Below are 56766 nucleotides of genomic sequence, written 5' to 3'. Positions count from 1 at the left end.
GCCACTGGCGATCGCGCGTTTGCCGATGAAACTCTTCATGCACTCCTCCCGAGTGAACCCCATGGGGGTCGTGATGTCCGGTTTCGTCTTCGTCTGCGCTGCCCGTGATACCCCTCCGGCAACAGGCACAGCTCGACGACCAGTCGCTAGAACTGAAATATTAGTGCATCTAAAATTTTTGTGAACCCCAAAAATGATCAGGGCTTGTCAACCGGCGGCTTGCGTGCCATGTCATGCCGCGGGTTCCGATAATGGCCGCGCCGATGATCACCGCCGCGCCGATCCACGTCTGTGCGGCCGGAACTTCCGAGAAAAATGAGAAGGCCATAAGGGCCACGACGGGCAGTCGGAGAAAGTCGAGCGGTGCCAGAACGCTTGCGGCCGCCATACCGAAGGCGCGCGTGATCAGTGTCATGTTGAGCGCGCCGAGTGCCCCTTGCAGGGCAAGCAGTCCGAGTTGGCTCCAGGTCGGCATTGACCAGACCGGCAGCATGATGATCAGGCCAAGCGGCACCGTCGCTATCAGATTCCATGCAACCAGCCGGTCGGCACTATCCCTCAACGCCATCCGCCGCAGCATCAATTGGCTGGCCGCCGTCAAGACCGCTCCTGCCAGCGCAAAAAGCAGCCATTGGTCGAAACCGGACGCTCCAGGGCGAATGATGATCATGACGCCGATAAAACCTGCGACAATGCCGGCCACGCTGGAGATGCCGACATGCTCCTTGAGCACCAGCCACGCGCCGAGAACGAGAAACATGGGCATGGTGAAATTGATCGCCGTGGCATCGGCGAGTGGCGCGTGCGCAAAGGCGACGAACAAAGCAACCAGTGAGGCAAGCTTCAGACCTGCACGCACGACATGCAGAACACGATAGGGAGAGGATTTCAGGTCGACGCGTGACACGATCCAGGGCGTGACGACAAGAAGCCCGAAAAACGACCGGAAAAAGCCGATCATCAAGGGATGCACGTCGCCGGCCAGCAAACGAACGATGACCGCGTCGAGACTATTTAAAAAAGCGGCAGCCACCATCAAGCAGACAGCAAGGCCTGTGCGACCGGGCTGCATTACGCTGCTCCTGACCGAACAAAGGTGAACCCTGCTATATCGGCCACTCGACACGGTAGCGCATTGAACCGGCAATCCATTGGAAATAAAGCCTTCCCTGGCGTGTCTGCAATTCTCCCGCTGCCGCGGTTTGCCGCAGCGCAGACTACTCGTTCTCGCCAGGGGCCGGCGGCATCCGCTATTCCCCGGTACGGATCAACGGCTTTATCTCAATCTTTCAGCCTCCGTCACACTGACAGAGCGCATTGCTGACGGGAGCGCCTAGCTCACTGTTAGTGGATCATTCCGTTCGTCTTCGCCCGGTTCGAGAACTGGTGGACGAGCATGATGCCCTGCTCAAGGAGCAACTCGGCCGCCTGCAGATCGCGGGGCGTCATGTCCCCGGATAGTCCGCGAATCGTATTGGCGACGCAGATGGAGTTGGCGACAAAGCGGGTGTCGCCCTCACCTTCCGCCTCCTCGGCCGTTGCTTCCAAGGCGTCGGCGACGGTGTCGAGCAGGCTCGAGCGTTCGACAAGCGTCATGTCGTTCAGGGTTTTGGAAATGCCGTTCATGATTGTCTCCTCGCGCGTGCTCAAGGCGGATCGCAGCTCGATTTCTCGATTTCAGTCATATGGCGGTGACTGTCAGATAGGATAGCTGTCTTCAGAAGCAACTCATGGCTGCCGCGCACCTCATGCATGGGTGCAGCGAAATGGCGCGGTTCAATCAATAAATTTCGAGCCTATCATTTCAGATGCGTCAGGAGGTCGGCAAGCATCGATCGCTGCCCTTTCAACAGCTTTATGGCTGCGTCGGGCGGGGAAAACCACCCCGCCCGATCGACTTCAGGAAAGCTCTTTACCTGGCCCGACCGTGGTGGCCATTCCATTTCGAATTGGCAACTTTGTATCGCATTCACGTCGAGTATCGGATCGGCTTCAATCGCCCACGCGACGACTATCTTTCCGCCGGGTTGTCGGTATTCGCCCAACGGTGTGAACCTGCCATCGACTGCGAAACCCAGCTCCTCGGTAGTCTCCCTAATGGCCGCCGCGAGCTCATCTTCTCCAGGCTCGATCAGCCCCTTCGGGATCGACCACGCAGCTTCGTCTTTCCCAGCCCAGAAAGGGCCGCCCGGATGGACGAGAAGCACTTCGATGTCGCTGGAAACACGCCGGTATAGCAGAAGTCCGGCGCTGCGGATTGCCATCGCCTTGTGCCCTTCTTGTGTCGATCACGAGGCCAGGCATTCCTCACAGATGCCGCAGCCGTCATCGTCCATCCACCGACGCCGGCGCTTACAGCAAAGGCAAGCACGACTATCGGGTTGTTCCTTCGTGTCTTCCGGTGGAATAATCTCGATCGTCGTGTCGATTAGAGTGTCGGCCACAAGCTCCGCCATCTCGTTGCTCCATCAGTCTATTCTAAATAAGATAGGAGCGGCGATCGATACCGGCAAGGCTCTCGACGCCGGTCGGAGGGCCAAATGGCATGCCGAACCACATTCGGCGATCTCAGCATCGAACGCTGGGCCTTCTTGCGACAAGTGATATAGTTAAATTTCGGTCGTCTACCTGGACGATACGACAAAGGAACTATTCCATGGAAGACCAGAAACGCCCGCTGCAACCAGGAGAAACCGCCCCCGCCTTCGCACTCGCCACGGCCAACTTCGACGGAACCGTCTCTTTCGCCGATTTGAGCGGTCGTCCGTTCGTGATCGGGTTCTTTCGCGGGCTGCACTGCCCGTTCTGCCGGCGCCAGGTCGAACAGCTTGCTGACATACAGCCCACCCTGCGCGCCGCCGGAGTGGAGACCGTGGCCGTTATCAACACACCGGTAGAACGCGCTCGCCTGTATTTCCGCCACCGTCCGACGCCAGTAACGCTGCTATGCGATCCCGACTGCCACACACATCGGGCCTATGGTGTGCCCCATGCTGAGTTCCCGCCCGATGGGAGCAGCAAGCAGCCCGAATGGCCTTATAGCGCGACGATGGCGCAGTTCCAGGCGGCGCGCATCAACCCCACGGGCGAGTTGCCGGAATTGCTACAGCCCATGGAAGCCAATACTATACTCAACGCCAAGGACCACTTCGAGCTTGATGAAGCCGATATGGCGATCTTGGCGAACCACGCTACCCAGCTCGTCGGGCACTTCCTGGTCAATGCGAACGGCACCATCGCCTGGTCGCAAATCGAGGCGCTGGACGGGCCGAACGGTCTTGGCATCTTCCCGACTGCGGCGGAGATAATCGCCGCCGCCGGCAGCCTTGAACGCTGACTTTCAACGAACCATTGGCCAGCGTTGGCGAACTCTCCGACCTGTCATCAGTTTGACCTCCGCGTTCCGCCAGCCCGAGAAAATAGTCACGTTAGACAGACTTTAACCGTTGTTCGGTTTTTGCGTCGAACAGATGCAGTTTGCTGAGGTCTGGGCTAATGACGATCTGGTCGCCGGCGCGGAGATCAAGGCGCTCTCTTACCGTCGCAACGAGATGATCCTCACCAAACTTCGTGGTGACCTGGATCTCAGCACCGGTGGGCTCGACGAGAACGACCTCAGCGGCAACGGGACCTTGTCCGATTGTGAGATGCTCAGGGCGAATGCCGTAGATAAGCTGTGCACCGCGTTCCAATGACGCTGCTTCGGGCAGTGGCAGCCTACCTCCGCCGTCCGCGATCAACTCTAGCGGCCCTGAAGTGCTGACCTGGCCTCGAATAAGGTTCATCGCCGGCGAACCGATGAAGCCCGCGACGAAGAGGTTTGCCGGCCGGTCGTAGAGATCGAGCGGCGAGCCTATCTGCTCGACGAAGCCGTCCCGCATCACAACAATCCGATCGGCCATCGTCATGGCCTCGATCTGATCGTGGGTGACGTAAATGGTCGTTGTCTTCAGTCGCTGGTGCAGTTGCTTGATTTCCGAACGCATCTGCACACGCAGCTTCGCGTCCAGGTTCGACAATGGTTCGTCAAACAGGAAGACCTGCGGATTTCTAACGATGGCACGGCCCATCGCCACACGTTGACGTTGGCCACCCGATAGGTTTTTCGGATATCTGTCGAGCAGGTGCCCGAGCCCCAGAATTTCAGCGGCCTCCCGAATACGTTGCCTGGTCTGTTCCTTTGGGGCTTTCGCCAGCTTCAGCGAAAAACCCATATTCGCCTCGACTGTCAGATGGGGGTAGAGCGCGTAGGATTGGAAAACCATCGCGATATCGCGTTCTTTTGGCGCGACATTGTTCACGACCTTGCTGCCGATCGATATCCGGCCAGCTGAAATCTCTTCGAGGCCGGCGATCATCCGCAACAATGTCGACTTCCCGCACCCGGACGGACCGACCAGGATTACGAATTCGCCGTCTTGGATATCAATATCCACCCCATGCAGAACTTCGAAGTGACCGTAGCTCTTGCGGGCATTCGCCACACTTACTGACGCCATAACTTTCTCCGGCTGAATGTTGGTATCTTCGGATGCAGCCGCTCGTTGGACACGGCTGTCGATTGCTCATTGGATTGCCGTGGCGGCTGAATAAGGTGCCAATACCGCGTCGACCGCAGCAAGGCAGAGTTCGCGGGCCTTCGGAGCGACCCGCTTTGACACCACGCCGGAATAGAGTCGGCCGAGATATTGGCTGATCAGAGTTTCGGGAATTTCATCGGGAAGCCGGCTGAACAATTCGCCGACCGCGGCGGATGCGCGAGGATCCGGCCAGTAATAGCGAATTCGATCGCTATAGCTGAAATGCCGTTGCAGTCGCTGCTCATCGGGACTGCCGCCATAGTGGCCCGTCCAGTTTGCCGGTTGCTCGACCATGATTTTTTCCATGGTCGTCACCAGTCCGGTTCGTGGCGTCCTCCCGGCAAGCACATCAGCGATCGCATCGAGACCGTACAGCGCTTCGCGCAGCGCGAAAGTCAGCCCTGGTCCGACCTTGAGGATTGCAAAGCCGCCGTCAACGAGAGCAGACAAGGCTTCGGCCGGTTGGTAGTCGGTGGAATGTGCCTCGAAAACCAAGCCGGGCATGTCGTCCAGCGAACGAATGAGGCTCGTGGCCCGTTCGGGGTTGTAGAGCGCCACGTCCGTGTTGCCAAATTCCACGCCCGGCTGAACCACGATCCCAATGACCCGCTCCATCGCCGGCGCCAAGCCGGCTTCGGCAAACGACGCCTGGTGAACCGCCAGGGTTTTCATCGCCGCATCGGCCCGCGTGATTTCAATATCTTCGAGTGCGTGCGTTGCACCACCTGGAGGCGGCACCTCGGTTCCGATGATATAGACCGGCGGATGGCGGCCTGAACGAAGAGCGGCCTCCTCAGCGGCTTTTGCCAATCGAGCGGCCCGCGCCGCAGTCAATTCGTCATCGAGCGCCGTTGGTTCACCGGCACAGCCCATCGACGTGTCCAGGTGAATTTTTTCGAACCCTGCCTCGACATAGGCCGTCACCATAGCCGCGGCGCGCAGCATTGCCTCCTCGGCCGCCAATTTTCTCCATGGGTTGGGACCGAGGTGATCGCCACCCAGGATGACGCGTTCGGCTGGAAAATCAGTCGCTGCGGCGATGTCCTCGATGAACCGGCGAAAGTCCACCGGCGTCATCGCGGTATAGCCGCCCTCCTGATTGACCTGATTGCAGGTGGCTTCGATGAGGACCGCCCGGTGCTCCATGCCGGCACGCCGAAGGGCTGCCTCGATGACCAGCGGATGCGCCGAGCAGACCGAAGTGACGCCATGGGGAAGAGGCAGGTTTCGGGCACCGAAAAGCTTTCGCAGCGCGGTCTGGCGGTTTTCTTCGATCGACGTCATGCGAGCGTTACAACCTTCGTCAGGTGACGAGGAGAGACCGTGTCGATTTGCCGGGCCTGCGCGGCGCGTTCGCCGAGGACCTGCAGCGCCGGAAGGACAACGAGGCCCGCAAGCGACAGATCGACATCGACGGCGAGTTCCAGATCGCCTGGACCACCCACACCGATAACGACCGCGCCTTTTTCTCTCAGTTCTCCCACCAGTTTCGTCTCCGCCTCCCTCTGGTCGGAGCTGTACAGCATGACCGCAACCGTCTTTGCGTCAACGAGGCTGATCGGCCCATGACGGTATTCCAGCGGGTGGAAGGCCTGGGTCATGATCTGGCTCATTTCCATGAGCTTGAGCGCTCCCTCCAGGGCGATGCCGAAGAGCGGCCCGCCACCGAGAAAGACGAAGTGCGACCGGTCGGCGATAATTCCAGGAAGCGCCGCATCGAGAGCGCTCGCCAGCTGGCGGGCGGAATTCACGGCGGAGGCAGGAACCTTCTGCCCGATCATCTGCAAACCGAGAAGGACCATGAGGCTAGCCGAGACCGTCATGACGATACCTTCGTCGGGATGAGTTTCGGCAGCGACCATCCGATCGCAATTTTTCGCGAGAGAGCTTTCCGGTTCGACGGTTATCGCCGTCACGAAGGCGCCGGCGGCGCGGCTTGCCTTTGCCGCGGCGACTGTTTCTGTCGTCTCGCCGCTTCGGGAAAGCGCAACGACGTGTGTGTTGCGCCACTCCGGCCAGAAGGTCGACGGCCGGTTTTGCCATTCGGCACCAGGAACCGCGATTGCCTTGCGTCCGGCCATATTGGCATAGGCTGCCAGCGAGAGCGCAAGATTGAAGGATGTGCCGCAGCCGACGAAGACGAGCAGCTCCGCGCGGTCGTCGGCAGAATTCAATTCAATGGCCTTCTCCCAATAGGGAAATTGCTCGAAAATAACCTTTTCGGTCGTGCTCATGAAGTCTCCGATTATTTGACAGAACCGGCCAACAGGCCGCTGACGAGGTAACGGTTGAGAAAAATGACGACGAGGGCGGGGATGACGATGGCGATCGAGCCACTCGCTGTGATGAGGCCGTAGTCGATGAAGTTCTTCGTTACGAATTCCGGAATCAGAACCGTTAGCGGCTTCGTTGCCTGCGGCGAAAAAATGAGCGGTACGAGATACTGCCCCCAGGCACCCAGAAACGTGAGGATTGCCGCTGCCGTCAGACCCGGTCCGGCCAGCGGCAGGACGATGTTGAAGAAGATGTAGAGCCGGCCCGCTCCGTCGAGTTGCGCCGCCTCTTCAAGTGCGATCGGAAGAGCTTCGAACACGCTCCGCAACAGCCAGAGCGACAGAGGCAGGAAGGCCGAGACATAGATCAGCGAGACGCCCACATAGGTATCGACGAGATGCAGCTTGATCATGATCTGATAGAGCGGGATCAAGACAGCGTAGGCGGGAATGGCTAGGGTCGCGACAACGGCGACAAAAAGCGCTTTCCGGCCGGGAAACTGAAGCCTGGTGAACGCGTAAGCCCCCAGAGAGGATATCGCGACGCAAAGCAGCGTGGCAGCGATTGAGGTCACCACGCTGTTGAGCAATGCGGCCCGGAACTGTTTGAACACCTCCACACCCCCGATCCGCGCAATATTGATGCCGAGCAGCCGGGAGTAGTGATCGAGCGTAAAGTGCTGCGGGAAGAAGTTGATCGGCCGGGTCGAAAAGTCTTCGCTTGATGTAACCGAACTCGCAATGGTCCAGTAGATCGGCCCAAGAGACCAGATCAACAGGACGACGACACCGGTCCAAATCATCATTCGATAGGCAATAGTGGATCTCATCAGTCGAACCGTGTGTTGCGATAGACACGAAGGACGTAGACGAGCGAAATCAGCAGAGACACGAGAGTGATCACGACCGATAGCGCCATGCCATACGAGAAGCGGAGATTCTGGAAGGTTTCGAGGTAGATCTGGACGAGCACCGGTCGGGTCTCAAGGCTGGCGCCCGCCAGGACCCAGGCCTCGTCGAAGAGATTGAAAGCGTTCACGGTTGCGTTCGTCATGGCGACAGCGATCGCACTGCGAACCAGCGGAAGGGTTACCCATCCGAACATCTGAACGCGCGTGGCCCCATCGATCCGCGCAGCCTCATAGAGATGAACAGGGATACTCTGCATCGCCGCAAGAACGATGACGATCGTCAAAGGCATCATGCGCCAGACATGGACGATCGTTACGGCGACGATGGCGCTTGTGCGATCGTTGAACCAGACGTGATTTTCGAAGGGGAGCCCGAGCGCTGAAAGAATGCCGTTCAACAGACCCGCGCCCGGTTGATAAATCCAAAGCCAAATGACCGAATTCACAACGCCGGGCAGCGCCCAGGGCAAGATCACCGCAGCGAGAACCCATTGCCGCCCGACCTTGATCTGATTGATGAGAGCGGCGGCAAGAACGCCGAACACGGTTTCGGCGGCGACAGCCAGAACAACATACATGAGCGTGTTGCTCCAGGTCGTCGCGAGCTGCCCATCCGACAGCATTCGGCTGTAGTTCTCCAGGCCGACGAATGGCGTGCCGGCTTGCATGGGGTTGACCCTGTGCAGGCTGTCCCAGACGGTTCTTCCCATCGGGTAGAAGACCAAAGCTGCCATCGTGATAACGATGGGCGACACCAACAGCAAGCCGAGTGTGGTGTCGGCGTTGAAGCCGACCCCACGTTTGCTCGTGGCCCCTTCGGACGCCAAAGCGGTCATTGCGCCATCGCCTGCTTGGCGGCGGAAGCGATAGCCTCCATCGCCTGGTCGACGCTCATCTGTCCCTTGGCAGCGCTATTGATCGCCGTGTTTACGCCGCTGGAAAATTGCGGGTACCAAGGCGGCGTGCCCTGCGGGAACAGCGGCTCAACCGTCTTCGACTGCGCCACGAGAGCGTCGCCGCTGTTCAGCTTTCCGGATTCGTTGAGTTCGGAAAGGGCGGAAGTGCGTGTCGGCAGGAAGCCGTTCACGGCATTCTTCTTCTGGAAGTCCTTGCTGGTAAACCATTTGACGAAGGCAATCGCCGCCTCCTTGTTGGGAGAGACGTTTGGAATAGCCAGCGCTTCCGGAAGGCCGAAGCTGCGCGTTTCACCGCTTGCCGTCGGCACGAGGATCGCCTCTACCTGGCCGGCGACTTTCGACTGCTTGGGGTCGTTCATCTGGCCAAGGCGACCAGGCTCACCGGAGATCATGATGCTGGTGATGCCCTGGGCGAACATGCTCTCGTTGATCTGGCTGTCCTTCAGGCCGGTAGAAGCCGGATCGACCAGCCCTTCCTTGAGAAGCATCAATTCGAAAGCAAGCGCCTTGTAACCAGCCGAATCCGGCGAGGTGAAAAGCGGATTGAAGTCCTTGTCGAAGAGTTCGCCACCGAAAGCCTTCGTCAGCAGGTACCAGCTCGTCGACGCGCCTTCGGTTGCCGAAACCGGCAGGCCGATCGGATATTCGACAATGCCTTTTTCCTTGATCTTCTTGGCTGCAGCGACCAGGGCGTCCAATGTTTTCGGTATCTCGGTGATGCCTGCATCCGTGAAATGCTTCTTGTTGACGAGCATCACCCGGAAGTCGTTGGTGTAGGGAATTCCCAATAATTTGCCGTCGACCGTGAAGATCTTGGCAACGCCGATATCTTTCACCGTATCGGCGTCGATCACGTCGTTGAGCGGCATATACCAACCGGCCGCGCTGAACTGACCGGTCCAGGACCAATCGAATTCGGTCACATCCGCTGGGGCTGTACCGGCAACCAAGGCTGTCACCAGCTTCGGGCGGATGTCGTCCCACGACAGGGTCTGCAGGTCGACGTGAATGCCGGTTTCGGCCTCGAAGTCAGCGGCGATGTTCGGTCCCTGCGGCGATGGCATGAGCACCGTGATCGACTGACCGGCAAGCGGCTTGGCGTCCTGGCCCAGAGCGGGTGCGGCGATTGCCAAGGCCGCCGATGCAAGTAGAGGCAAGATCAATTTATGCATGTTCCCATCCTTCATTATTCTTGAGCTCAATTACTGGGATGCGCAGTCACCGCCTTCGGCCGTGGCCACGATTTGCCCGAACCAGCCGTCGTCTAGTGGCCAGTCGAGAAGCTGGGCGGCAGCCAGGAGCGCGCCGCCAATGGGGGGAAGTTTCGGCAAAGCCGGAGGCCTGCCGATTCGCCGTTCAAGCGCCTCCAAAAGAAGCCGGCTCGAAAAAGTACCGCCGGCATAGGTCCAGTCGGCATCCGGATCACAATGGCCGGCAATTGCCGCATGATGCTTCGCCAGTTCATCGGCCGCCTGCTCGATCAACCCGATCGCCCCTCTATCGCTGCCAAGTGCGACCTGATCGACGAGGGTCGAAATTGCTGCAATGTCCGCCCGTGGGTTCGCCAGGGAGCTGGCCCAATCGCCGAGCCCATTCATTGGATTGCTCAAGTCGATGCGAAGATGGTCAAACAGGGCCTTTGCGAGAGCTGTTGCCGGAGCACGCCCGTCCAAGCTTTGGCTGACGAGATTGAGCGCCCTCTGCCCGATCCAATGACTGCTGCCCTCGTCACCGATGAGATCTCCCCAGCCGCCGGTGCGCGCCGACTGGCCTTTGGAGTTACGCGCCCATGCCATTGAACCTGTGCCGGAAAGAATGAGGATACCCGGCTCGCCCGCAAAAGCACCGAGGTGCGCCGCGTCCACATCGTTGAGGACGCGGCGGTGGACGTTTGGGAACAGGCGCTCGATCGCATCGCGCTGTAGAGCCGAGAGGCGCTCAACCTCGCCGTAGGCGGGCAGCGCTGCGGCGACGGCCGCCAGATTTCCTTCATCGCGAAAGGGAAGGAGATGCTGCTCCAGCTCGTGGAGCCAATTCGGATTGTCCATGGGATTGACGCCATGGCCGCGGGAACGCCGCAATATCCGGCCACGCTTGTCCGCGAGGGCAACCAGCACCTTGCTTCCGCCACCGTCGATGCCGAGGATCAGCGCGTCGCTCACTCTTTCGCCCTCAGATCCGCGATTGTTGCGTCGACGCCGAAGTTGACGAGCTCGTCACGCCAATGCCGCGAAAGCCCGGAATCGGTAATGACTTTCGCGGTGTCCAGCGGCGCGACCTTGTAGGTCGCGGTGGTTCCGAATTTCGAGGAATCGGCCAGGACGAAACGATTGGCCGACCGAGCCAGCATGCGCCGGTTGAGGCTCGCTTCCGCACTGTCCACGCTGTAGATCGAGCCGTCAGAGCTAATGGCGCTGGCGCCAAGAAAGAGCTGGTCGAACCATAATGTTTCCAGCATTGCCTCCGCCTGAGGTCCGACGAGCGACGCATTTTCGCTACGCAGCTGACCGCCGAGAAGCACCACCTCCAAATTCGGAATATTCAGGAATTCCTGCGCTACCGTCAGGCCGTTGGTGAATATCCTGAGCGGCATGGGGTTGATGCGAACGAGGCGCGCAAGCTGCAGGACGGTGGTTCCCGCGTCGAGAAAGATCGCCGTACGCGGATGAAGCAGGCCATAGGCCGCGGTGGCAATCGCCCGTTTGGCTGACAGGTGGCGCTTTTCGCGCTCCTGAAATGCAACCTCAACCGACGATCCTTCGGCAATGCGCGCTCCACCATGCACGCGATCAATGGCGCCTTCCTGCTCAAGGATCTGCAGGTCTCTACGAACCGTGGCAAGCGATGCTCCGATCGCATCGGCAAGCGCCTGAATGGTCGAAAACCCGTTCGCGTAGAGGTGGCTGCGAATGGCATCCAGTCGATCGACCTTCACTCCAACTGCCTGGCTCAACGACAACCTCCCTCACGGCCGATCCCAATTTCGATCATACTTTCACTTAAAATGATCAGAGTCAATCAGAATTCTGACGTTTGTTGATTTATCGGATGATGACTGGAATGAAAAAAGACGCGCCGTGAATTCACGGCGCGCCTAAAACGAATGAACTGCCATGCGCTTGTGGCTGGCTTACCCGCGGGATCTCACTGATACCTCGGCAGCAAATCCCCGTGCGCATCGATCAGGTCGTCGACAAGGTTCCAGATTTGGTCTGGAGACAATTCCGCAGACGTATGCGGATCAAGCAGAGCAGCTTGGTAGATGCGCTCGCGGTTTCTTGTAAGAGCCGCCTCGACCGTCAATTGCTGAACGGAAACGCTCAAGTTCATGACGGCGGAAAGCTGAGAGGGGATCCGACCAACCCGGACCGGCTGAATTCCGTTTCTGTCGACATGGCAAGGCACTTCCACGATGCATTCATCGGGCAGATTCTCGATCAGGCCGTTGTTTGGGACATTGCCGTATATCAACGCCGGATTACCAGTTACCGCGGCATGAATGATGCCGGCCGCATATTCATTGCTGCGGCACACCTCGATCGGCTTGTCGCCTTCCAGTTCCTTGCGCAGGTCATGCCACTCTTTGATCTGCACCTCGCAGCGCCGGATGTATTCGTCCAACGGAATATTGAGCTGATCGATCAGATCCCCTCGTCCCTCCTTGATGTACCAGGAGGTATACTCGGAGAAATGCTCGCTGGATTCGGTGACGAAGTGGCCGAGCCGTTTGAGAACATCGAACCGCACCCGATCGTCCGGCGGAACGCGGCCATCGGCGGCGAGAGCGTTCAGTCGCGGATAAAGGTCTTCCCGCCGTCCGTCGCTATGAGTTTTCTCATATTTCAGGAAGAAGGCGACGTGGTTGATCCCAGCCGAAACATAGTTCACGTCGGCAATGTCCTCGCCGAGGCATTGCGCGAGATGCCCGGCTGTGTGCTGCACACTGTGACACAAGCCGACGGTGCGGATTTCCGGGGCCAGATCCTTGATCGCCCAGCAGTTGATGGCCATCGGGTTGACGTACTGCATCAGAAGAGCCTGCGGGCAGACCTCCTGCATGTCTCGGCAGATCGCCTCAAGGACTGGTATCGTCCGCAAACCGCGGAAAATGCCGCCGATGCCAAGGGTGTCGGCGATCGTCTGACGCAGACCATATTTTTTTGGAATGTCGAAGTCCGTGACGGTCGCCGGTTTGTAGCCACCGACCTGCATCATGAGGATCACGAAATCGGAACCGCGCAGCGCTTCTCGCCGCTCGAGCGTGGCGTCGATCCTGACGTTTGAAAGCTTAAGTGACTCGCAGATCCGGCGAGCGACGATCTCTGAGGTCTTCAGTCGCTCGGGATCGATATCGAAGAGGCTGATGACGTAGTCGCCGCCTCTCTGCGAGGACAGGACGTCTCCCAGAATGTTCTGTGCAAAAACGGTGCTACCAGCGCCTACCAGGCAAATCTTCGGCATTGCAATCTCCGTATCGGTTGTGATTGCTTATTGCTCCTTCTAGATTGGAATTTCTTCCCGGCATTTGCCTATTAATTCCGGAATTCGAGTCTCAGACACATGAAACATACCCAAAGCCGCGGCGAACGGATTGGATCTCGAGGGGAGTTCCTGATCGAGCGTCACATCGCTGATGCGATGGCCGCACCGCATTGGCACGACCACGTTGAATTAAACCTGCTGATGGCAGGCCAGATGACCTATCTTTTTAATGGAAGGCGGGAACAGGTGGAGGCCGGCCGCCTGGTCTTATTCTGGGCCGCGATTCCCCATCAGACGATCGCTGTTGCCGAAAACGCGCCCCTGGTGTGCCTCTATCTTCCCCTTGTCGATTTTCTGGGTCTGCCGGTGGACAGAAAGGCAAGGCAGTCGATCATGCAGGGGAGATTTCTGGCGCAGGGAAATCAGGAAGCGATGGATGCTTTGATCCTTCCACGATGGGAAAAGGAATGGCAGTGCGGCGGTGCGGCAAGACGGAAACTGGTCGTGGAGGAAGCGCGACTGCGAATACGACGTCTGATCCTGGACAATGCTGAAAGCGACAATTCGCCAATCCATGTCTCTCCGACATCGTTGGCCGGCCAGGCGGTGCGCCACGTCGAGCTGCTGATCGACCTCATTAATTCCCGCTACGCAGATCCGGTAAGCGTAGCCGATCTCGCAAAACTCGCGGGAATGCATCCAAGCACCGCCAACAGCGCTTTCCGAAAGGTTTTGGGAATATCAGTCAACGAATACCTGACTCGACATCGGATTGCCCGGGCGATGCAGCTGCTGACGGACACGGACGATCCGGTCCTCCAGATCGGTTTTAACTGCGGGTTTGGTTCCAATAGTCGCTTCTACGAGATTTTCAAGGAGCGAACGGGGACGACCCCCCGTCATTTCCGGGAAGCGGTGAACTCCAAGAACACTCCAGCGCCGTGATGAGTTTCCAACCGACGAGGTCGTGATGGCTCTGTGCCTACTTATTTCGGCTCACTACCTGAGCAGATGCGTGCGGCTTGCGCTTCGACCTCACGCGGATCCAGCGTCGCCGTTTGGTCCCGGCGATAGATCTCGGCGGAAATCACCGCTAGGCATCGATCAAAATCGGAGGGACGGATGAGGATCGCGCCACCAACGATGATCGCGGAAAGCAAGATCGCCCCTGCCAGCAGAATATCACTTCTGACCATGTCTCCCCCGGTGCGACCGCCGTACGGCTTTAGTGGAGCGTGCCGCTGATCACCATTTTTGACACGAATGCGGAAAGAAGCTGGCTATCGAAATGGCCCGGCGAATTCATCATCATGTTGATCGCCTCTGCTTGCGAGAAGGCGCGCTTATACGGCCTGATTGTGGTCAGCGCTTCATAAACGTCACAAATCGCCGCAAGCCGGGCGACGTAAGGGATCTTCTTTCCGGCGAGCCGGCCAGGATAGCCCGAGCCATCGAATTTTTCGTGGTGGTAGCGACAAATGTCGAGCACCGGCTTCGGGACATGCGCGACATGGGAAACCAGCTCATATCCCCGCTGAGGATGCCCGCGGACAAGATCCATTTCCTCGGCCGTCAGCTTACCGGGTTTCGTCAAGATGTCGTCCGGGAGCGCCATTTTTCCAAGATCGTGAACCAGTCCACCCAGTCCCAATACCCGTACATCCTCTTCTCCATGACCGAGGCTGCGCCCTAGGGTGATCATCAACGCGCTTACCGCAAGCGAGTGGAGGAACGTCAGCTCATCCTTTTCCTTCAGCTTTGCGACTGCGATCAGCGCGCCGGCGTTGTCGAAGGCTGCCGACATGATCCGCTCCACAGCTGCGCTTGCCGCATCACTGGCGAAAGAAGCTTTGATCCTGGCGTGGGCAAGCATTTGACGGATCTGCGGCCTTGTATCCTCGACGCATTCCCTCGCCTGCTTGATATCCTTTGCCGAAAACACGGCACGAAGCTGGGCGTCAAACGCAGCCCGGTCGATGTCCTGTGCCCCGCCCGGGTCAACATCCGCGCCTTTTCCGACGTCGATAACAACAGTCATCAGGCGGTTTGCCATCAAACTCTCGACCTGACCGGCGGCCGAGATCAGGAACGGCTTGAACCGGCGTGTCCTGTCTTCTCCCTCAATTTCGACGTCCTCGACATACATTCCTACCCGCAGCTGGCTGACATGTATCCGTTTTCGCATCTCTGATCCGTTCAAAATGATCTTGGTACTCAAGCGTTGTCTCAGATATCCGGGGCTGGCCCGAGCGCGAAAACTCGCTCAAGCTATAGGGCTCCGGCCGCACGGGTCCTGTCTTGGTTGAGCCGTTGTCCATGCTGCTCTAAAATGGCCGCGGCGACCGTTCGATCGACGGCTTTCGAAAACAGATAGCCCTGTCCGAGCTTGCAGCCGAGCTGGCTCAATTGAACAGCTTGGGGTTCTGTTTCAATCCCTTCTGCGACGACCCGGATTCCCAGCTTGTGAGCTATTCCGATCAGGCCCTCGACGATGAAGGTCCCAGCGTCGCCCGGCACCATGCGGTCGATGAAGGATTTGTCGATCTTGATGATGTCGACCGGCACCGTCAGCAGATGGGTCAAAGACGCGTAGCCCGTGCCGAAGTCGTCGAGGGCAACCCGCAAGCCCTTGGACCGAAGAGCCTTTATCTCGTCCGCTACGACATAGTCCCGTTGTCCGAGATAAACCGATTCCGTCACTTCGAGGATGATGTGCTTGAGAGGAACCTCCGCTTCCCCGAAAATTCGGCACAACCTGTCTTGCAGATTACCGCCACGAAAATCTGCGGCGGACAGGTTGATGCCGACATGCTGGAGAGGAAGGCCCCGGGCGAGCCAGCTGCGGATGTCCCTTGCAACCCTGACCAACATGCGTTGAGTGAGCTCAGCAGCAATATGCGCGTCTTTTGTCGCCTCATGGAAATGCGCTGCGGCTATGATTTCGCCGGAAGGCGTGGTCATTCGACACAAGGCTTCGAAACCGACAATTTCCCGTGTATCGAGGCGCAAGATCGGTTGGTAATGCGCGTCGATCCTATCGTCTTCCAGGGCGACGCCCACGTCCCGAACCGCCCTGAAGCGTCTGGTCAGGGCGGTGCCCAGGCCGGGATAGTGTTGCACGTATCGACCGCGGTTGTGTTCTTTCGCATGATAGAGCGCCACATCGGCGTTCTGGCGGATCTGGTCAGGGTTTGTTTCGGTCTCTGCCAACGCGCCGCCAATCGTCGCGGCGGGAAAGACGACATGTCCGTCGCACGTTGAAGGAGAGGACAGTGCTTTGAAGATGTCGGTTGCCCTCGCATTCAAATCAAGGTCTTTGTCGTCCGACACAATGACAGCAAACTCATCTCCACCGAGCCTAAAGGTGTTTTTGGCGCCTGCTGTTGCGGCGATCCGGTCTGCAACCACTTGAATCAATGCGTCGCCGGCTGCGTGCCCGAACGTGTCGTTCACGAGTTTCAAGTTGTCGATGTCAACAAGCAGGATGCCCCAGGCGCGCCGGGATCGAGGCAGCTCTTCGGCGAGAAGCTGGTTGAAACGAGCGCGATTAGACAGTCCCGTCATGCCGTCGCTATATGTCAGCCGCTGACGTTCCATCACCCGTTCTTCGCGATCGATGGCGATTGTGCAGAGATGGACACAAGCCTCGACGAGGTCCCGTTCGACGGCCTTCGGACCGCGGTGGTCTCGATAGTAGAAGGCGAAGGTGCCGACTACCCGGTCGCCGCTTTTGATCGGGCTGGACCAGCAAGCCCGCAACCCCAGCGGAAGCACCAGGGACTTGAAATCCTGCCAACGCGGATCGGTCTCGATATCGGTGACAACGACCGCTTCTCCGAAATAGGCGGCAGCGCCACAGGAGCCCGCAAGAGGACCGGCTTCAAGACTGTCGACAGCCGCTGAATAGTCAGGCGGAAGGGAGGGGCCAGCAAGTGTGTGAAGACGGCTCCCATCAAACGTCAGCACCGAAGCGATGATTCCAGGAACGGCGGCCTCAACCCTGAGGCAAAGTTGCTCGATCGTTGCTGCCAGCGGTTCCCCTTTGGCAATCATTTCCAGAATGGCATTCTGCAACTGAAGGATCATGACGTTACTTCCCGGAAGGAGACCCTGCCTACCAAACCGACTTTCAAATCAGGTTACGCCGTTGATTAGATTTTGATCGAATAGACGCACTCGCGAGCCATCAACGGCCGAGCCCCGAAGCGGAGTTAGAAATTCCAGACGAGAGGCAGGGTCGATCTGCTCACGCGGGCCTTGAATAATCGATCGTGGGACTCATCTCCTTTTGCTCGTGGAGCAGACGTTCCGGGCTGAACGGGTGTGATGCCCGGATTGGCGCATGCCTGGCGCATAATCGCCTCTGATTGGCAGGGCTTGGTGCCCTGTTCCACGATGCCATGCCGTTTGAGGCAGACGTCCTCGACCGTCGGCTTGCTTCATTCAAATGTCACGGGGTGCAGAACATGACGAAAGTTCCAACTATCGCCCGTATCTGGCGCGGTCGCACGAAGCCGGAATTTGCTGATGAATACGAAGCTTACAATCGCGCTGAGGGAGTTCCGCCGCTACAAAAGACGGCACTCGGCGTCCAATTGCTGCGCGAAGATCGAAAGGATGAAACATGGTTCACGACGATCTCCTACTGGGCCGACATGGAATCGATGACGGCGTTTACGAAAGGTGATCCGGAGCAGGTTCATCATCTGGCGCGAGATGCAGAACTGCTGTGCGAACTTCCGGAGCGTATCCAGATACATAAGATAGTGGTCCCTCCAAATCTGCGTTGAGCCTTCTTAGCGTCTTTCTGCAGCTCCCGCGCTTTTTCCCGGCCAGAGATAATCGTTCCAAAACGTTTTGGCTTGACTCCCAAAACGTTTTGGAGAATCTTTTTCTCACTTCGGGAGGAAGGTCTTGGCCAATCTCAAACAGCTCGCAGAATCGTTGGGACTTTCGATCACCACGGTGTCGCGTGCTCTCGACGGTTATGCCGATGTATCGGCCGCCACGCGTGAGCGGGTTCGCGAGGCTGCCGACAAGGTCGGCTACCGGCCGAATGCTTCGGCTCGCCGCCTCCGCAAGCAGCGCGCCGAACTGGTTGCCGTCACGCTGCCGAGCGATCCCGGCCATATCGGCCCTCCGCATTTCCTCGATATGTTGTCCGGCTGCGCCGAACATCTTGCTGCTGCCGGCCTCAATCTGGTGATTGCACCGGTGCCGCGCGGCGAGAGCGAACTCGACATCTGCCGCCGCTTCGTCGATGGCCGCCGCGTCGATGCCATGCTTCTCGTTCGCACCAAGCGGAAGGACGAGCGCGTCGAATTCCTGCAGTCGCGCGGCATTCCCTTCGTCACCAACGGCCGCACCGAAAGCCTGACGCCCCATCCCTATATCGATGGCGACGGCTTTGCCGGCTTCCGGGCCGCGACCTTGCGCTTCCATGCTGCCGGCCACCGCCGCATCGGCCATATCGCCGGCCCGCAGGAATATTTCTTCGCTCATGACCGCTGCCGCGGCTGGCGGGCGGCGATGGAGGAATGCGGCCTGGCCACCAACCTCTGCGCCGAAGGCGCGCCGTTGGAACAGGGCGGTTATCTCGCAGCACTCGAACTTCTGCGCCAACCGTCGCGTCCGACCGCCCTCGTTTGCGCCACCGACGAAATGGCGATCGGGGCGCTTCGGGCGCTGCGCGAGGTCGATGGCGGCAACCACATCAGCATTGTCGGCCATGACGACCTGCCGATGGGCGCCTTCACCAGCCCGCCGCTCTCGACGATGCGCATGACCGGCGAACACCTCGGCGCAAGCTTCGCCTCGCTGCTGCTGCGCGCCATTGCCGGCGAAACCGCCGAAGAACTTCAGGAACTTCACGCGATCGAATTCATCGATCGCGACAGCCATCGCCGTCCGCTTAGAGCGGCATAGACAGCAGTGCATCTCAAACAAAGAACAATGAAGGAGGAGAAGATGAAACATATCATGTCATTTGGAGTTCTGGCTTCCACCGTGCTGGCCTTCGCCTCGCCGGTGCTGGCCCAGACGGTTTTCGTATCCACCCAGCTTCGTCCGATCGAGGAGGCGACCGTCGTTCGCGAGGAACTGTTGAAGGACGTCGGCTCGGTTGACTACGTGGTCGAGGAACCACCGCAGTTTGCCGTCCGCATGGAAGCCGAGCGCCAGGCCGGCAAGCACACCGTCAGCCTGGTCGGTGCGCTGCATGGAGAGCTTTCGCCGCTTGCCGACAAGGACACGCTCGAACCGCTCGACGATCTCGCCAAGAAGCTGGCAGCGAGCGGCATGCCGCAGTCGCTGCTCGACCTCGGCAAGCTCGGCAAGTCGACCCAGCAGTACATTCCCTGGATGCAGGCGACCTATGTGATGGCTGCCAAAAAGGAAGCCCTGCAATACCTCCCTGATGGCGCCGACGTGAACGCGCTGAACTACGATCAACTGATCGAGTGGGGCAGGAACATGCAGGAGGCGACCGGCCAGCCGCAGATCGGCTTTCCGGCCGGTCCGAAGGGGCTGATGGCGCGCTATTTCCAGGGCTATTTCTATCCGTCCTTCACCGGAGGCGTCGTGCGTACTTTCCAGAGTGCCGATGCGGCCGCCGGCTGGGAGAAACTGAAGGCGCTATGGGCTTATGTGACGCCGAACTCGACCAGCTACGACTTCATGCAGGAGCCGTTGGCTGCCGGCGAAGTCATGGTCGCCTGGGATCATATCGCCCGCCTGAAGAATGCCATTTCTGCCGCACCGGATGATTACGTCGTCTTCCCCGCTCCCGCCGGTCCCAAGGGTCGCGGCTACATGCCAGTCGTTGCCGGTCTCGCCATTCCGAAGGGTGCGCCTGACAAGGCCGGCGCAGAAAAGATCATCGAGCACCTCTCCATGCCGGAGACGCAGCTCTTGACCGCCTCAAAGGTCGGCTTCTTCCCGACGCTGAATATCAAGCTGCCGCCGGATCTCGATGCCGGCGTCGCCCTGCTCGCCGGTGCGGTCACCGCCACCCAGGCTTCCAAGGACGCGGTCATCTCGCTGCTCCCGGTCGGTCTCGCCGACAAGGGCGGCGAGTTCAATAAGGTCTACATGGATAGTTTCCAGCGCATCGTGCTGCAGAACGAGCCCGTCGCAGACGTGCTGAAGACCCAAGGCGCGACGATGGCCAAGCTGATGACCGACACGAAGGCTGCCTGCTGGGCGCCCGATGCCAAGAGCGATGGCCCCTGCCCGGTCGAATAAATCTGTCCATGAAGCGTCCGGGCGAAATGCCCGGACGCGCTTTCACCCCTCTGCTCGTCAAGGCCGGAGCCGATGACCAACAGCCGACCCTGGATCCCTTATCTGCTGATCCTGCCATCCGTCGCCTTCCTGGCGCTGTTGTTCGTCGTGCCTCTGGTACAGACTATCTGGCTGGCGGTTTCGGACAATGGCGCGCCATCGCTCGCCAATGCCGAGCGCATGGTCACCGACATCAATTTCACCCGCTCGGTGAAGAACACCTTCCTGCTGACGATCGCGGTCGTGCCGGTGCAGATCGCCATTGCGCTGGCCATGGGCACGATGGTCGCCAAGGTCGGCCGCGGGCGGGAGACGATCCTGTGGATCTGGACGATTCCGCTCGGCATTTCCGATCTCGCCGCCGGTCTCGTCTGGCTGTCGATCCTGCAGAACACCGGCTATCTGAATTCGCTGCTCTTCGGCCTCGGCATCATCGGCAGGCAGGCAAGCTGGCTCTCCTACCAGACGCCGGTCGCGCTCTTCCTCGCGATTGCGGTTGCCGAAATCTGGCGCGGCACGGCAATCGTCATGGTCATCATCGTCGCCGGTCTCAATCAGGTGCCGAAGGAGTTCAAAGAAGCCGCCGAAATCTTCGGGGCTGGCCCGTGGACGCGCTTCTGGCGCATCACCCTGCCGCTGATCCGCCCCGCCCTGCAATCGGCGTTGATCCTGCGCACCGTGCTCGCCTTCGAGGTCTTCGCGGTGGTCTATGCGCTCGGCGGACGCAACTTCCCGGTTCTCGTCGGCGAGGCCTATAACTGGCAGAACCAGAACCAGAATTACAGCGTCGCCGCCGCCTATGCGGTGCTGATCATGATCATCTCGCTTGCCGCCACGCTTATCTATCTGAAAGCCTTAAAGGTCGATCCGGAGCGCCTGCCATGACCACGGATACCGTCAACACGGCTGCGGACACCCGCAACGCCGCCGGCTTCGTCTCCTCGCGGCGCTGGCTGCTGTGGAGCGCCATCGCCGCACTCTGCGCCTGGGTGCTGGTGCCGATCTATCTGGTCGCGCTCGGCGCGCTTGGCGGCCGCCAGGGCGTCTATATCTGGCCGAAGACCGGCCTTCCCACGGGCATATCGCTCGAGCCCTTCATTCTCTTCCTGAAGACGGAAGGCGTCGTCCAGTCCTTCCTGAATTCGCTGGGGGCAGCCGGCATCACGGTGGGGCTTTCGATCCTACTCGGCGCACCGGCAGGTTATGCGCTCGCCCGCTATGATTTCCGCGGCAAGGACAGCTACCGCCTCCTGGTGTTGCTGACCCGCGCCTTCCCGCTGGCGATCCTGGCACTGCCGCTGACGGTCTCCTTCATCCGGCTCGGCCTCTACGATACGATCCTCGGCGTCGGCCTTATTCATACGGTCCTCGCCCTGCCTTTCGCCGCACTCGTTACGCAGGGCATTTTCCTCGGCGTGCCGAAGGAGTTGGAGGAAGCCGCCTGGGTGTTTGGCTGCACCCGCATCCAGGCCTTCTTCAAGGTGGTGGCGCCACTCGCTCTGCCCGGCATTGTCGCGACCGCGGTCTTTGCCTTCGTCATCTCCTGGAACGAGGTTTTTGCTGCCTCGGTGCTGACGGTGCGCAACCGCACACTGACGGCCTACCTGCTGACCGTGCTTTCGGAAAGCCCGATGCACTATCGCTTTGCCGGGGGGCTGATGCTCATCCTTCCCTCGGTCGTCTTCATCTTCGCGGTCAGACGCTACCTCTTCGCGATCTGGGGCATTTCCTCCAAATAACGGGACCAGAGACATGGCCAATATTGTCATCGACCGCATCCGCAAGAGTTTCGGAGCCTTCCAGGCGCTGAAAGAGGTCTCGCTGACGATCAACGACGGCGAATTCGTCTCGCTGCTCGGCCCGTCCGGCTGCGGCAAGACCACGCTGCTGCGCATCATCGCCGGCCTCGAGACGGCAACATCGGGAGATATCCGCATCGGCGACAAGTCGGTGATCGGCTTGCCTCCCAAGGATCGTGGCCTTGCGATGGTCTTCCAGAACTACGCCGTCTTTCCGCATATGACTGTTTACGAGAACGTCGCCTTCGGGCTGCGGATGCAGAAGGCCAACGACGCACGCGTGAAGGCGCAGGTCGAAAAGGCCGCCGGCCTGTTGCATATCGAACAATATCTCGACCGCTACCCGAACAAGCTTTCCGGCGGCCAGCGCCAGCGCGTCGCGGTCGCTCGCGCCCTTGCCGTCGAACCGAAGGTTCTGTTGATGGACGAGCCGCTTTCGAACCTCGACGCGCTGCTCCGTCTCGAAATGCGCACCGAACTCAAGACCGTGCTGCAATCGGCAGGCACCACGACGATCTATGTGACCCACGACCAGACGGAAGCGATGGGCCTTTCCGACCGCATCGCCGTCATGCATGGCGGCGTGGTCGAGCAGGTCGGCCATCCGGTCGAGATCTACAATCACCCGGCGACACGTTTCGTCGGCGGCTTCATCGGCAATCCGCCGATGAACTTCATCCAGGTGCCGGTTTCGAACGGCCAGGTGGCGGTAGGCGCCGAACGGCTCGTGGCGCCGCAGGAATCCGGCGATCAAATCGTCCTCGGCCTGCGCGGCGAGGCCGTCGAACTCGCGCCGCTGCCGCAGGGTCTCGAAATGCGGGTTCGCGTTGCCGAGCCGATGGGCTCGCATCTGCTGTTGACTGGGTCGATCCATGACCAGCCGGTCCGCGTCATCCTGCCGGCTTCGGAGACCGTGAAGAGCGGCGAGACGATCGGCCTAAAGCTCGACCAAAAGCGCATCACCTGGCTTTCGCCCGAAAGCGGCAAGTCCTTTCCGGCCGTTTTGGCCTAAGAATACCGGAGCATCCAGAATGAACACGCATATCGACCAGGCGAAGCGCATCCTCGCCGTGAACGATCGCGGCGGCTATACCGTGCCGACCGACCGGCTCTATCCCTTCCAGTGGAACTGGGATTCCGCCTTCGTCGCCATGGGCTTCGCGCTCTACGATACCAACCGCGCCTTTCGCGAGCTGGAGCGGCTGGTCGAGGGTCAGTGGGCGGACGGGATGATCCCCCATATCGTCTTCCACGCGCCAAGCGAAACCTATTTCCCGGGGCCGGATGTCTGGCGCACGCAGCACACGATCCCGACCTCCGGCATAACCCAGCCGCCGGTCTTCGCGATCGCACTGCGCAAGCTGCATGAGGTCGCCGGCAAGGAGGACGAGACGCGCACCCTGCCCCTTTACGAGGCGGCGCTGAAATGGCACCGCTGGTGGTATTCCGCCCGCGACCCTGAAGGGACGGGGCTTGTAGCACTCCTGCATCCCTGGGAAAGCGGCAGCGACAATTCTCCCGCCTGGGACATCGCGCTTGCCCGTGTGCCCACCACGACCGACACGCCTGTCGTGCGCAAGGACACCGGTCATGTGGATGCCGACATGCGCCCGCGCGACGAGGATTACCGCCGCTTCATTCATCTGGTCGATACCTATGCCGCCTGTGGCTGGGATCCGGCGAAACAATGGGAAAAGGCGTCCTTCAAGGTCGCCGAGATCCAGACGACCGCCATCCTTCTCAAGGCGGGCGAGGACCTTGAGCATCTTGCCCGCCTGTTCGGCCGGACCGAGGACGCGATCGAGATAGATGCCTTCAACGACCGCACCCGCAAGGCGATAATGGCCCAATGGCGGCCGGACCTCGCGCGCTTCGTCTCCCGAGACCTGATCTCCGGCAAAGATGTCGAAGCCGCGACGCAAGCCGGCTTCATCCCCCTCCTCTCGCTGGACCTCGACAAGCAGGTTGCGAACGCCCTGGTCTCGGAAATGAAGGCCTGGTCCAAGGGTCTAAAAGTTGCCTTCCCCACCACCAAACCCGGCATCGCCAGCTGGGAGCCGAAGCGCTACTGGCGCGGCCCCGCCTGGGCGATCATCAACTGGCTGCTGATCGACGGACTCAGGCGCAATGGGCATGCGGATGCGGCCGAGGAACTGCGGAAATCGACGATCGCAGCGATCGAAACGGAGGGTTTTGCCGAATATTTCGACCCTGTCACCGGAGAAGGCTGCGGCGGCCTCGGCTTCTCCTGGACGGCTGCCGCGTATCTGTGGCTTGAGGGAGGCACAGTCCGTGCTTGAGTGTAGAGCCGCGCCCAGCTGCTACTCTCCGCGATCAGCGCTCCAGGGGTGGCCTACATATAAAGCGTATGATTTAATCATACGGTGGGTTATAAGGAGATAACCGAGGACACATTATGCGTACAACCCAACCCCTTACCATCACCCTCCCGCTGGAAATGGCGCAGATGGTGAAGGCCAAAGTCAGCTCCGGCGAATATGCGACCGAGAGCGAAGTCATCCGCGACGGCCTGCGCACCTTGGCCGCCCGCGACGCCGCCGTTGAGAAATGGCTGCGCGACGAGGTCGTGCCTACTTATGACGAGATGAAAGCCCACCCCGAGCGCGCCCTCTCCGTCGAGGAAGTCCGCCGGCGGCTCGATGCCCGTATGGCCGCTCACGCCAAGAAATAGCGCAGGGCTTGAACTACAACGTCATTTTTGCGCCCAAGGCGAGCGACGACCTCGAAAACCTGCTGGTGTACCTGATAGACGAGGCCGGGCCGGAGACGGCTCGCAACTACGTCGGTAAGATTGTGGATTACTGCCTCAGCTTTGAGACGTTTCCCGAGCGAGGCGCCGTGCGTGACGACCTGCGGCCGGGACTGCGCGTCGTTGGGTATCGCGGCAAGGCAAGCATCGCGTCTGTGGTGGAAGAGAACATCGTATCTATCCTGCGTGTTTTCCATCGCGGCCAAGACGTCCGCTTCGACGATAATTAGCAAACGACTTAACCCAGACGACAGATCGACTGCTCGCCCTATTCCGGCTGCCATGGCTGCATGGTGAGCACATTGCCGCCCAGCTTGGCGAAGGCGCGCTGGCGGCAGGAGAAGACGAGGATCTGCTGGTCGCGCGATTGGCGGTGCAGCGCATCGAACATCCGTTCGATCCGATCGTCGTCGGAATAAACAAGCGCATCGTCGAGGATCACAGGCGCCGGCCGGCCGTCGCGGGCGAGAAGCCTTGCGAATGCAAGGCGGGTCAGCACCGAGAGCTGCTCCCGCATTCCGCCGCTCAGCCGGTCGACATCCTCGTCCAGGCCGTTGCGGCGCACGATCTGCGGCAGCAAGGTGTCGCCATCGAAGGTGATCGAGATGTCGTCGAACAGCAGGCCGAGCAGCGGGGCGAGTTCGTTCATGACAGGCTTGAGATAAAGGTCGCGCGCGGCTGCTCGCGTCGCCGTCAGCGCCTTGCGCAGGCGATCCAGAACGGCGACCTCCGTCTCGAAACGCTTTACCTGCTCCCGCGCCGCATCAAGCAAACCGCGAGTTTCCAGCCAGTTTTCTTCCACCGCGCTGTCTGAGCGGGTGCGGATCTGACCGCCGAGATCGGCAAGCTCCTCGCGAAGCTTGGCAATTTCGCGGCCTGCGGCGTCGGCGACCGAGCGCGCCCTGGCAAGGGCGGCCTCTGCGCCTGCGAGGTCCCGACCTGTCCTGCGCAAAGGCGCGGCCCGGAGTTCGACAGCATCGAACTGCTCTTTGGCGTTGGCAAGTTTTACAACAAGGTCCTGCTGCAATTCCGTTCTGCTGGCTTCGGGGCCGATAATCGCTTCGATCGCCTCGCGTTCCTGGCCAAGCCTGGCGTGCTCGGTCTGCGCGCGCAATATGGCCTCGCCTGCTTCCGTGCGCATCACTGACGCCTCCCGCGCCCGATTGCGCGCCAGTTCGATGCGTCGCGTCGCATCGGCGAGACGGGCGCGCACCTCCTCCGGGTTGGCGTCGAGTTCGACCGGACCCTGGCTGAGTTCAGCAAAGCGTGCGGCGTCGAGGTGAAGTTCGTCGATGCCATTCGGGGCGAGATCAGCGAGCCGCTGGCGTGCCCGCACCAGCTCCTCCTGCTTGTTCCGCGCGGCAATATCGCGCTGTCGTGCCGCCCGCAGACTGTCGACACCGAGCTTGGCAAGCAATGTTTGGCGCGTGGCTTCCGCACTCTCGAGCGCCCCGTCCGGCTCTGCCTGCCGGCTGGAATGGATGGTCAGCGTGCCGACGCCCGCTATGTCGAGCCTCGCCATCCCGGCAAAGCTCTTATCCTCGCCCCCATGCAAAGGCTGGCGGTCCATGCTCACCAATCCGGAGACGTCCTTCAGGTAATCGATCCTGAGTGAGGGAAGGCCGACTTCGGCGGCTGCGCGCAAGCCGACGATCTTGATGTCGAGTGCTTCAAGCCGTTCGATGGCGTCGGCTGGAATGACGAGCAATGCATGCGCCGCCTCCCCGTCCTCGATCTGCTGCCGCGCCGCTTCCGCCTGTTCGAGACGCAGACGGACCTCGGCCAGACGCTCGGCGGCGTGGCGTGAACGTAGCGCAGCCTCCAGCCGCGCCAGCAATTCGCGGTTTAACCGCTCCTCCTCTTCGGCCGCCTGCACCTCCGTCGTTGCAGCCTCGCTTTCGGCCAGCGATGCCGTGCGTCGCACGGCTGCATTTGAAAGCTCCTTTTCCGCCAAGGCGAAACGCCGCGCGAGTTCGCCACTGCGGTTCAATGCCGTGTGGAAGCGGTCGAATGCCTGCTGCGCCTCATCGCGGCGGCTGGCGGCCAAAGTAGCCTCGGCGTCGAGGGCCTTGAGCTCCCTGTCATGCAGTTTAGCGGCTTCGAGCACCGACTCGGCGTTGGCAATCGCCGTCTTCCGGCCGGCCTCTTCGTCCGAATTTTCCAGTTCGCTGAGTCTCGCCTGCACTGAGCGGCGGCGATCGAGTGCGCCGTGCAGCATCTCCACCTCCTTGGCCAGCCGCGCCTCCTCCGCCTGCAACCGGTCACGCTCCTCGAGCGCGGCGGCAAAGCGGCCTCCGGCCTTTGGCCGGAGCGTCGCGGTGACCAGGCGATTGAGTTCATCCTCGCAGGCTTCGAGCACTGCCGACATGCGCCGTCCGCCCGTCAGCGCCTCCACCTCGCCCTGCACCGAAGACAGCAGGCTTTCGCGCACCCGCTTGTCGTTTTCTTCCTCGCTCTTGCTGCGATTTTCGATGCCGGTGACGCCCTGGCGCACCCAGAGCAGGCCTGCCGGGCCGGCAGTTCCGCCGGAAATGAGATCGCCGATGAAAGCCTCGGCCTCGTCGGCCTGGGCGACGAGCCGGCCGCTGCCGAGATCGGTGACGCTGGCGCGCCGCCCGCCATAGAACTGCTTGGTCAGGCGGTAGCGGCCGGCTTCGATCGTGATATCGGCCTCGACGATCGGATTGCCGCCGCTATAGGGGCGCAGCATCTGCACGCTCTTTGGCGTGCCGCCGTGCGGCTGGAAGAACAGCGCATGCAGCGCCTCGAAACAGGTTGATTTGCCGTGTTCGTTGGCAGCGCTCAGCACGTTGACGCCGTCGGCGATTCCTTCGACAGATATGCCGCGGCCAGCGAAGCGTTTGACGTTGTGAAGGCGAAGAGCGTTGAGTTTCATCGATCGATCGCCTCGCAATAGGAAAACAGGCGGATCAACGCCTCACGCGCCACACCCCTGTCATCGCCCGATCGGGATTGGTCGAGGCTTTCGGCAAGCAGCAACTCCGCCGCATCGCGCAGCGCACCGGCTCGGTCGATGATCTCGAGATCATCGCTCTCGCAATCGGTCCCCAGCAGTTCCGTATCGATCTCCAGATGCGCAAATTCCGGCGCGACCTGTTGCAGCAGGCTGGTCATTGCTGTGCGCCCGTTCAATCGGGCACGGCCGGACAGCGCGACACGCAACAGGGTTTGTCGCCGCGCGAACGGTTCCGGCAGTGCCGCCTTCAGCGCTTCAACACCGTCTTCTGACGCCAGCAGCGGAAGCTGCAATGTCTGCCAGGAAAAGCTGGCGGTCGTCACCGCCGTCGTCGTCGGCATCGCCCCCTGCCCGGCAATGGAAACGACCATCGCCTGCCCCGGCCGGTCATGCTTGAAACGGTCCGGCTCGGGCGCGCCGCTGTAATATGTTCTGGCGTCGACCGCGACCGATCCGTGCCAATCGCCGAGCGCCATGTAATCGAGGCCGGCCAGCGCCGCGCGGTTCGGCGCAATCACGTTGGTGGCCGTGGCATCCTCCGAGAATTCCTGAATCGGGCCATGGGCGAGGCCGATGCGGATAGAGCCGTCCGGCGTGGCTGCACCCGTCATCCATTCGGTCAGGTCGCGGCCCGGCCGCCTGGTCGTGCAAGGCGCCGGCAGCAGGATGACATCAGGTCCAAGCGGAAGGGGCGCCGCTTCCGTCGCCAGGATGACATTGTCAGGCACCACGCCGCGCGCAGCACTCCAGAGTTGGTCCGCCAGCAGCGAATCGTGGTTGCCAGGAAGCAGGACCCAGCGCAGCGGCGTATTCCGGGCCATCTCGCCAAGCGCTTGGCGAAGCACGGCAGGTGTCGGCGTCTCGGTATCGAACGTGTCGCCTGCGAGCAGGATGACACCTGCCCCATGCTCACGTGCCGCACCGGCAAGCCTGGCGATCACGCCATGCCGCGCCTCGCGCAGGCGCCCTCTCAAATCCTCCGGAAGATTGCCAAATCGTTTGCCAATATGAAGGTCCGAACTGTGCAGGAAGGAAAACATCAACCAGCCATGTTTGCGATGCGCCGCGAGCTTCCGAGCATGGCCTACAGCGCCGCGCGTCTTTTCGGACACGCAAGGACACTGTAGCGCTTTGCAGTAGGCCTCGTCCGCGGTTCGCGATTCCGTTGTTCCGCGACAGACCATGCCTCCCGATATCAGGCGAGGCAAGCCTATCCTGGCTCAACAAGCTCTTATCCAACGCTTATCTAATTCTGCGGGATATTCGACACCGTAGCCATCCTGCTCACGGACGAGGACGGCTGCTAATGCCGCCGGTAACCTCCGGGCGGAGTGCCGCCTGATCCGTCGGCCATCTCTCAGATCTCCAATATATCAGGGAGCCGTTCACGAAGCTCCTTCACCAGCACGCGCTCATTTTCCGAATAGTCGACCGGAACGTTCACCAGATGGACGCCACCTCCGGAGAATGCCTCTTCGAGAACCTGTTTGAACTGGCCGATATCGTCGACCCTGGTTCCCCTGGCGCCGTAGGATTCGGCATATTTCACGAAGTCGGGATTGCCGAAGGTCATCCCGAAATCCGGGAATTCGTCTACGGCCTGCTTCCAGCGGATCATCCCATAAGCATTGTCCTCGATGACAAGAACGACGAGGTTGAGCTTCAGCCTGACGGCGGTCTCGAGTTCCTGGGAGTTCATCATGAAGCCGCCGTCACCACAGATCGCCATGACCCGCCGCTCGGGGTATAGCATCGAGGCAACCATCGCCGACGGCAGCCCGGCTCCCATCGTTGCAAGAGCATTGTCGAGCAGCAGCGTGTTCGCCATCCGCGTTCGGTAGTTGCGCGCGAACCAGATCTTGTACATGCCGTTGTCGAGCGCCAGGATGCCATCATGCGGCATCACCTCTCTTATATCGTAAACCAGTCGCTGCGGCGTGAAGCGATCCTCCGTCGCCCGCGCGGCAATGCGCTCGAGAATGCGCTCCCGCAGGTGAAGAAGCGCCTGCGCGTTTGGCAGCTTGCCCTCGAGGCGATCCGCCAGCGCCTTCAGCGAAGGGCCGATGTCGCCGATGACTTCGGATTGCGGGAAGTAGACCTGCTCGACGGTCGCCGGCTGATATCCGACATGGACGACCTTCGGGCCGCCCTTGCCCATGATGAAGGGTGGCTTCTCGATCGTGTCGTGCCCGATCGTGATGATAAGGTCTGCCTGTTCGATGGCCTCGTGGACATAATCCCGCTCCGACAGCGCGGCGGTGCCCATATAAAGTTCGGTTCCGCCGGGCACCGTTCCCTTCCCCATCTGAGTGGTAAAGAACGGAATGCGCGTACGGATCACAAACTGCGCAATATCCGATGTCGAGCGGGGACGCGAGGCGGCGGCCCCGAACATCAGAAGCGGACGTTTGGCTGCGGCGATGAGGGCGGCGGCGCGATCGAGGGCCGCATCGCTTGCCGTCGGCAGTTCGAGCTGATGCGGTGCAATCAGTGCCACTTCCTGACATTCTTCAGCCGCAATATCTTCCGGAAGCTCCAGATGTACCGGCCCCGGCCTTTCCTCCTGGGCGATGCGGAACGCCTCCCTGACCGTCGTCGGGATCATCTGCGGCGAGACGATCTGCCTTGCGAGCTTGGTCAGCGGCTTCATCGACGCGACGACATCGACCACCTGGAAACGCGCCTGGCGGGACGAGAGAATCCCCTTCTGACCGGTTATCATCACCATCGGCATCGCGCCGAGCAAGGCATAGGCGGCACCCGTCGAGAGGTTCAGAGCACCAGGCCCGAGCGTCGTCAGGCAGACGCCGGGCTTTCCAGTCAGGCGGCCATAGGTCGCGGCCATGAAAGCCGCCGCCTGTTCGTGTCGGGTGAGGACGAGCTCAATCGACGACTTTCGGATGGATTCGACGACGTCGAGATTCTCTTCGCCTGGGATGCCGAAAATGCGCTCGACACCTTCGTTCTCAAGCGCTGCCACTAGAAGATCGGAGCCTTTGGTCATTGGATGTTTGCCCGTGCTGTTTGGATCGAGGCTTCCAGAAAGGAAGGCCTCTTGAAGATATGTTCTTTTCCGGGCCTGTCCATGCGTTCGGCGGCATCGCCTCAATCTTAGTCGCCGAGGATTTCTGGATAGGACTTGCCGCGGGAATAAAAAAGCTCTCCGCGGTTCTGCTGGCAAACAGCTTTGACTGATGGTGTGAGATGTCGCGGTTCAAGCCGGCACCTCCCGCCCGCAGCGCGCAGAGCCCTGTTTTGCTGTATCGAGGATATCAATGGCTTGGCGGCTAACCGGCTACAAGAGCCCCTTGGCCTTGAAGTCGGCGGCGAAGGTGGCAAGCGGCATAACGAGGGTGAGTGGTTTCCCTTGCAGCGGTTCGGCGCCATAGCTGGCATACCAATGGGCGGCGCGTTCGCTCTTGGCATCGATGATGAGCAGGATCCCGCCGCCCTCGCTGGCGAGCCGCAGGCAACGGAGCGCTGCAGCAGCGATGAGCTGGCCGCCTAAACCCTTTCCCGCCACCTTTATGTCGGTTGCCAAGCGCGCAAGCTTGAAGCCTGCGACTTCATGGCGTGCGAGGCCTCTCGTCAGCTTTGGAGGCACGGCCTCATGTGTAACGGCCGAAGGCGCGACTGTGTAGAATCCGAGGATGCGATCAGGTTGGGCCTTGTCGATGGCGCAGAAGGTCTTCGCCGCATTCTGCTCATGGCTCTGCCGAGCGAAGCGCCGAATGAACTCGTTCATTGCCCCATCGCCGCAATCGAATGAGGCCCGATCGTGCGACTTAGCGATCGGCTCTTCATGCCAGACGGGGAGGGTCACAGGGCATCCGGTAGAGCAGAGATCGCAGCGCGTAGTTTCGCGTTCGGTTTTGGCGGGTGTTCAAGCAGGTCGAGGATGCGGATGAAATCGCGGCTCGACACGGTCTCAACTTCAGCAGCCTGGATGACGGCTTCGGCTTCAGGTACTATCTTATCGAGAATGAAATCTGCCATATCCTTGTTCGAGAGGGCAGCCGCGCGCGCGATAATTGCCTTCTGCTTTGGCGGGATACGGAGCTGGTAGCGTTCGGTTTTGTTGTCCGCGGTTCTCGGCATAATTATCTCCTTAATCGCAATGTAGCGTACACATAGTATGTGTACAAGAAGTTCCTGAGATGATCGCAGCATTCATGGAATGGTTCAGCGAACACTACTTCGAGGGCCTTCGGCGGGCTTGCGACCTCCTGACCCATTGCCCGTCCATTATCCTTCAAGCGTCCAGTTCGGCTGCTCGGCCTGACGCTTTCATCGCTCAATACGATGAAATCGTCGATGTTCAGCCACAGTTGCTTGATCTTGGATTGTGACGGGTGCTAGCGACGTCATTGAGCGCAGGTGGCTGATATGGACGTGCCCGAGCGCTCCCTGAGGATGAAGCTCGCTGGAACACGACGGGCATTCGGAGCCAGCGCTCGGTCGAAAAATACGCCTTAGTCCTCACCTGCGAATCTGAAGTCGCCTTAAGACCAAGAACAAAATTGAAGATATTTCCGCTGCCGGCTTCGCGCGTGAAGCTGAGATAGGAGCCGAATCGTTCGTATTCGACATCTTGAAGGTTTTGGATGGACGCAAGAGCATCCTCGAAATCACGCCAGCACGCCTGCTTCACGATGATCTCGAAAATCCGCAGGACGGCTGGGGCGAGACGCCCCTGAGCGTCGGTCGTCGGCCCAATGATCTTGGCGCGGAGCTCAAGAATATCGCCCAATTCATCTCCACGAACCTTAACGAAGGTCGAGCTGAGGGGACGCACCTCGTCCCGTTCGTAGATGCGCTGAAAATAACATTCATAGCTGCGATTGCGCATCGATGCGGCTTTCCATTCGCTCATCTCGATGCCGGCTTCTCGAAGAGAACCGCAAAAGTTCGACCCCGAGACGCGCCACATCCGCAGAAATTGACTTGCCAACTCCAACTTCGGGATCTCGATCAGCTGCAGCGATATCGGCGTCGGCGGGAGGGGAGAAGGAGCCGCCGGATCAGGGCGGGCGGCTATGCGAGGTGATCGGGCAGCTTTATTGAGAACTCGATTTTCGAAGGGGCCGACCGGATCTTCGAGGTGATGGATTTCACGGTAAAAAACGACGGTGCCTGCAAGAAGCAAAATTGATATCAAAAGCCCTGGCCAAAGCAGGGACCAGCGGTTCCTCGGCATTGGGAAATTCCCGTGCCAAGGCGGGCTGTCGCGAGGAGGATCGACTGCTGATGGCACTTTATCCACGGCGCGACCTCACAAGCAAATAGGAGCGGCTGCGAGTTCGAACTCAATCAATCTCGATCCTATTTGCCGATCAACCGGTGTCAGTCGGCGCATGGACCAATCAACCCTGCTGACGACTCCCCCTGAGATGAGCAACGGATGCGAAAAAACGGTTCCGTCTGTCCGACTCACCTTCGACACTGCAAGTGTGAAGTCGCGTGCGTGGAGCGTCAAGCAGCTACCCCAGTGGATAGCGCTCGTCCCCTAATATTCCCGTGGCGGCTTTGCAATGTCGGCAGCATCGGCGAGCGTTTCAAAGAACGAACGCAATCTGCGAGCAGACGGCAGCCTTAGACAATACTTTGAAGCAATGGTGTCATGCCGTCATATGACGCGCTTGACGCCAGGCCTCATAACGTTCGAGGGTCTCTCTGTTGGGCGGGTATACGCCCAAGGTCGATTTGCCTGACTCGATTTCCAGCTTGAGAAACTCTTCCTGCTCCTCCATCGCAACAGCTTCTTCGGCAATGTCATCGACATATTCCCGCGGAATAACGATCACCGCTTCGCTGTCGCCAAAGATGATGTCATCGGGATAAACGGCGACGCCGCCGCAGGCGATTGGCTGGTTCATATCTGACGCATGGTGGGCAACCAGGTTCGCCGGCGCTGCCGGTCCCATGCAGTAGGTCGGGAGCCCCAGCTGCGCGATATCGGCCGTATCGCGGACGCCGCCGTCGAGCACGAGGCCGGCGGCGCCACGATAGACGAGACGACGGGCAAGCATGGCGCCAATGCCGGCGACTTCCGCCAATGAACGGCAATCGAAGACGAGAACATGGCCGTCGGGGATCGTATCGATGGCCTTGCGCTGTTGATTGGATGGATCCGAACTGTAAGTCGAACCGTCGATATCCTCCCGTGCGGGAATGTAACGTACGGTGACGGCAGGGCCGATCATCGGCTTGCCGGCGCTGGCCAGCGGCCGCACGCCGCGAACCGCGGTGTTCTTCAGGCCACGCTTCAGCAACAGAGTGCTGAGACTTGCAGAATTCGTCCGCAAAAGCTTTGCGTAAACTGATGGGTCCAAAGCCGTCATGAGATCCTCCACTGTCCGGTGGAAGCTCTACCACAACAAGAAGATAGTTCAATAAAGAATTTTATGTTTCTTATTTGAACAATGGCTGCTTGCCGTTGATCGCCTTGGTCAAGATGGCGGCGCCCTCCACAACCTCGCGCTTGATTGCGCGCGCCCTGTCCGGCGTCGCTTCACCAATAAACGGGACGCTGATCGTCGCGACGAGTCGACCTTCGGAATCGAAGACGGGCGCGGCAAAGGCCCGGAGGCCGAGGTTGGATTCCTGATTGTCCTCGGCGCATCCATTGCGCCGAATTTCAACGAGTGCTTCCTTCAGCGCTTCCGGATCGGTAATCGTGTATGGCGTCTTCGACTCCAGTCCGCCGCTGCAATAGGCCTCGATGTCACCGTAGTCCGAATAGGCAAGGGCGAGCTTGCCGGCGGCGCCGACATGTTTACGCGAGCGGCTGCCGACCTTGATGAAAAGCGAATAATCGCCGGGACTGGAGGCTGCAAATATCGTCATCATCTCGTTGCCTTCGGGGGCGGCCAGCCTGAAGGACTCGAAAATGCGGTCAGCCGCAGCCGTCAGGATCGGCCTTGCCGCCTCGATCACCGTTGCCCTGTCGGCGCCGGGCGAGATGCGCCGCGCAAGCTCGACGAATTTTGGCCCCAACTCGTAGGACGCTCCACCATTCACCCGCGCCACAAGCCCATGCGCGGCCAATGAATTGAGGATCCGATAGACGGTCGAACGCGGAACTCCCAGCTGATCAACCAGCGCGGCCAAGGAAATTCCCGTCTTCGCATCGGCAACGGCCTCAAGCAGGTGGGCGGTCTTTTCGACGACGGGTGATCCATGCTTTGGTTCAATCATGAACTGTAAATTCCATATGAGAATTATAATATTGACTTCGCAGGACTGAGCGAGCATGCTCAGTCGTGCGAGTGTCACATTTGACACTACGCGCTTGGCGGAGGAAGTAAAGCCATTTGCATACCCGCTGAGGCGGTGCGCAACCGGATGGTTTTCACACAGACGGCAGCGCGGCGGACGGGATGCCGCTCGTTTGGATCTGGAGGAGGGATTTCATGAAGAAGATGAAGGGAATTGGCGCGCTGAGTATCGGACTGGCATTTCTGCTGGCTCCGGGCAGCGCAATTCGCGCCGACGCTGCCTCGGATAAGCTGACGGTGGTGGTGACCGACGAACCGAAGTCGCTCGATCCTTGTGACACCGACCTTTCGGGCAACTCTCGCATTCTGCACAACAACATCACGGAAGCGCTCGTCAATCTGAGCCCGGCCGACGGATCGGTCGTCCCGAGCCTTGCCGCGAGCTGGCGGCAAGTGGACGAGCTGACCTGGGAATTCAAGCTCCGCGGCGACGTCACCTTCCACGACGGCAAGGCGTTCGATGCCAATGCAGTCGTTGCCGCTCTCAAGCGGGCGCAGGATCCGGCACTGGCCTGCGAAGTCGGACTTGCGACGTTGAAGGGCGTCAAGTTCAATGCAGAAGCGGTGGACCCGACGACCCTCCTCATCAAAACTGATATCGTCGAGCCGATCCTGCCGAACAAGATGTCCGCCGTGGACATCGGTTCGCCGGCCACCCCGAACGACGGCAAGTCGCGTTCCCCGGCCGGGACCGGACCTTACAAGCTTGCAGCGTGGACGCCCGGGCAATCGGTCGACCTCGTGGCCTATGACGGCTATTGGGGCGACAAACCGGCGATCAAGAACGCAACCATCATCTGGCGCGCCGAATCCGCTGTTCGCGCGGCGATGGTCGCCACTGGGGAAGCGCAGATCGCATATGAAATAGCGCCCCAGGACGGCACCACGGAACAGGATCATGCCTTCCCGAACGCCGAAACCTCGCTGCTGAGGATCGACGCAGAAATTCCGCCGCTCAATGACAAACGCGTGCGTGAAGCCCTTAATCTTGCGATCGACCGGGACGGCCTTGTCGGCACCATCTTCCACCAGGATGCCCAAAAGGCGATGCAGGCGGTGCCGCCGTCCGTCTTCGGCTTCAATCCCGACATCCCCGTCTGGAAGTATGATCCGGAAAAAGCGAAATCCCTGCTCGCCGCGGCGAAAGCCGATGGCGTGCCGGTCGACAAGGAAATCGTCATCTACGGCCGCATCGGCATCTATCCCAATTCGTCGGAAAGCCTGGAAGCCATTCAGGCAATGCTCGCGGATGCCGGCTTCAATGCCCGGCTCGAAATGCTTGAAACGAGCCCGTGGCTGAAGAAGCTGCTGAAGCCTTGGGAGAAGGAACGTCAGCCGTCGATCCTGCAGACGCAGATCGACAACACCGAAGGCGACGCCGTATTCACGCTGCCGAACCGTTTTACCACCGACGGTAACCAGTCGACCATCGCCGATGCCAAGCTCGACACATTGATCGCCGACGCGTCGAAGGCAACCGGCGACGAACGCAAGAAACTGTTCGAGGAGGCATTCAGCTACATCGCCTTGGATGCGGTCAATATCGTGCCGCTGTTCCACATGGTCACGATCGCCCGCGTCGCCGAGAACGTCACCTACACGCCCGATGTGCAGGCCGGCAACGAGATCAAGCTTAAATCGATCAGCTACCGCTGACGGGCGCAGACTAGTTGCCGAACGTCCCTTGAGGAGAGCGGATGTCCTTCACCTACTTCCTGAAACGTGCGGCCTTTGCGGCACTCGCACTTGCCGCATTGATGACATCCGCCTTCTTCCTGGTGCGGTTGACGGGTGATCCCGTCAATCTCTACCTGCCCGTCGATGCCTCGGATGCGGCCCGCGAAGCCATGCGCGTCCGTCTCGGCCTCGATCGCTCCCTCCCGTGGCAATTCCTCGATTGGGCCGGGGACATGCTGAGCCTCGATTTCGGCACGTCGCTTTGGCACAACCGCCCGGCCATGGATGTTGTCCTGGAGGCGTTGCCGAATACGCTCGCGCTCGGTGCCATTGCCTTGACCCTGGCCTTCATCGCTGCCGTCATCATTGGATCGATTGCTGCTGTGAACGCCGGCGGCTGGATCGACCGGGCTATCAACGTGCTGTCGCAGGCAGCGGCCAGCGTGCCGGATTTCTGGCTCGGGCTGATGGGCGTCCTGCTGTTTGCCGTTACGTTGCGCATTCTGCCGACATCGGGTTTCGGCGGTCCGATCTATTGGATCCTGCCGGTTGCCTGTCTTTTTGCCAGGCCATTCGGGACGCTGGTGCAGATCGTCCGCGGCTCGATGATCGAAGCACTGAATGCGTCATTTGTCCGGACTGCGCGGGCCAAGGGCGCGCGCGGCGGCCGGGTTACCTTCGTGCATGCGCTGCGCAATGCCCTCCTGCCCGCGGTGACCGTGACCGGTGACCTCGCCGCCCAGTTCGCCGGCGGCGGTGGCGTCGTCGAGGTTGTTTTCGGGTTTCCCGGCATCGGCAAGCTGCTGATCGACGGCATCCTGAAGCGCGACTTCGCGATCGTCCAGGCATCGATCTTCGCAGTCGCTGTCGTCATTTTCTTCATCAATATCCTGGTCGACATGCTCTATGCGTCGATCGATCCGCGTGTGAGGGTCGAATGACCAGCACGTCCGCCGACTTTCTGCCGGCCCGCGAGCGCCGAAGCCGCCGCATCCTTTGGCTCATGCGCGCGCTCGCAGGCGACCCGATGGCGGTCGCCGCGACAATCTGGCTGCTGATCGTCGTCCTTGCCATTCTTGCAGATGCATCGTCGCTCCTGGGGGAGAACCGCATCTCGCTGAAGGCGCGCAACCTGCCGCCCTTCGACTTCGGCCAGTCCTGGACGCTGTGGCTGGGCGCCGACGCCCTCGGGCGCCCGCTCCTCGTTCGCCTCATTCAGGCGGCATCGACGACGATCGGCATAGCACTCGTGACCGTTCTGACGAGCCTGATCGGCGGAACGCTGCTCGGCGTGATCGCCGGCTACTTCGGTGGCATCATCGGCAACCTGGTCATGCGGATCTGCGACATCATCCTGGGTTTCCCGACGCTGCTGGTAGCGCTCTTCGGGCTCTACCTGTTTGGCCCGAGCGTCGGCAACCTCATCATCGTGCTCGCCGTTACCCGCATGCCTGCCTATATCCGCGTCGCAAGAGCCGAAACTCTGGAAGTCCGGGAGAGGCTTTTCGTTGATGCAGCGCGCGTCTTCGGCGGCGGGCCTGTCTGGATATTGCGCAATCACATTCTCCCGAGCGTCGCTCCCACGATGCTGACACTCGCCTCGGTCAATCTCGCCATGGTCATGCTGTTCGAATCCGGGCTGAGCTATCTCGGTCTCGGCATCCAGCCGCCTGCAGTGAGCTGGGGTCTGATGGTGGCGCAGGGCCAGGGATATCTCTCATCCGCCTGGTGGCTGGGCTTTTTCCCCGGCCTGGCTGTGATGCTCACAACCATGTCCTTCAATCTCCTCGCCAACTGGTTCCGGATCGTCAATGACCCGTCGCAGCACTGGCGTCTTGTCAGCCGGAGGCGCTGATGGCTCTTCTCGAAGTCGAGGACTTGCAGGTCAGTTTCGACACCGCAGCCGGCCGCATCCTCGCGCTCAACGGCGTTTCTTTCTCGCTCGAGCGTGGGGAGGTCCTGGCGCTTCTCGGCGAAAGCGGCTCCGGGAAGTCGGTGACCGCATCGGCCATCATGGATCTCGTTCCCAACCCGCCGGGCGAAATCAATAGAGGATCGATCCGTTTCGACGGTGTCGAGCTGTTGCAGCTCTCGCGGAACGAGCGGCGCGATCTTTGCGGCGATCGGATCGCCCTGATTTTTCAGGATGCGCTCGCAGCGCTCAACCCGGTCTATTCCGTGGGCTGGCAGATTGCCGAGATGTTCCGTATCCACGGCCGCACTCCGGAAGGTGGCGTCGAAAAGGCCGTGATCGACCTTCTGACGGCCATCGGCATTCCTGACCCTGAAAGCCGTGCCAGGCAATATCCTCATGAGTTTTCGGGCGGTATGCGCCAACGCATCATGATCGCCATGGCCGTGGCGTTGGAACCGGATGTCATCATTGCAGACGAGCCGACGACAGCGCTCGACGTCACGATCCAGGCGCAGGTGGTCGATCTTCTGGAGACGATCCGCAAACGCAGCGATGCCGGCATGATCTTCATCACCCATGATCTCGGCGTCGTCGCCGAACTCGCCGATCGGGTCGCCGTCATGTATGCCGGCCGCGTTGTCGAGACCGCAAGCGTCTTCGAACTGTTCGAAGATGCCCGCCATCCCTACAGCGTCGGATTGCTTGCCTCGCAGCCGCGCATGGACACAGATGAAGACGAATTGGTGCCGATCACCGGCTCAGCCCCCAATCCTGTCGCCCTGCCCTCCGGCTGCGCATTCAGAACCCGCTGTCCACGCGCCGAAGGGCTCTGTGCCGAGGTCGTCCCCCATCTCGAAATCGTAGGGCCGGGCCGCCAGGCCGCCTGCCACTTCCCGGTATCACCAGTATGATCGAACCTCTGCTCAAGGTCCAAAACCTTTCCCGACACTTCGGCAGCGCCTCGGCGCCGGTGCGTGCCGTCGACGATGTCAGCTTCGAGATTGCCAAGGGAGAGACGCTCGGCCTCGTCGGCGAAAGCGGTTGCGGCAAAACCTCGCTGGTTCGGACGCTCTTGAAGCTTGGGCCGGCGACAAGCGGCAGCGCTTTGCTTGACGGCGTGGACATTACGACAGCCGGCGGCCGGCGGCTGCATGAACTGCGCCGCAAGATGCAGGTCGTTTTCCAGGATCCTTACCAGTCGCTCAATCCCCGCATGCGGGTCGACCGGCTGATTTCCGAACCCTGGGCATTGCACCCGGGGGTCGTACCCAAGAGCAGCTGGCGTGAAGAGACGGTCAAGCTGCTCGAATCCGTCGGGCTGCGCGCCGAGCATGCGGACCGTTATCCCTCGGAATTTTCAGGCGGCCAGCGGCAGCGCCTTGGCATTGCCCGCGCTCTCGCGCTCAATCCGACACTTCTTGTCTGCGACGAGCCTGTCTCGGCCCTTGACGTCTCGGTCCAGGCGCAAGTGATCAACCTGCTCGCCGGACTGAGGCGCGAGCGCAATCTGGCGATGCTGTTCGTCGCGCATGATCTCGCCGTCGTGCGGCATGTCTCCGACCGTGTCATGGTCATGTATCTCGGCAAGATCATCGAAACGGGGCCGAAGCAATCGATCTTCAGCGCAGCGGCTCATCCCTACACGCAGGCCCTCATGTCGGCGGTCCCGACACCGGATCCGAGGCGTCGCGCGCAGCGCAAGCGCATCGTCCTGCAGGGAGATCTGCCGAGCCCCGCAAATCCGCCCAGCGGATGCCGTTTTCGAACGCGTTGCTGGAAAGCAACGTCGATCTGCGCAGAACAGGAGCCTGCCCTGACCGCGCGAACGGCGGCCTCTGGTCTTCTGACTGCCTGTCATCACGCCGATCCGGAAATCGCCGAGACGGCGCGTGAATCGGACGCCGCACGAGTTCCCTCGCTTTGATGGGACCTGAACCAACGGCGATTCATGAACTCAGGTCTTCAAATGCCAATCTACTCGAACGGGGCAACAGGCGCATTCCAGATCATTCGAGATCGCCCGGGCCAGACGACGTCAGAAATCCGGTTTTCGCGCGACTGTGCGCGATCGCTCGGGTTGAGTGGCATAGTCTCGCGGCTCGCGATCAGCTCAGCGGCATCGCAATTGGCCGCATCGGTGATCCCGTAGCGCCGCGCAACTTGATGCAGGCTCCGAAAAACGCGAACTCGTAGAGCTTTTCGGCGGCCAACTCTTCAAGATAGGCCATCTCAAGTATGGGCACGCCTGCTTCCGCCAGCAGATAGGTATGGACGGGGAAGAAGTTGAGCTCGTGCGCCGACGGTGTCTGCTCCAGCGTCAGGTTGTCGGAGCCGATCATGATCGCGCCGTGCTTGGCGATATATTCCGCGCCCTCGCGGTTGAGCCCGGGCGTATTCTTGGTGAAAGCCATATCCGGCCAAAGCAGCATTTGGCCGGTGCGCAGCAGCACCACGTCGCCGGGCAGGATCTTCAGCCCTTGCCTCTTCAGGGAGTCCTCGATGTCGGCCTTGCCGATCGGATGGCTCGGCGGCAGCGTATCGACGCCGTACATCGCCGCGATATCGAGGAGAATGCCGCGCGCAAAGATCGGCGGATATTTTTCCGGGCCGCAAATATCCCAGGCGCGGCTGCCGAGGTGATCCCGCGCCGTGAAACCATTGAAGATTTCGCCATTGTAGCCAAAGTGGTTGAACGTATCGAGATGCGTGCCGCAATGGGTGTACATCGAGATACTGTCGCCGGAATAGGCGACGAGCTCGTTCTGTTGGCGCGTCACGCCCATGGTGTTGGCGACGATCTCGCCCTGCGGCGTGTGGGTCATCCAGATCTGGTAGGGCTGGTCGCCGGCGCCGAACCAGCCCGGCATGCCGACGAAATGGTCGACCGAGAGGTCGAAGACCTTCGAGGCATCGGTGCGGCCGATGATCGCCGAACGCGACTTGCCATCGATCAGGTTCAGCATGCCGATCTCATCGTCGCTGCCATAGGGGCTCTTCGTCACCTTATGGAATTCGGCATTGTAAGCGATGATCTTGCTCTTGGTCGCTTCGTCGACATAACACGCCATGCACATTGCAACTCTCCTTGTTCATGTTCGCAGCCGCCGGAGCGACTGCCTTCAAATTGTCTCGCCGCGAATGACCGGTTCGGCGACGAGCGCCACCGACAGCAGCCGCTCGTCGCCGCGCGCCAGCCCCGACAGCAGGAAGCCGACCGGCATGCCGGCGTCACCTGCCCCGCAAGGGATCGACACCCCGCACCAGTCCAGAAAATTGCCGAGCAGCGTGTTGCGCAGTGTCTTGCCGTTGGTCGCCACGAAAAGCTGGTCATCGGTCGTCAGCGGCTCGAGCAGCGGTGCCACATGCGCGACCGTCGGGAAGGCAATTAGCCGGTCGCCGACCAACCGGTCCACCGCTTCGATCAGCCGCGTGCGGGCGGAGAGTATGTCGAGGTAGTGCGAAAGGGTGATCTCCGCACCGAAGCGAGTGCGCGAGACCACACGCGGGTCGATCAGTCCGGCATCCGGCCCGGTGATCCGCGCCTTATGCAGCCAGTAGGCCTCTGCCGTCACCAGGGCTCCGTGGCTGGCCATCAGCTGCAGAATTTCCGCGAAGGCCGGGATCTCCAGCCGCGTGAACATGACGCCTGCGGCGGACAAACGCTCAACCGCCGCTTCGAAGGCCACAACGACACCCGGCTCGGCATCGTCGAAGACGACGTTGGTGGGGATGACGACCTCCAGCCCGGCGAGCGGACGGCGACTGGCCGTCGGCGCCATGGCTCCGCGCATCGCGGCATCGATCCAGACGGCATCCTGCACCGAGCGGCAGAGCGGTCCGAGCGAATCGAGGCTGCCGGAAAGCGGAAATACGCCCACCATCGGATAGCGCCCACGCGTCGCCTTGTAGCCGACGATGCCGTTCAGCGCCGCCGGGATCCGGACCGAACCGCCGGTGTCGGAGCCGATCGAGACCGGCACGAGACCTGATGCCACCGCCACGCCCGAACCGGAGGATGACCCGCCCGGAATGCGGGCGACATCGGTGCTGCGAGGGTTTTTCGGCGTGCCGAAATGCGGATTGATGCCAAGGCCGGAAAAGGCGAACTCGCTCATATTGACCCGGCCCGTCGCCACCATACCCGCCGAAGCCAGCGCGGAGACGACGGCGGCGTCGACTGCGGCCGGTGCCTGATCACGTAGAAGCAGCCTGGACCCCGCCGCTGTGATGCCGCCGGCAACATCGAAGAGATCCTTCCAGGCAACCGGAATGCCTTCGAGCAAGCCAAGCGAACGACCGTCTTTCAGCCGCTTCGACGAGGCATGCGCTTCCGCCATTGCCCGCTCCCGCGTCAGCGAGATGAAGATCGCTTTGTCGTCATGGTCGTCGATCGCCCCGAAGACCTGCTCCGCCACCGCAACAGGATTGACGCTGCCACCCTGGATGAGGGTGGAGAGCTGGGCGATCGAGAGGGAGCCGTAAGAAAGGGTCATTCTGTCGTTCCAGTTCTGCTCACGCCGCCACGAACTGCATCCAGCGGCGCACCAAATAATTGTGTTCGTCCATGGTCGTGTTCCAAACGGCGATCGAGTTGGCGCGCTGCCAGTAGGAGCCGCCGCTGCGCACCGCACCCGTCTTGACGCGGAGGAGGCCGTCGGGGCCTGGCAGGTCGGTCGCGGCCGGCAGGCCTTCGTACCAATAGTCCCATTCGGCCGGCGTCATGTGCGGCCGCGAGCGTGTCGGCGTCGACATGTAATAACCCTGCCGGGCCACCACCGCGCCGGGCCAGCCGGAGATCCACCAGTTGAGATAATCGTAGGCCGCGTCGAGCACCCGGCCGGAGAGCCGTTTCGACAGGCAGAGCCCGCCATGCCAGGCGCGGTACCCCTCGGCGGGATTGGCGAGTTCGACGGGAAAGCCGCGCAGGTTCAGCTTGCTGATCCCGAGCGACCACATCGACTGGATCTGCGTGTCGCTCTTCGTCATCAGGTTCGCCGCGTCCTCGGCCGAACGCCAGAAGCCACGGAAAAAGCCGGCCTTCTTGCGCTCTTCCAGAATGCACAGCAACCGATCGATTTCCTCAACGCTCATGTTGCCGAGATTGTTAAAGGTCATCAGCCCGGCCGACTGCGCCGCAAGTGCGGCGTCGAAGATGCCGATCGCCGGCTCGTTGACGAGGGCTGCGCGCCCGTGCCAACGCGGGTCGAGCAATGCCGCCCAGGAGGTCATCTGGTTGGAATTGGCCGCATCGGTGCGGTAGGCGAAGCTGTCGAAATTATGCGTCGTCGGCAGCATCGAGATGCGTTGCGAGGGCGTTTCGGCAAGCGCCAGGTTCGGTTGCACGAATAGCTTGGTCACCGGCGCATCGCCCTGCCCGATCCGCGCATTCGGTCCAATGCGGCCCGTTTTCGTCAGATCGGTGATCTCGTCCCAAAGCGTGATCCGCTCGATGTCGATCGGCTGGACGGCGCGCCAGTACCAGACGATATCGAGGTTGTGGAAGCACTGGTCGTAGATGTCGTAGGTCATCGGCTCCAGCGCCGCCTTGTGCTGGGCGGTCATGAAGTCCTGATTGTTGAATTCTATATCCATGCCGAGATCGCGCTCGGCACCGAGCCGAAGTTCTTCGAGAAGCGATATCGCCGTGCCGAGGATGCGCAACTTGATCCGGCCCTCTGTATGCAGGGCGGGCGTCGGAAAGCTTTTCGGCGTCGGCATTTTTCTCATGGCTGCAGTTCCTCGATCCGCCGCGGTGCGACTTTTGCCACGCCGAGCCCGTTGAAGGCGTCAAACGATCGCTCGATCGCCGCGGGGGCGATGCCGTCGACGATGAAGACGATGCGGGAACACCGGTCTCCGCCGGGCCAGGATTGCATGTGGACGGGCGTATGGACCAGATGCTGCACGCCGTGGATCGCGACCGGAAAGTCCTCGCCCTCGATGTTGAGAATACCCTTGACCCGAAGGATACGGTCGCCGTGCCGATTGAGCAGCATGGTCAGCCAGATCCCGAAGGCTGTCCAGTCGACCGTGCCTTCGCTCATCAGCACGAAGGACCGGATGCCACCGGAATGGTCGCTGGCAAGAACCGGCCCCGGGTCATCGCAATAAAAGCCGCCCGGCGACTGCATCACCTCGGCGCGGCCGGTTGTCATGTCCTCCATCAGACTGACGACATCGTCCGACGAAAGGACAATCGGCGCATCCGGATTGATCTGCCGGATCATCGCCGTAACCCGCGCGACCTGACCGGTCTCGGCAATATCGGCCTTGGTCAGCACCAAAAGGTCGGCCACCGCCACCTGCCGCATCGGTTCGCGATAGGCGGCAAGCTGCATCCCCGCATTGACGGTATCGACGGTGGCAATCACGCCCGAGGACCGGAAATGATGCCGCAGAACCGGATCGGCCTTCAACGTCGAAAGAACGGGAAAAGGATCGGCAAGCCCGGTGCTCTCGATGACGATCCGGTCGAAGGGCGGGACGATGCCGCGCTCGCGCTTCGAATGCAGGTCGCGGATCGCATCGGCCAGTTCGCCCCGCACCGTGCAGCAAAGGCAACCGGACTGTAAAAGCACCATGTTTTCGTCGATGCGCTCGAGCAGGTGATGGTCGAGGCCGACCTCGCCGAATTCGTTGATCAGCACAGCGGCGTTCGAGAGCGCCGGATCGGTCAAGAGCCGGCGCAGCAGCGTCGTCTTGCCGGACCCGAGAAAACCGGTCAGCAACGTGACGGGCGTGAAGGCCGGAAACGCATCAGCCATGGCGGTTCGCCTCCAGCCGGTCGAGAAGCGGCTCGGCCAGCGGATCGAGCGGCCGGCCGGCAAGCCGCTCGGCCGCCGGCCAAAGATGTCCGAGATCTTCGATGATCTCGGTCTTTCCGGTCCGGGTCGACAGCAGGAAGGAGGATCCCTGCCAGTCGGAGATGGAGAGACCGAAGGCGTCGAGAATGCAGTTGGCGATCGCAACACGGCGGGCGCGCTCGCGCCGGCGGTCGATCCGCTCGGCGGAGCGGGTATAGACCCCGGGCCGCGCGACCGCGTCGGCCCAGTGCTCGTTGCCACCCAAAATGCCGCAGAGCGAACACATCGCTTTTGCCTCTTACTTCTTGCGCGGGAAGCGTTTGGCAAAGTCGTCGGCGATCTCGTTCATCGTCACGAACTTGACGCCGGGATGCTTGATCATGTGGGCGTAGAGACGCTCCAGCATCATCAGCACCTGCGGCCGGCCGGCGACATCAGGGTGGATCGTGATCGGGAAGACGGCGTAATCCATTTCGCGATAGACCCAGTCGAACTGGTCGCGCCACATCTGCTCGATGTCGTGCGGATTGACGAAGCCGTGGCTGTTGGGGGCTTTCTTGATGAACATCATCGGCGGCAGGTCGTCGAGATACCAGGATGCCGGGATCTCGATCAGGTCGGTCTCGTGACCGCGCTTCAGCGGCACCATCCAGTCCGACGGCTTCTTCGAATAGTCGATCTTGGTCCAGCTGTCGCCGACGCGGACATAATACGGCGTGAAGTCGTTGTGCATGAGCGAATGGTCGTACTTGATGCCACGCTCGAGCAGGAGTTCGTTGGTGACATTGGAGAATTCCCACCAGGGCGCCACATAGCCGGTCGGCCGCTTGCTGGAAAGCTTGGTGACGAGATCGATGCACTTGTCGAGCACCTCCGTCTCCTGCTCGCGCGTCATGGCGATCGGGTTTTCATGGGTGTAGCCATGGATGCCGATCTCGTGGCCGGCATCGGCGACGGCCTGCATCTGCTCCGGGAACGTCTCGATCGAGTGGCCGGGGATGAACCAGGTGGTCTTGATGCCGAAGCGCTCGAACAGCTTCAACAGCCGCGGGCTGCCGACTTCGCCGGAAAACAGGCCGCGCGAGATATCGTCAGGCGAATCTTCGCCGCCATACGAGCCGAGCCAGCCGGCAACGGCGTCCACGTCGATGCCGAAGCTGCAGAAGATTTCTTTTGCCATTGCGGGGTCTCCTTGTGATGTTCTCGTTGATCCGGCTTTGATCGGCCGGCTTTTCAATGGGCGGGAATGACGGTGGCGTTTTCGGGCTTGAAGGCGAGCGCAACCAGCGCATCGACTGGAAACGCGCCGGGCGGATACTTGTCGACATGGGCTTCGAGCGCCAGCATGCGTCCGTCCAGCAGGGCGACCGAAAGATGCGAGATATGCCCGACGACGTCGAAGCGGCGGATCCTGGCGTCGATGACATTGCCGCTGGAGGCCTCAGCGATCGCGTCGCGGCCGCCCCCGTCGAGCGCATGCACCTCGACTGCTTCGGCAGGGATCACGACGCTCACCGCATCTCCGTCTGCGACCGCGCCATTGGCATCGCCGGCGAGAAGGCCAAGCGGCGTGTCGACCATGACATGTCCCTTTTCGTGGCCCTTGACCGCACCCTTGAAGATCGTGTTGCGGCCGATGAACTGCGCGACGAAAGGCGTGTTCGGACGCGTATAGAGCTGATGCGGCGGGCTGATCTGTTCGATCCGGCCTTGGTTCATCACGACGATCCGGTCGGAAAGCGCCAGCGCCTCGGACTGGGCGTGGGTCACGAAAACGAACGTCACGCCGAGCTCGCGTTGCAGCAGTTTCAATTCGCTCTGGATCGTCTTGCGTAGGTTGGCGTCCAGGGCGCCGAGCGGCTCGTCGAGCAACAGGATATCTGGCTCGACCACGAGGCCGCGCGCAAGCGCGATACGCTGTCGCTGGCCGCCGGAAAGCTTGTCGCAGCGCTTGTCGGCGACGTCCTCGAGACTGAGCTTTTCGAGAATGCGATCGACCTTTGCATTGCGCTGGGCCTTTTCCATGCGCTTCACGTCGAGGCCGTAACCGATATTGTTGCGCACCGTCATGTGCGGGAAGAGCGCATAATTCTGGAAGATCATCGAGGTCGGCCGCTGCGCCGGGCCGATATCGTTGATCCGCTCGCCCCTGACCATCAGATTGCCGGAGGAGATGCTTTCGAAGCCGGCGATCATCCGCAGCGTCGTCGTCTTGCCGCAGCCGGACGGGCCGAGGAACGCGATGAACTCGCCCTTGTCGACGGTGAGGTTGAAATCGATCACGGCCGGCGTTCCGTTGTCGTAGACCTTGCCGATCTGGTAGAGCTCGAGGTCATGTATCATGTCGGTCATTCCGGGTTGCGGGTTAAAGGACAGGCGACCGGAGCCGCCTGCCAGGTGGCGCCCTCACCGCATCTCGCGTGGGATGCCCGGGCGCTGGGGGTAACGCATCAGGCGCTGAGGAATTCGTCCCACTTCTGGATGAGGTGGTCGTATTCGTCCGGCCACTGGTGCCAGTAAGCGACGTTTGCCGCGCGGGTCTCGAGCGAACCGCCGTCGCGCAGATCGCCCTCCTTGATGCCGCGCTCAGCCGCACCAACCCACGGCTTGCCTTCGTACCAGAAGGCATATTTCTCCGGCGCCATCTTCTCCTTGATGTTGGTGGTCGGCGAATAATAGCCCTGCTCGGACACCGTGATGCCTGGTTCGCCCGACAGCCAGTAATCCGCATAGGCGACGACGGCCTCCTTGTTCGGCGTGCCCTTCAGCATGGTGTTGCCGATCGACCAGGCGCGATAGCCTTCCTTCGGGATGGCGTATTTGCAGGGCTTTCCTTGCGCCTTGACGGCCATGACCGCCGGCTGCCAGGCGTCGCAGACGACGATTTCGCCGGATGCCAGGAAGTTGACGAGTTCGCCGAAATCGCCCCAGAGCGCACGGAACTGGCCTTCCTTCTTTTTCGAGATCAGGAACTTCGCGGCTTCGTCGATTTCCGCGGCGGTCGGATTGCCGGGGTTCTTGACATTGGAGAGGCCAAGCGTGTTCATCGCCATGACCGCCTGGCCGAAGGCCGTCAGCGGGTCGGTGTTGAGGCCGGACTTGCCCTTGTACTTGCTGTCGAAGATCGCCGTCCAGCTGTTGGCTTCCTCGTCGGAGAGCACCTCCGGATTATAACCGACCGAATCGAAGTTGAAGACCGAAGGCACCATCCAGAGCGCCGTCTGCGTCTCGTCCGTCCAGATCTGACCGACGATCTGCGCCTTGGGGTCGAACTTCGGATCAGGCTTGGTGAAGATCTCGCGGATATTCGACCAGCTCTTCAGGCCCGCGGTCTCGATCGGGTCGGCATTGTCGGTCATGACGACGGAGGGAAGGCGCTCGCCGATCGTTTCCCAGACGTCATAGTCCTTCGAACCGGAGAGGATCCGGGTCTGCGCGTCCGGGAAGGTCGCCGCGGTGCCTGATGTCGTGCCGACGCCGCTTGCCGCCTTGAAGTCAGCCAGGATGCGTTCCTGCACGGTGACCGAAAGGCCGATCGTGCGCAACTGCTCGCCGGCGAGGCTGGCGGCCTGCGCATAGGCTACCCGCGAAGAGAGGAAGTGCGTGCCGCCGCCGATGGCAAGCGCCATCGCGCCTGCGGATCGCTTCAGCAGTGAACGTCGATTCATGTCCATCGAAATTGTCATTGTCGTTCTCCGGTTTTTTGTTCCCCGGGATGGCCTTCATGACCACCCATCGTTCTCGTCCAGCCTCGGCGTCAGTACGGGATCGGTCCTGACGCGCCCGCCGTCAGTATCGGCCCACGAGGAGCCCTCCATCCACGACCAGCGTCTGGCCGGTCATGTATCTTGCGCTGTTTGACGCCAGGAAGACGATCACGTCGGCAATGTCCTCCGGTTCGCCGAGCCGCCCCATCGGGATGAAGGCGCTTGCCGCTTCCGCGCCCTTCGGTCCGAGCGAGTTCTCTTCCGATAGAAGCTGTGCGGTGCGGATGTAGCCGGGCGCCATGCCGTTGACGCGGATGCCGTCGCGGGCGAGTTCGACAGCCAGGCCGCGCACGAGGCCGACGACACCGGCCTTGGCGGCGGAGTAATGCACGTGCTCGTCCCAACCGTAGGCAACACCCATGATCGAGGAAAGAGCCACCACCGCGCCTGATTTGCGTGCCCTCATCCCCGGTACGGCGGCACGGACCACGCGGAAGATGCCCTTGAGATCGATGTCGAAGGTCAGCTCCCACCGGTCGTCGTCGAGCACATCGAGCGGTGCCTTGTGGGCGATGCCGGCATTGGCGATAATCACGTCGAGACGGCCGTAACGTTTCTCCACGTCGGCGACCAGGGCATCGACGGCCGACGTCGAGCGGACGTCGAGTTCGATGAATTCGGCCGAACCGCCCGCATCCTCGATCTCCGCCACGGCGGCGCGCCCCTCGACCTTCAGGACATCCGTGACGATCACGTGGTCGCCGAGCGCAGCGAATGCCTTGGCAGTCGCCTTGCCGATACCGATGCCGGCGCCGGTGATCAGTACGATGCGGGGTGTCGAAGAGATCGTGGTCATTCTGTTTTCCTGACTAGAGCATGACGTCGCCGGAGTTCGGGCCAAGCGTCTGGCCGACGAACAGGCTGGCGGCGGGCGATGCGAGAAACGAAACGGTGGCGGCAACCTCTTCCGGCTCGCCGAAACGGCCGAGCGGCAGCTCGGCGGCCTTGCGGACGCGCCATTCCTGCGAGAGTTCGCGCACCAGTGGCGTGTTGATCGGCCCGGGAGCGACGGCATTGACGCGCACGCCGCGGTTCGAGACCTCGCGGGCTAGCGATTTCGTCATGCCGATGATCGCCGCCTTGGCGCCGGCATAATGGACGAGTTCGATGCCGCCGATCTGGCCGAGCTGTGAGGCGACGTTGATGATGACGCCATCGCCGGCGGCGAGCATCGATGGCAAAGCCAGCTTGGTCATCAGAAAGGTGCCGCGCACATGGATCGCGAACATCCGGTCGAAGTCCGCGACCTCGAGGTTCTCGAACAGTGCCTGGTGGACGATGCCGGCACAGTTGACGAGCAACCGGGGATGGCCGAAGGCCGAAACTGCGACGTCGTAGACGTTCGCCGTATCCGTCTCGGAAGAGACGTCGCCGGCAACCGCAACGGCCTTCCCGCCGGCAACCGCGATCTCGTCGGCTACCGCCTGTGCACGGTCGAGATGGAGATCATTGACGAGCACGGCATAGCCGTCCTGCGACAGCCGGGCTGCGATAGCGCGGCCGATGCCGGATCCTGCACCCGTGACGATGGCTGAAGGTATCGGCATCACGCCTCCTCCTGGATCGCGACTCGCTTGGCGCGGCGTATGGAAAGCATCATCAGGACGGCGTAGACGCCGAGCAGCGCGAAGGAGAAAATCGTCGTCAGCACCCCAAAGGCGAAGACGTTTGGATGCACCTCCACCGAGAAGGTGCCGTAAATGGCGAGCGGCAGCGTCAGGTCGCGGCCGGACGCAAACAGCGTGCGCGAGAATTCGTCATAGGACAGCGTGAAGGCAAAGAGCATGGCCGAGAGCACGCCCGGAAAGATCAGCGGGAACGTCACCTTGCGGAAAGTGCGCGCCGGCGACACGCCGAGCGACCACGACGCCTCCTCGACGCTCTGGTCGAAGCGGTTGAGGATCGCCAGCATGACGAGAAAGGCGAACGGGTAGGTGTAGACCACGTGCAGCACGAAGGCCGTTCCCCACCAGTGCCGGTCGATGCCGAGCGCGTTGGCGACCAGCGCCATGCCGAGGCCGACCAGAACGCCGGGGACCATCATGCCGAGGACGATCAGGTAGAAGACGACGCCCGAGCCGGGAAACCGGCGACGGAAGGCCTGTGCCGAGGTGACGCCGAGCACGGTGGAGACGATCATCGTCATCACCGAGAGCGCCAGCGAGCGGACCAGGGCTTCGTTGATCGGCAGCGGCGCGATGCGCGACGGCGGCGTCAGGCCGAAGAGATGCTTGTACCAGTAGGTCGACCATTCGATGATCGGGAACTGCGGTCCGCCTTCCGGCCCTGTCTGGAAAGACAGAATGGCGAGCACCACCATCGGTGCGTAAAGAAAGATCAGGAAGAGCGCGGTGTAGACGCCGAGTGAAAGCTTGATGCCGCCTGCCTGCATGTCAGAGCTCCTTCCTGAGATCGACGACGCGCAGGAGTGCTGCGACCACAATGCCCATGAGCACGGTGAGCACGACGCCGACGACGGCGGCGAAGGCCCATTTCAGCGATCCGACCTGGGTGACGATGATATTGCCGAGGAGGTTCACCTTGCGGCCGGAAAGGGCGGCGGCAGTCGCGAACTCACCAAGCACCATGACGGAGACGAAGATCGCGCCGACCACCACGCCCGGCATGGTGAGCGGCAGGATGATGGTGCGGAAGATGCGCCAGAAGCCCGCACCGAGATCCTGCGCCGCTTCGATGACGCTCTGGTCGATGCGGCCCATCATGAAGGCGATCGGCCCGACCATGAAGACGCAATAGATCTGCGTCATGCCGATGATGACCGAGAGTTCGGAGAACAGCAGCACCTCGATCGGCCGGTTGATGATGCCGAGGCCCTGCAGAATGAGATTGATCGCCCCCTCCTTGCCCAGCATCGGCCGCCAGGCGAGCACGCGGATCAGGAACGAGGTCCAGAAAGGGATGACGCAGAGGACGAGAAGCGCCGTCTGGATCGTCTTGTTCTTGACGAAGAGGCCGACATAGAGGGCTGCCGGATAGCCGACGACCAGCGTCGAGACAAGCACGATCAACCAGATCCTGACCGTCGTCCAAAGAGCGCTGAGATAGGTGTCCGTAGTGAAGAAGGTGACCCAGCTCTTGATGGTAAGATCAGGCGTGATCTTGAAGGTCGTCTGCGTCCAGAAGGACACGTAGATCATCATCAGGATGGGCGTTACCAGGAAAAGCAGCATCCAGATGACGCCCGGCGCCAACAGCCAGAGCGTCTTGCCGGATGCCTTCCTGACCGGTTCCACGGTGGTCTCGGTCTCGGCTGTTGTGGCACTTATCGACATCAATCAGTCTCCCGTCCCGCGGCTGCGCGGTAAGAGTGTCAGGCGTAAACGAGGGCATCCCGGCGCTTCCAGACGAGCGCGTAGCGCGACTGCGGCGCACAGGCAGGCGGCATGCTCTGGCTCAGATGAGATTCCACTTCGAAGACGCGGCCGTCATCGAGCGAGAAGAAGGAGTTGATCGCGGCGCCCGAATATTCGTCGGCGACGAAGGTCGCCTCGAGCTTCACCTCGTCATCGGCAACAGGCGCTTCGGCCGGGCGGATCGCAACACGGTCGTAGCGGATCGCGTAGCCGGTGCGGTCGTCGCGGAACTGCATTTGGTCGCCGAGCGGGAAAGCACCATAGGGGCCGAGGAAGCTCTCCCCGGCGAGCCGGCCTTCGAAAAGATTGTAGCAGTTGAGAAAACCCGCCACCGACAGCGACTTCGGCCGGTTGTAGATCGTATCGGCGTCTGCCGCCTGCGCGATCCGGCCGCTGTCGAGCACCAGCACCATGTCGCCCATGGCAAGCGCCTCGCTCTCGCTGCCGGTGACGTGCAGGAAGGTGACGCCGCAGCGCTCGCGGATCAGCCTGAGCTCGCTGCGCATGCGGGCACGAAGATTTGCGTCGAGTGCGCCAAGCGGCTCGTCGAGCAGAACCAGCGACGGTTCTGTCACCAGCGTGCGGGCCAGCGCCACGCGCTGCCGCTGACCGCCGGAGATCTGCGCGACGCCGCGATCCTCGAGGCCAGATAGGCCGACAAGCGCAATCATGTCCTTGACCCTAGCCTGCACGATAGCAGGATCGGTCACCGGATTTTCGACGCGGTTTTCCAGCCCGAAGGCAATGTTCCTGGAGACTGAAAGATGCGGAAAGAGGGCAAAATTCTGGAAGACGAAGCCGATGTCGCGCCGGTGCGGCGGCACCGTCTCGATACGCTGGCCTTTGAAAACAACGGTGCCGAGATCCGGCTGCTCGAAACCGGCGATGACGCGCAGCAGCGTCGTCTTTCCCGATCCGCTCGGCCCCAGAAGCGAAACATAGCTGTCGTTCGGCAGCGACAGGTCGATGCCGTCGAGCGCGTTCAGCGTACCGTAGGCCTTGGTGACACCTGCGAGCTTGAGAACCGAAGACAAGAGCCTCTCCATCTTGCGTCAGCACGCTTGCCGCCGCATCCCTGCGACATGGCAGCCGGAACCGTTCGCGCGCAGTCAGGCACGCGGCGGAAATCGATCGGCAGTCTGACGTTTTTGTCGTTCACCCCAGGAGTGCTTCTAGCGGCATTCCTATGCTGAATTGATGACATAAATGGTTTTTGTATTCAATAGGCTTTTTTTGGAAACCGTCGAGATTTTGTGCATGGCAACGCGAAGTCATAAAATGATCGCATCGATAGATGGCAAAACTCGAAAAGGAGAGATGAAAGCTCCGGCTCACTATGCGCATTTTTTCGGCGAATACTCGGCAAAACTCGCATACTTCTGCATCAAATGCGCTCTCCATGCGCAGCTCTCCGCACCGCCAGACCCTTTCGACGGGGAAACGGCCCAGCGGGACAAAAAAGTGCAACCCGCTCCCCTTCTCGCCGAAAATGCAATTTCGGTATGCAAAAGACATTTATTTTGACATAGTCCGAAACTGCGAAATACACTAAAGAGAATTTCGATTTTGTTGCCATCCGTGGTTGGATGGAGGATGCCCCGCCCAATGATACGCAATCTCCCAGCACAGACGGCCCAGCGTCGGTACGAGATTGCCGAGCACATCCTGCGCGACAACATCGTCGGCGGGCGGCTGCCGCTGGGTCTGGTCCTGCTGGAGGGGCCGATCGCCGATATTCTCCAAACGTCGCGCGCGCCGGTGCAGCGCGCCCTGCTTCGTCTGGAGGCCGATGGCCTCGTCCACCGCTTCCAGGGACGTGGCTTTCTTGTCGGCCCTCAGGATGCAGGTCTGACGCCGAACCGCACAGATATCAAGTCCTTTGGCCTCGTCATCGCCCAGCATGCCGACGAGGCGTTGCAGAGCCGTTCGTCCTGGGCGCGCATCTACAACACGGTCGAGCGCGACGTGGCCGGCTGTGTCGTCTTTGGCCAGTACCGCATCATCGAGATCGAACTCGCCAATCATTTTAAGGTCAGCCGCACGGTGGTGCGCGACGTCCTCAGCCGGTTGCAGGAACGCGGCCTCGTCCGGAAGAACCAGAGTTCCCACTGGATCGCTGGCCCGTTGACGGCCCAGACGATCAAGGATCACTTCACGCTTCGACGCATGCTGGAGCCCGCGGCGCTCAAGGCCGGCGCTGCCGCCGTCGATCGCGAACGCCTGACCGAACTCTTCACACGCTTGGCCGGTCTTGAAGCTTCGCAGCCGGTCGACCACCTCGAAAAGCTCGAGGAACTCCAGGAGCAGATGATCGACATCTGCGTGCTGACGACGGCAAACGAGAAGACGCGGGAACTGATCCGCAACAACCTTTTGCCCGTCAACGCCGCCGAACGGCTGCTGCGTCATCTCGGCCTGCCCGATGATCCGACCGCGATTACCGAGATGCGGCTGATCGTCGAGCTTTTGATGCGCGGCGCCGTCGATGCGGCTGCCGCCATGCTGGAGACCCATCTCGATGCCTCGATGAAGCGCATGATCGCCCAGATGAAGATCGTCGCCATCATTCCCGGCCCGAGCGTGACCGCCGATTACCTGACGCACGTCGAGTGATCGACAGGCCATCGTCGTCACCTTACGACAGGCTCTGGCGGAGGCGGTCGAGCAGCGCTGCGCGATCGGCCCTCGCCTTCAGCGCCTCATCCATCGTCACCTCGACGAACCGCGCCGGTGTATGCGGCTGTAACTGGCCAATGAGGTCCATGTCCGCCGAGATTACCGTGCCGACCATGAAATAGCCGCCGCCGGAGACAGCGTCGCGATGAAGGATGATCGGCTCCGTTCCGCCCGGCACCTGAATCGAGCCGTAGGGGTAGCAGCTGTCGACGATGTTCGACGGATCGGAACCGGCGCCGAAGGGCTGCTTGCGGTCCAGGAAGTCGAGCTTGCGCCCGCCGCGGAAGCGGTAGCCCATGCGGTCGGCCTCAGGCGCCACCTTCCACTCGTCGGCGAAGAAGCTCGCCTTGGCGGCATCCGTCAGCCGGTCCCAGTAGAGCCCCGGCAGCACGCGCAGCTCTGCCGGCGTTCCGGGTCTGCGCCGCAGCTCTTCGGCGACGCTTTTTCCTTCCTCGGCAAGGCCGGCCTTTCCGACCGGCAGTGCGTCGCCGGCTGCCAGCGCCCTGCCCTTGTAGCCGCCGAGCGCGCCGATCGGATAGGTGGAGCGGCTGCCGAGCGCTTCCGGCACGTCGATGCCGCCCGCGACCGCGATCAGGATGCGCGCGCCGGATTTCAGGAAGTCGAAGCTCAACACCTGGCCGGCCTTGACCTTGAAAGCCGTCCAGCCGGGCTGCCCCACGCCGTCGACCTTGGCCGGCATGTCGGCACCGGTGACGGCCACCAGGGCATCCTCGGCGAATTCGAGCTTCGGTCCCATGAAGACCGCCTCGAGACCCGCCGCTTCTTCGTCGTTGCCGACGAGCAGATTGGCGGCACGCATGGCGTAGCGGTCCATGGCGCCGCCGATCGGGATGCCGAGGTGGAAATAGCCCGGACGGCCGAGATCCTGGACGCTGGTCGATAGTCCCGGGTGCACCACCTTAATGGCCATGGAGAACGCCCTCCAGCGCGGCGTTGTAACCGTGGATATCCTTGCTGAATTCGCGAAGATCGAACCGGACCTCGCGGATCGGCGGGCTGAAGAGCCTCTTGTCGACCTCTTCGACTGCCGTGTCGTAACCGTCGCGATCGACTGGCTTGAACTTGACGATATCACCAGGACGGAAGAACACCATGAAATCGCGCAGATAACTCGTTTGCTGCGTCGGGTCGAAGATCGGCATCGGCGTGACGCCGAACATCTGGTAGCCGCCGGCGCCGCGCACCGAATAGATGCAGCCGAAGCAGCCGCCATGGCCGACCGTCAGTTTGGGCGTATCGGTGCGTGGCCTCAGATATTTTGGCACT

General features: G+C 61.1%; 56 protein-coding genes and 1 pseudogene (1 of these 57 only partly in view). 18 read left to right on the top strand and 39 right to left on the bottom strand.

Annotated elements, in window-relative coordinates:
* The 4 genes and pseudogenes from FY112_RS26605 to FY112_RS26590 all read right to left on the bottom strand — a co-directional run.
* Positions 1-39, bottom strand: the 5' portion of a protein-coding gene (locus tag FY112_RS26605; protein WP_065282725.1) for an ABC transporter permease. The gene continues 876 nt to the left of window position 1, outside the view; 39 of the gene's 915 nt are visible here — the first part of the coding sequence; its start codon is at positions 37-39; its stop codon lies off the left edge, out of view.
* Positions 40-197: 158 nt separating this feature from the next.
* A pseudogene (locus FY112_RS26600) lies at positions 198-1072 on the bottom strand (DMT family transporter).
* Between the two features lie 272 nt (positions 1073-1344).
* Entirely contained in the window at positions 1345-1626 is a 282-nt protein-coding gene (locus FY112_RS26595; protein ID WP_025397396.1) for a hypothetical protein, read from the bottom strand.
* Between the two features lie 173 nt (positions 1627-1799).
* Complete coding sequence (locus FY112_RS26590; protein WP_072641250.1) at positions 1800-2264, bottom strand: NUDIX domain-containing protein; 465 nt, start codon at positions 2262-2264, stop codon at positions 1800-1802.
* Positions 2265-2656: 392 nt separating this feature from the next.
* Between FY112_RS26590 and FY112_RS26585 the strand changes: the two genes are divergently transcribed.
* Complete coding sequence (locus FY112_RS26585) at positions 2657-3337, top strand: peroxiredoxin-like family protein (RefSeq protein ID WP_151519665.1); 681 nt, start codon at positions 2657-2659, stop codon at positions 3335-3337.
* Positions 3338-3428: 91 nt separating this feature from the next.
* On the opposite strand, the gene ugpC is transcribed toward FY112_RS26585, so the two are convergent.
* From ugpC to FY112_RS26540, 9 genes are all read right to left on the bottom strand, one after another.
* The gene (ugpC, locus tag FY112_RS26580) at positions 3429-4499 is read right to left on the bottom strand and encodes a sn-glycerol-3-phosphate ABC transporter ATP-binding protein UgpC (protein WP_151519664.1); all 1071 of its coding nucleotides are present in this window, start codon (positions 4497-4499) and stop codon (positions 3429-3431) included.
* A gap of 66 nt (positions 4500-4565) precedes the next feature.
* Positions 4566-5864 carry a D-tagatose-bisphosphate aldolase, class II, non-catalytic subunit gene (locus FY112_RS26575; RefSeq protein WP_151519663.1) on the bottom strand — a complete coding sequence of 433 codons (1299 nt, stop codon included), beginning with the start codon at positions 5862-5864 and terminating at the stop codon, positions 4566-4568.
* Positions 5861-6814 carry an SIS domain-containing protein gene (locus FY112_RS26570; protein ID WP_151519662.1) on the bottom strand — a complete coding sequence of 318 codons (954 nt, stop codon included), beginning with the start codon at positions 6812-6814 and terminating at the stop codon, positions 5861-5863. Before FY112_RS26570 ends, FY112_RS26575 begins: the two co-directional genes overlap by 4 nt.
* Positions 6815-6825: 11 nt before the next feature.
* Complete coding sequence (locus FY112_RS26565; protein WP_181018285.1) at positions 6826-7659, bottom strand: carbohydrate ABC transporter permease; 834 nt, start codon at positions 7657-7659, stop codon at positions 6826-6828.
* A gap of 23 nt (positions 7660-7682) precedes the next feature.
* Positions 7683-8600, bottom strand: coding sequence for a sugar ABC transporter permease (locus FY112_RS26560; RefSeq protein ID WP_151519660.1), 918 nt, complete (start codon positions 8598-8600; stop codon positions 7683-7685).
* Positions 8597-9853 carry a sugar ABC transporter substrate-binding protein gene (locus tag FY112_RS26555; protein WP_043294021.1) on the bottom strand — a complete coding sequence of 419 codons (1257 nt, stop codon included), beginning with the start codon at positions 9851-9853 and terminating at the stop codon, positions 8597-8599. The genes FY112_RS26560 and FY112_RS26555 overlap by 4 nt, the downstream gene beginning before the upstream one ends.
* Before the next feature lie 30 nt (positions 9854-9883).
* Complete coding sequence (locus tag FY112_RS26550; RefSeq protein WP_017956462.1) at positions 9884-10843, bottom strand: BadF/BadG/BcrA/BcrD ATPase family protein; 960 nt, start codon at positions 10841-10843, stop codon at positions 9884-9886.
* On the bottom strand, positions 10840-11634 hold the full coding sequence (locus FY112_RS26545; RefSeq protein WP_151519659.1) for a DeoR/GlpR family DNA-binding transcription regulator: 795 nt from the start codon (positions 11632-11634) through the stop codon (positions 10840-10842). The genes FY112_RS26550 and FY112_RS26545 overlap by 4 nt, the downstream gene beginning before the upstream one ends.
* 191 nt (positions 11635-11825) lie before the next feature.
* On the bottom strand, positions 11826-13142 hold the full coding sequence (locus FY112_RS26540; RefSeq protein WP_151519658.1) for an alpha-glucosidase/alpha-galactosidase: 1317 nt from the start codon (positions 13140-13142) through the stop codon (positions 11826-11828).
* A gap of 99 nt (positions 13143-13241) precedes the next feature.
* Here FY112_RS26540 and FY112_RS26535 point away from each other — a divergent pair, with 99 nt between their 5' ends.
* Positions 13242-14108: a helix-turn-helix domain-containing protein gene (locus tag FY112_RS26535; RefSeq protein ID WP_151519657.1), complete on the top strand. Its 867-nt coding sequence runs from the start codon at positions 13242-13244 to the stop codon at positions 14106-14108.
* 41 nt (positions 14109-14149) lie between these two features.
* Here the strand turns inward: FY112_RS26535 and FY112_RS26530 are convergent, their stop codons facing one another.
* The 3 genes from FY112_RS26530 to FY112_RS26520 form a co-directional block, all read right to left on the bottom strand.
* Positions 14150-14323 carry a hypothetical protein gene (locus tag FY112_RS26530; RefSeq protein WP_226532360.1) on the bottom strand — a complete coding sequence of 58 codons (174 nt, stop codon included), beginning with the start codon at positions 14321-14323 and terminating at the stop codon, positions 14150-14152.
* A gap of 65 nt (positions 14324-14388) precedes the next feature.
* Positions 14389-15348 (bottom strand): HD-GYP domain-containing protein, encoded by a 960-nt coding sequence (locus FY112_RS26525; RefSeq protein ID WP_181018284.1) that lies wholly within the window; start codon positions 15346-15348, stop codon positions 14389-14391.
* Positions 15349-15431: 83 nt separating this feature from the next.
* Positions 15432-17249 (bottom strand): EAL domain-containing protein, encoded by a 1818-nt coding sequence (locus tag FY112_RS26520; protein WP_151519655.1) that lies wholly within the window; start codon positions 17247-17249, stop codon positions 15432-15434.
* A gap of 380 nt (positions 17250-17629) precedes the next feature.
* Between FY112_RS26520 and FY112_RS26515 the strand changes: the two genes are divergently transcribed.
* The 9 genes from FY112_RS26515 (at position 17630) to FY112_RS26475 (ending at position 25243) form a co-directional block, all read left to right on the top strand.
* Positions 17630-17953, top strand: a complete 324-nt coding sequence (locus FY112_RS26515; RefSeq protein ID WP_025397412.1) for an antibiotic biosynthesis monooxygenase — start codon at positions 17630-17632, stop codon at positions 17951-17953.
* Positions 17954-18077: 124 nt separating this feature from the next.
* Positions 18078-19088: a substrate-binding domain-containing protein gene (locus tag FY112_RS26510; RefSeq protein WP_151519654.1), complete on the top strand. Its 1011-nt coding sequence runs from the start codon at positions 18078-18080 to the stop codon at positions 19086-19088.
* 42 nt (positions 19089-19130) lie between these two features.
* Positions 19131-20405, top strand: a complete 1275-nt coding sequence (locus FY112_RS26505) for an extracellular solute-binding protein (protein WP_151519653.1) — start codon at positions 19131-19133, stop codon at positions 20403-20405.
* A 72-nt stretch (positions 20406-20477) separates the two neighbouring features.
* On the top strand, positions 20478-21329 hold the full coding sequence (locus FY112_RS26500) for a sugar ABC transporter permease (protein WP_020046945.1): 852 nt from the start codon (positions 20478-20480) through the stop codon (positions 21327-21329).
* Positions 21326-22183, top strand: coding sequence for a carbohydrate ABC transporter permease (locus FY112_RS26495; RefSeq protein WP_151519652.1), 858 nt, complete (start codon positions 21326-21328; stop codon positions 22181-22183). The genes FY112_RS26500 and FY112_RS26495 overlap by 4 nt, the downstream gene beginning before the upstream one ends.
* 13 nt (positions 22184-22196) lie before the next feature.
* The gene (locus FY112_RS26490; protein WP_151519651.1) at positions 22197-23255 is read left to right on the top strand and encodes an ABC transporter ATP-binding protein; all 1059 of its coding nucleotides are present in this window, start codon (positions 22197-22199) and stop codon (positions 23253-23255) included.
* A 19-nt stretch (positions 23256-23274) separates the two neighbouring features.
* A complete protein-coding gene (locus FY112_RS26485) occupies positions 23275-24543 on the top strand; it encodes a trehalase family glycosidase (RefSeq protein ID WP_151519650.1) in 1269 nt (422 codons plus the stop codon).
* Between the two features lie 116 nt (positions 24544-24659).
* A complete protein-coding gene (locus FY112_RS26480) occupies positions 24660-24935 on the top strand; it encodes a type II toxin-antitoxin system ParD family antitoxin (protein WP_072641240.1) in 276 nt (91 codons plus the stop codon).
* A gap of 8 nt (positions 24936-24943) precedes the next feature.
* Positions 24944-25243: a type II toxin-antitoxin system RelE/ParE family toxin gene (locus FY112_RS26475; RefSeq protein WP_151519649.1), complete on the top strand. Its 300-nt coding sequence runs from the start codon at positions 24944-24946 to the stop codon at positions 25241-25243.
* Positions 25244-25281: 38 nt separating this feature from the next.
* Here FY112_RS26475 and FY112_RS26470 read toward each other — a convergent pair whose 3' ends face one another.
* The 8 genes from FY112_RS26470 to FY112_RS26435 form a co-directional block, all read right to left on the bottom strand.
* Positions 25282-27909 carry an AAA family ATPase gene (locus tag FY112_RS26470; RefSeq protein ID WP_151519648.1) on the bottom strand — a complete coding sequence of 876 codons (2628 nt, stop codon included), beginning with the start codon at positions 27907-27909 and terminating at the stop codon, positions 25282-25284.
* Positions 27906-29030, bottom strand: coding sequence for a metallophosphoesterase (locus tag FY112_RS26465; protein ID WP_151519647.1), 1125 nt, complete (start codon positions 29028-29030; stop codon positions 27906-27908). Before FY112_RS26465 ends, FY112_RS26470 begins: the two co-directional genes overlap by 4 nt.
* Before the next feature lie 317 nt (positions 29031-29347).
* Positions 29348-30994, bottom strand: a complete 1647-nt coding sequence (locus FY112_RS26460; RefSeq protein ID WP_151519646.1) for an acetolactate synthase large subunit — start codon at positions 30992-30994, stop codon at positions 29348-29350.
* A 291-nt stretch (positions 30995-31285) separates the two neighbouring features.
* Entirely contained in the window at positions 31286-31813 is a 528-nt protein-coding gene (locus FY112_RS26455) for a GNAT family N-acetyltransferase (protein WP_025396848.1), read from the bottom strand.
* The gene (locus FY112_RS26450) at positions 31810-32088 is read right to left on the bottom strand and encodes a DUF1778 domain-containing protein (RefSeq protein WP_025396849.1); all 279 of its coding nucleotides are present in this window, start codon (positions 32086-32088) and stop codon (positions 31810-31812) included. Before FY112_RS26450 ends, FY112_RS26455 begins: the two co-directional genes overlap by 4 nt.
* A 220-nt stretch (positions 32089-32308) precedes the next feature.
* On the bottom strand, positions 32309-33187 hold the full coding sequence (locus FY112_RS26445; RefSeq protein WP_151519645.1) for a DUF6030 family protein: 879 nt from the start codon (positions 33185-33187) through the stop codon (positions 32309-32311).
* Between the two features lie 421 nt (positions 33188-33608).
* Complete coding sequence (locus FY112_RS26440) at positions 33609-34331, bottom strand: ribonuclease activity regulator RraA (RefSeq protein ID WP_131663455.1); 723 nt, start codon at positions 34329-34331, stop codon at positions 33609-33611.
* A 70-nt stretch (positions 34332-34401) separates the two neighbouring features.
* Positions 34402-35187: an IclR family transcriptional regulator gene (locus FY112_RS26435; RefSeq protein ID WP_132611559.1), complete on the bottom strand. Its 786-nt coding sequence runs from the start codon at positions 35185-35187 to the stop codon at positions 34402-34404.
* 215 nt (positions 35188-35402) lie between these two features.
* Between FY112_RS26435 and FY112_RS26430 the strand changes: the two genes are divergently transcribed.
* From FY112_RS26430 to FY112_RS26410, 5 genes are read left to right on the top strand one after another with little or no spacing between them, the layout of a single operon-like run.
* Entirely contained in the window at positions 35403-36923 is a 1521-nt protein-coding gene (locus FY112_RS26430) for an ABC transporter substrate-binding protein (RefSeq protein WP_151519644.1), read from the top strand.
* Between the two features lie 41 nt (positions 36924-36964).
* Positions 36965-37885, top strand: a complete 921-nt coding sequence (locus FY112_RS26425; RefSeq protein WP_151519643.1) for an ABC transporter permease — start codon at positions 36965-36967, stop codon at positions 37883-37885.
* The gene (locus FY112_RS26420) at positions 37882-38799 is read left to right on the top strand and encodes an ABC transporter permease (protein WP_094088069.1); all 918 of its coding nucleotides are present in this window, start codon (positions 37882-37884) and stop codon (positions 38797-38799) included. Before FY112_RS26425 ends, FY112_RS26420 begins: the two co-directional genes overlap by 4 nt.
* Complete coding sequence (locus tag FY112_RS26415) at positions 38799-39770, top strand: ABC transporter ATP-binding protein (protein WP_151519642.1); 972 nt, start codon at positions 38799-38801, stop codon at positions 39768-39770. The genes FY112_RS26420 and FY112_RS26415 overlap by 1 nt, the downstream gene beginning before the upstream one ends.
* Entirely contained in the window at positions 39767-40783 is a 1017-nt protein-coding gene (locus FY112_RS26410) for an oligopeptide/dipeptide ABC transporter ATP-binding protein (protein WP_151519641.1), read from the top strand. Before FY112_RS26415 ends, FY112_RS26410 begins: the two co-directional genes overlap by 4 nt.
* A 181-nt stretch (positions 40784-40964) precedes the next feature.
* On the opposite strand, the gene FY112_RS26405 is transcribed toward FY112_RS26410, so the two are convergent.
* The 13 genes from FY112_RS26405 to FY112_RS26345 form a co-directional block, all read right to left on the bottom strand.
* Positions 40965-41933: a cyclase family protein gene (locus FY112_RS26405; RefSeq protein WP_026158171.1), complete on the bottom strand. Its 969-nt coding sequence runs from the start codon at positions 41931-41933 to the stop codon at positions 40965-40967.
* 45 nt (positions 41934-41978) lie between these two features.
* Positions 41979-43352 carry an amidase gene (locus tag FY112_RS26400; protein WP_151519640.1) on the bottom strand — a complete coding sequence of 458 codons (1374 nt, stop codon included), beginning with the start codon at positions 43350-43352 and terminating at the stop codon, positions 41979-41981.
* 19 nt (positions 43353-43371) lie between these two features.
* Entirely contained in the window at positions 43372-44586 is a 1215-nt protein-coding gene (locus tag FY112_RS26395; protein WP_151519639.1) for an extracellular solute-binding protein, read from the bottom strand.
* Positions 44583-45623: a GTP-binding protein gene (locus tag FY112_RS26390; RefSeq protein ID WP_151519638.1), complete on the bottom strand. Its 1041-nt coding sequence runs from the start codon at positions 45621-45623 to the stop codon at positions 44583-44585. Before FY112_RS26390 ends, FY112_RS26395 begins: the two co-directional genes overlap by 4 nt.
* Positions 45616-45948: a hypothetical protein gene (locus FY112_RS26385; protein ID WP_029875725.1), complete on the bottom strand. Its 333-nt coding sequence runs from the start codon at positions 45946-45948 to the stop codon at positions 45616-45618. The genes FY112_RS26390 and FY112_RS26385 overlap by 8 nt, the downstream gene beginning before the upstream one ends.
* A gap of 12 nt (positions 45949-45960) precedes the next feature.
* Complete coding sequence (locus tag FY112_RS26380; protein WP_151519637.1) at positions 45961-46842, bottom strand: polysaccharide deacetylase; 882 nt, start codon at positions 46840-46842, stop codon at positions 45961-45963.
* Between the two features lie 53 nt (positions 46843-46895).
* Complete coding sequence (locus FY112_RS26375) at positions 46896-48005, bottom strand: ABC transporter ATP-binding protein (protein WP_151519636.1); 1110 nt, start codon at positions 48003-48005, stop codon at positions 46896-46898.
* Between the two features lie 107 nt (positions 48006-48112).
* On the bottom strand, positions 48113-49348 hold the full coding sequence (locus FY112_RS26370) for an extracellular solute-binding protein (RefSeq protein ID WP_151519635.1): 1236 nt from the start codon (positions 49346-49348) through the stop codon (positions 48113-48115).
* Between the two features lie 103 nt (positions 49349-49451).
* Positions 49452-50225 carry an SDR family NAD(P)-dependent oxidoreductase gene (locus tag FY112_RS26365; RefSeq protein WP_011648935.1) on the bottom strand — a complete coding sequence of 258 codons (774 nt, stop codon included), beginning with the start codon at positions 50223-50225 and terminating at the stop codon, positions 49452-49454.
* 13 nt (positions 50226-50238) lie between these two features.
* Positions 50239-50976, bottom strand: coding sequence for an SDR family oxidoreductase (locus FY112_RS26360; RefSeq protein ID WP_028742524.1), 738 nt, complete (start codon positions 50974-50976; stop codon positions 50239-50241).
* A complete protein-coding gene (locus FY112_RS26355; RefSeq protein WP_131641097.1) occupies positions 50976-51821 on the bottom strand; it encodes an ABC transporter permease in 846 nt (281 codons plus the stop codon). The genes FY112_RS26360 and FY112_RS26355 overlap by 1 nt, the downstream gene beginning before the upstream one ends.
* A gap of 1 nt (position 51822) precedes the next feature.
* Complete coding sequence (locus FY112_RS26350) at positions 51823-52722, bottom strand: ABC transporter permease (RefSeq protein WP_151519634.1); 900 nt, start codon at positions 52720-52722, stop codon at positions 51823-51825.
* Between the two features lie 38 nt (positions 52723-52760).
* On the bottom strand, positions 52761-53849 hold the full coding sequence (locus FY112_RS26345; RefSeq protein ID WP_017957436.1) for an ABC transporter ATP-binding protein: 1089 nt from the start codon (positions 53847-53849) through the stop codon (positions 52761-52763).
* A 160-nt stretch (positions 53850-54009) separates the two neighbouring features.
* Here FY112_RS26345 and FY112_RS26340 point away from each other — a divergent pair, with 160 nt between their 5' ends.
* Both FY112_RS26340 and FY112_RS26335 read left to right on the top strand, forming a co-directional pair.
* Positions 54010-54327: a hypothetical protein gene (locus FY112_RS26340; protein WP_017957435.1), complete on the top strand. Its 318-nt coding sequence runs from the start codon at positions 54010-54012 to the stop codon at positions 54325-54327.
* Positions 54328-54396: 69 nt separating this feature from the next.
* The gene (locus FY112_RS26335; RefSeq protein WP_151519633.1) at positions 54397-55416 is read left to right on the top strand and encodes a GntR family transcriptional regulator; all 1020 of its coding nucleotides are present in this window, start codon (positions 54397-54399) and stop codon (positions 55414-55416) included.
* A 22-nt stretch (positions 55417-55438) separates the two neighbouring features.
* Here FY112_RS26335 and FY112_RS26330 read toward each other — a convergent pair whose 3' ends face one another.
* Both FY112_RS26330 and FY112_RS26325 read right to left on the bottom strand, forming a co-directional pair.
* Complete coding sequence (locus tag FY112_RS26330; protein ID WP_017957433.1) at positions 55439-56410, bottom strand: biotin-dependent carboxyltransferase family protein; 972 nt, start codon at positions 56408-56410, stop codon at positions 55439-55441.
* Positions 56400-56766: carboxyltransferase domain-containing protein (locus FY112_RS26325; RefSeq protein ID WP_151519632.1), on the bottom strand; the 367-nt coding region annotated here is incomplete at its 5' end. The genes FY112_RS26325 and FY112_RS26330, both read right to left, overlap by 11 nt.

Source organism: Rhizobium sp. PEPV16, assembly GCF_008919455.1.
Taxonomy (GTDB): Bacteria; Pseudomonadota; Alphaproteobacteria; order Rhizobiales; family Rhizobiaceae; genus Rhizobium; species Rhizobium leguminosarum_Q.
This window is presented reverse-complemented; position numbering and strand designations above follow the sequence as displayed.

Coding starts and splice junctions, on each gene's coding strand:
- FY112_RS26375 (WP_151519636.1), bottom strand. CDS start 48,005: ATGATACATGACCTCGAGCTCTACCAGATCGGCAAGGTCTACGACAAC.
- FY112_RS26330 (WP_017957433.1), bottom strand. CDS start 56,410: ATGGCCATTAAGGTGGTGCACCCGGGACTATCGACCAGCGTCCAGGAT.
- ugpC (WP_151519664.1), bottom strand. CDS start 4,499: ATGGCGTCAGTAAGTGTGGCGAATGCCCGCAAGAGCTACGGTCACTTC.
- FY112_RS26525 (WP_181018284.1), bottom strand. CDS start 15,348: ATGCGAAAACGGATACATGTCAGCCAGCTGCGGGTAGGAATGTATGTC.
- FY112_RS26445 (WP_151519645.1), bottom strand. CDS start 33,187: ATGCCGAGGAACCGCTGGTCCCTGCTTTGGCCAGGGCTTTTGATATCA.
- FY112_RS26565 (WP_181018285.1), bottom strand. CDS start 7,659: ATGATGATTTGGACCGGTGTCGTCGTCCTGTTGATCTGGTCTCTTGGG.
- FY112_RS26380 (WP_151519637.1), bottom strand. CDS start 46,842: ATGGCAAAAGAAATCTTCTGCAGCTTCGGCATCGACGTGGACGCCGTT.
- FY112_RS26335 (WP_151519633.1), top strand. CDS start 54,397: ATGCCCCGCCCAATGATACGCAATCTCCCAGCACAGACGGCCCAGCGT.
- FY112_RS26560 (WP_151519660.1), bottom strand. CDS start 8,600: ATGACCGCTTTGGCGTCCGAAGGGGCCACGAGCAAACGTGGGGTCGGC.
- FY112_RS26500 (WP_020046945.1), top strand. CDS start 20,478: ATGACCAACAGCCGACCCTGGATCCCTTATCTGCTGATCCTGCCATCC.
- FY112_RS26595 (WP_025397396.1), bottom strand. CDS start 1,626: ATGAACGGCATTTCCAAAACCCTGAACGACATGACGCTTGTCGAACGC.
- FY112_RS26395 (WP_151519639.1), bottom strand. CDS start 44,586: ATGAGAAAAATGCCGACGCCGAAAAGCTTTCCGACGCCCGCCCTGCAT.
- FY112_RS26460 (WP_151519646.1), bottom strand. CDS start 30,994: ATGACCAAAGGCTCCGATCTTCTAGTGGCAGCGCTTGAGAACGAAGGT.
- FY112_RS26535 (WP_151519657.1), top strand. CDS start 13,242: ATGAAACATACCCAAAGCCGCGGCGAACGGATTGGATCTCGAGGGGAG.
- FY112_RS26465 (WP_151519647.1), bottom strand. CDS start 29,030: ATGTTTTCCTTCCTGCACAGTTCGGACCTTCATATTGGCAAACGATTT.
- FY112_RS26540 (WP_151519658.1), bottom strand. CDS start 13,142: ATGCCGAAGATTTGCCTGGTAGGCGCTGGTAGCACCGTTTTTGCACAG.
- FY112_RS26520 (WP_151519655.1), bottom strand. CDS start 17,249: ATGATCCTTCAGTTGCAGAATGCCATTCTGGAAATGATTGCCAAAGGG.
- FY112_RS26490 (WP_151519651.1), top strand. CDS start 22,197: ATGGCCAATATTGTCATCGACCGCATCCGCAAGAGTTTCGGAGCCTTC.
- FY112_RS26425 (WP_151519643.1), top strand. CDS start 36,965: ATGTCCTTCACCTACTTCCTGAAACGTGCGGCCTTTGCGGCACTCGCA.
- FY112_RS26575 (WP_151519663.1), bottom strand. CDS start 5,864: ATGACGTCGATCGAAGAAAACCGCCAGACCGCGCTGCGAAAGCTTTTC.
- FY112_RS26415 (WP_151519642.1), top strand. CDS start 38,799: ATGGCTCTTCTCGAAGTCGAGGACTTGCAGGTCAGTTTCGACACCGCA.
- FY112_RS26355 (WP_131641097.1), bottom strand. CDS start 51,821: ATGCAGGCAGGCGGCATCAAGCTTTCACTCGGCGTCTACACCGCGCTC.
- FY112_RS26350 (WP_151519634.1), bottom strand. CDS start 52,722: ATGTCGATAAGTGCCACAACAGCCGAGACCGAGACCACCGTGGAACCG.
- FY112_RS26400 (WP_151519640.1), bottom strand. CDS start 43,352: ATGACCCTTTCTTACGGCTCCCTCTCGATCGCCCAGCTCTCCACCCTC.
- FY112_RS26480 (WP_072641240.1), top strand. CDS start 24,660: ATGCGTACAACCCAACCCCTTACCATCACCCTCCCGCTGGAAATGGCG.
- FY112_RS26360 (WP_028742524.1), bottom strand. CDS start 50,976: ATGCCGATACCTTCAGCCATCGTCACGGGTGCAGGATCCGGCATCGGC.
- FY112_RS26365 (WP_011648935.1), bottom strand. CDS start 50,225: ATGACCACGATCTCTTCGACACCCCGCATCGTACTGATCACCGGCGCC.
- FY112_RS26485 (WP_151519650.1), top strand. CDS start 23,275: ATGAACACGCATATCGACCAGGCGAAGCGCATCCTCGCCGTGAACGAT.
- FY112_RS26405 (WP_026158171.1), bottom strand. CDS start 41,933: ATGTGCATGGCGTGTTATGTCGACGAAGCGACCAAGAGCAAGATCATC.
- FY112_RS26570 (WP_151519662.1), bottom strand. CDS start 6,814: ATGAGCACGACCGAAAAGGTTATTTTCGAGCAATTTCCCTATTGGGAG.
- FY112_RS26420 (WP_094088069.1), top strand. CDS start 37,882: ATGACCAGCACGTCCGCCGACTTTCTGCCGGCCCGCGAGCGCCGAAGC.
- FY112_RS26495 (WP_151519652.1), top strand. CDS start 21,326: ATGACCACGGATACCGTCAACACGGCTGCGGACACCCGCAACGCCGCC.
- FY112_RS26590 (WP_072641250.1), bottom strand. CDS start 2,264: ATGGCAATCCGCAGCGCCGGACTTCTGCTATACCGGCGTGTTTCCAGC.
- FY112_RS26440 (WP_131663455.1), bottom strand. CDS start 34,331: ATGACGGCTTTGGACCCATCAGTTTACGCAAAGCTTTTGCGGACGAAT.
- FY112_RS26430 (WP_151519644.1), top strand. CDS start 35,403: ATGAAGAAGATGAAGGGAATTGGCGCGCTGAGTATCGGACTGGCATTT.
- FY112_RS26505 (WP_151519653.1), top strand. CDS start 19,131: ATGAAACATATCATGTCATTTGGAGTTCTGGCTTCCACCGTGCTGGCC.
- FY112_RS26515 (WP_025397412.1), top strand. CDS start 17,630: ATGACGAAAGTTCCAACTATCGCCCGTATCTGGCGCGGTCGCACGAAG.
- FY112_RS26370 (WP_151519635.1), bottom strand. CDS start 49,348: ATGACAATTTCGATGGACATGAATCGACGTTCACTGCTGAAGCGATCC.
- FY112_RS26450 (WP_025396849.1), bottom strand. CDS start 32,088: ATGCCGAGAACCGCGGACAACAAAACCGAACGCTACCAGCTCCGTATC.
- FY112_RS26340 (WP_017957435.1), top strand. CDS start 54,010: ATGGTTTTTGTATTCAATAGGCTTTTTTTGGAAACCGTCGAGATTTTG.
- FY112_RS26345 (WP_017957436.1), bottom strand. CDS start 53,849: ATGGAGAGGCTCTTGTCTTCGGTTCTCAAGCTCGCAGGTGTCACCAAG.
- FY112_RS26390 (WP_151519638.1), bottom strand. CDS start 45,623: ATGGCTGATGCGTTTCCGGCCTTCACGCCCGTCACGTTGCTGACCGGT.
- FY112_RS26385 (WP_029875725.1), bottom strand. CDS start 45,948: ATGTGTTCGCTCTGCGGCATTTTGGGTGGCAACGAGCACTGGGCCGAC.
- FY112_RS26585 (WP_151519665.1), top strand. CDS start 2,657: ATGGAAGACCAGAAACGCCCGCTGCAACCAGGAGAAACCGCCCCCGCC.
- FY112_RS26470 (WP_151519648.1), bottom strand. CDS start 27,909: ATGAAACTCAACGCTCTTCGCCTTCACAACGTCAAACGCTTCGCTGGC.
- FY112_RS26435 (WP_132611559.1), bottom strand. CDS start 35,187: ATGATTGAACCAAAGCATGGATCACCCGTCGTCGAAAAGACCGCCCAC.
- FY112_RS26410 (WP_151519641.1), top strand. CDS start 39,767: ATGATCGAACCTCTGCTCAAGGTCCAAAACCTTTCCCGACACTTCGGC.
- FY112_RS26555 (WP_043294021.1), bottom strand. CDS start 9,853: ATGCATAAATTGATCTTGCCTCTACTTGCATCGGCGGCCTTGGCAATC.